Raw genomic sequence first — 56,036 nt, forward strand, 5'->3', positions numbered from 1 at the left:
CAAGCACCTCGGGGAAGTTGTGTCCCGTGTCCACGTGCAGCAGCGAGAAGGGAACGGGCGCCGGAGCGAACGCCTTCAGCGCGAGATGCAGCATGACGATGGAGTCCTTGCCGCCGGAGAAGAGGATCACCGGCCGCTCGAACTCACCCGCCACCTCACGGAAGATGTGCACCGCCTCGGACTCCAGGGCGTCCAGGTGCGAGAGGGCGTACGGCGTGTCCGTACCCTCGTCGGTCTTGGCGACGGTCGCCGTCATGCCAGTCCCCTCTCGGTGAGCAGCGCGTGGAGTGCGGCTGCCGACTCCTGCACGGTCTGGTGCTGCGACTCGATCCGCAGGTCCGGCGACTCGGGCTCCTCGTACGGGTCGTCGACCCCGGTGAGCCCGGTCAGTTCACCGGCGGCCTGCTTGGCGTAGAGACCCTTCACATCGCGTACGGAGCACACGTCGACCGGGGTCGCCACATGCACCTCGATGTAGGCGGCGCCGCTCTCCTGGTGCCGCTTGCGGACGGCCTCGCGGCTGTCGGCGTACGGCGCGATGACCGGGACCAGCGCCTTGACGCCGTTGCGGGCGAGCAGTTCGGCGAGGAAGCCGATGCGCTGCACGTTGGTGTGCCGGTCCTCGCGGCTGAAGCCGAGGCCCGCCGAGATGAACTCGCGGATCTCGTCGCCGTCGAGCACCTCGACGAGGTGGCCCTCCTCGCGCAGCCGGCCGGCCAGCTCGTACGCGATGGTGGTCTTGCCGGCACTCGGCAGACCCGTGAGCCAGACGGTGGCTCCGGTCGTCACGTGCAACTCCTTCTCGGTGATGGTCATTCGTGCAGCCCGCACTCGGTCTTCCCGCGCCCCGCCCAGCGGCCGGCGCGCGCGTCCTCGCCCGCGAGGACCCGGCGGGTGCAGGGCGCGCAGCCGACGGACGCGTAGCCGTCCATCAGCAACGGGTTGGTGAGGACGCCGTGTTCGGCCACATAGGCGTCCACGTCGTCCTGGGTCCAGCGGGCGATGGGGGAGATCTTCACCTTCTGGCGCTTCTCGTCCCAGCCGACGACCGGGGTGTTCGCCCGGGTCGGGGACTCGTCGCGGCGCAGCCCGGTCGCCCAGGCCGCGTACTTGGTGAGGCCCTGCTCCAGCGGCTGGACCTTGCGCAGCTTGCAGCACAGGTCGGGGTCGCGGTCGTGCAATTTCGGGCCGTACTCGGCGTCCTGCTCGGCGACCGACTGGCGCGGGGTGAGCGTGATGACGTTGACGTCCATCACGGCCTCGACCGCGTCACGGGTGCCGATGGTCTCCGGGAAGTGGTAGCCGGTGTCGAGGAACACCACGTCGACACCGGGCATCGCGCGGGAGGCGAGGTGGGCGACCACCGCGTCCTCCATCGAGGAGGTCACACAGAACTGCTTGCCGAAGGTCTTCACCGCCCACTGGAGGATCTCAAGGGCGGAGGCGTCCTCAAGATCCTTCCCCGCCTGCTCGGCGAGGGCCTTCAAGTCGTCGGTGGGGCGCGCTTTCTGAGTCGTCGTCATATCTGTTCTCCCCCTGCGTCGGTCTGCGTCAGACCCCGGGCGAGGAGCCCGAGGAACTTCAGCTGAAAGGCCCGATTGCATGCCGCGCATTCCCATGCGCCGTGGCCCTGCTCGCTGGGACGCAGGTCCTCGTCGCCGCAGTAGGGGCAGTAGAAGGGGGCCGCCCGCTCACTCATGAGAGGGCCTCCTCGCTGGCGCGCGTGGCCCAGGTGGCGAAGCGCTCGCCGTCCTCGCGCTCCTGCTGGAACCGGGTGAGGACCCGCTCGACGTAGTCGGGCAGTTCCTCCGAAGTGACCTTCAGGCCACGGACCTTGCGGCCGAAGCCGGCCTCCAGACCGAGGGCGCCGCCGAGGTGCACCTGGAAGCCCTCGACCTGCTCGCCCTTGTCGTTGAGGACCAACTGGCCCTTGAGACCGATGTCCGCGACCTGGATACGGGCGCAGGCGTTCGGGCAGCCGTTGATGTTGATGGTGATCGGCTCGTCGAACTCCGGGATGCGGCGCTCCAGTTCGTCGATGAGCGTGATGCCGCGCTGCTTGGTCTCGACGATCGCGAGCTTGCAGTACTCGATGCCGGTGCAGGCCATGGTGCCGCGCCGGAAGGGGGAGGGCTTGGCGGTGAGGCCGAGCGCCTCCAGGCCTTCCACCAGCGAGTCGATCCGGTCTTCCGCCACGTCGAGCACGATCATCTTCTGCTCGACCGTCGTGCGCAGCCGGCCCGAGCCGTGCGCCTGCGCCAGCTCGGCGATCTTCGTGAGGGTGGTGCCGTCGACCCGGCCGACACGCGGCGCGAAACCGACGTAGAACAGGCCGTCGTTCTGGCGGTGGACGCCGACGTGGTCGCGCCAGCGCTGGACCGGCTGGGCCGGGGCCGGGCCGTCGACGAGCTTGCGCTTGAGGTACTCGTCCTCCAGGACCTGGCGGAACTTCTCCTGGCCCCAGTCGGCGACCAGGAACTTCAGGCGGGCACGGGTGCGCAGCCGCCGGTAGCCGTAGTCGCGGAAGATGCCGATCACGCCGGCCCACACGTCCGGGACCTCGTCCAGCGGGACCCAGGCGCCGAGCCGGACGCCGATCTTCGGGTTGGTGGACAGGCCGCCGCCGACCCACAGGTCGAAACCGGGGCCGTGCTCGGGGTGGTCGACGCCGACGAACGCGATGTCGTTGATCTCGTGGGCGACGTCGAGGAGCGGGGATCCCGAGATCGCCGTCTTGAACTTGCGCGGCAGGTTGGAGAATTCCTTGTTGCCGATGTACAGGCGGTGGATCTCGTCGATCGCCGAGGTGCCGTCGATGATCTCGTCCTCGGCGATACCGGCGACGGGCGAGCCGAGGATGGTGCGGGGCGTGTCGCCGCAGGCCTCGGTGGTGGAGAGACCGACCGCTTCGAGGCGGTTCCAGATCTCGGGCACGTCCTCGATGCGGATCCAGTGGTACTGCACGTTCTGCCGGTCGGTGAGGTCGGCGGTGCCGCGGGCGAACTCCTGCGAGATCTCGCCGATCACCCGCAGCTGGTCCGTGGTCAGCCGGCCGCCGTCGATACGGACGCGCAGCATGAAGTACTTGTCGTCCAGCTCCTCCGGCTCCAGGATCGCGGTCTTGCCGCCGTCGATCCCGGGCTTGCGCTGGGTGTACAGCCCCCACCAGCGCATACGGCCGCGGAGGTCGTTCGGGTCGATCGAGTCGAAGCCGCGCTTGGAGTAGATCGTCTCAATACGTGTCCGTACATTGAGACCGTCGTCGTCCTTCTTGAACTGCTCGTTGCCGTTGAGCGGAGTGAAGTGTCCGGCGGCCCACTGACCCTCACCGCGGTGACGGCTCACCTTGCGGCGGGGCGCTGCGGACGCAGGGTTCTCGGGGGTGGCGGCCATGGTTCTACGTCCTCCGGGACAGGCGGGTGATCGGCTCTGACCTGCGCGTACGGGCGCATGCGGGCATACGTGCGCGTCTTTGCGCAGGGTGGGGCAGATACGGGAATTCCGGGGGGTGCGGCTCGGCTAGCCCGCCGGACAGATGGCGCTGGACATGCGGCCGAGGTCGACGTGCCGCCGACTCACCAAGGCAATCCCAGTTCCAGACATGACGGAAGCGTGTCACGGCGATCTGGACACAGTCCAGCTTCGTCCGTCATGCGGACACCCTGGTCCCGCTATGTGAGACGAGGGTGTCGTCAGTCACATGACGCGCGCGCGGTCTTGTCGGCGCAGGTCAGACCGGGTAGGCCCCGGGCCACGGGCCCGGAGTGGGCACCAGCGACACCTCCTCGACCTGGGTGTCGAAGAGCTTGAAGCCCCGGCGCTGGTAGTTGTCCATCGCGTGCACCCCGTCCAGGCTGCAGGTATGCACCCAGACCCGCTCGGTGGGCGCCCGTCCCGGCCAGCGCTCCGCGAGGTCCCAGGCGCGGGCGGTGCCGTAGGAGAGGAGGTGCCCGCCGAGGCGTCGGCCGCGGAAGGCGGGGATCAGTCCGAAGTAGGCGATCTCGACGACGGCGTCCTCGTGTGCGTCCAGTTCTATGTACCCGGCGGGGGTGCCCCGGTCGTACACGACCCAGGTCTCCATGCCCGGCCGGTCCAGGTACTTCTGCCACTGCGCGAACGTCCAGCCGAGCCGGTCGATCCAGAGGATGTCCCCGCCCACGGACGTGTACAGAAAGCGGCTGAACTCGGGGGAGGGCACCTCGGCGCGGACGACCCGGACGTCTCCGTCCGGCGTGATGGCCGGGAGGAGGTCGCGCGGGTCGGTCTGCTCCAGGGACCAGGTGGTCACGGGGGTGTTCGTCATGCCCGTCAGGGAATCATCCGGCCGGGGGATCTGTCGATCAGTGGATCAGTCGAGCGAGCGGTCGATCGAGGTCAGCGGCAGTGCGAACAGCATCCGGCCGGACACCGACCAGACCTCGCCCGTTTCCTGCCAGTAGGAGAGCGAGTCGGGCTGTGCGCTCCAGCACTGGTGCGTCTCGTCGGCCCCGCACTCGGTGGCTCGCGCGTCCTTCGCGTTCTGCCGCCACAGCGAGCCGTGCCCGCTCTGCTCCCCGGCCGCGCCGCCCAGATACCAGGCGGACCCGTACGAGAGCACGCCCTCGACGCCGGGAACCTTCGTCGCGTACGCCTCCTCGGGCGCCGCGAGCCCCGCCGAGTCGGTGGCGAGCAGCCCCGGCCGCGCCGGGTCCAGGCTGAAGGGGTAGCGCCACAGCCGCTTCCCGCCGCTCGCGACCAGACTGTCCGGCACCGTGCTGCGGTCCAGCGAGAGTCCGACGGGTCCCGTGGCGGAGCTGTCGCCGGTCAGCCGGTACGACCCGATCGCGGGCAGCACGTACCGGTACCCGGCGGCCGACCAGCCCTCGCGCACCCGGCCGACCGCGGAGGCGGTCACCGTGGCGCGCTGGATGCGGTTCATGTCGTACACGTACAGCGCGTCGCGGTTCCCGCCGCTGGTGGTGACCAGGAGCTTGTCCTGGTACCAGACCATGCCGGAGATCTTGGAGACGAGCCCGCGGTAGTCGCGCCCGCCGTCGGTCGGTACGGCGAGGAGGGCCCAGGTGTAGGTGAGATCGGTGGGGTCGTCGGCGTTCACGAAGGCGACCTTGGCCAGGCCGCGGCTGTTCGCGCTCCAGCCGGAGAGGATCACCCGGTTCGAGCCCCACCAGCCGTCCTCGTCGGCGTCGCCCGAGGTGGTCACCGAGCGGGGTGTCCACGCCGGGTCGGCCGCGTCACCGCTGTCCCAGCAGTACGCCCGGGTGGCCGCCGGTTCGACGGGCAGTGCCGCCTTCTCGTCGGCCGTGCAGTCGGCGGCTCCGCGGAGAGTGTGGTCGGCGCTCTTCAGCACCGTGTCGACGCCCACCGGACGCCCCATCGCGGAGGCGAGCCGGTCCAGTGACCGCTGCGGCTCAAGGTTCTCCCGCAGCTCCGACTTCCCCAGCTCGGAAGCCGAGGTGAGCGGCTTCAGCGCCCCGGGATCGGAACCGACCGTCGCCTGCGAGGCACTGATCATCGTCGCGGCGGCGGTGAGGCCGAGCGCGGCCCCGGCCAGCGCCGCACGCAGCGCCCTGCCCCGCTTGCGCCGGCGATGTCGCCCACGTGCACCCATAAGTGTCCTCCCGGAGCGAGCCAACTGCGCCTGGTGATCCGTGCGTTGACCAGGGAGCAGGTGGGGTGGCCCGTAAAGGGATGCTACGGCAGTCAAGGCCGCCCCATGGGCAAGACCCTGCAATTATGCGGAAGATGCCTTCCGACGTGTCTTTTGCGCCACCTGTCCGCTACGGCGCCGGGACCGGCCTCCGCCCCTTGGCGACCGCCGGTGCCGTCGAGTACGGCAGCAACTCCCGCGGGTCGTCCGGGAGCAGCACCTCGACCTCGGCGTCCTCGCAGAAGCGGTACGGCCGGTGCTCCAGGAACGCCCCGAGATAGCGCCGTACCCGGGACATCTCGGCGCGCACCGTCACCGTGCGGCCCGGGTCGCCGAACATGTCCTCGGCCAGGCCCGCCGCACTGCGGCCGGTGCGGTGCAGGGCCAGGAGGTAGAGCAACTCGGCGTGCCGGGGGCTCAGTTCGTGGGTCCAGGAGCCTGCGCAGCCGGACACCGTCACCGACCAGCGGCGCGGCAGCGCGAGATCGAGGACGATCCGGGTGGCGGCGCGCGGCCCCGGTTCGTCGGCGACGCGGACCAACCAGCCCCCGGCCAGCGGCTCCAGCGAGCACAGCCCGAGCGAGGGCAGCCAACGACGGCCCGCCGAGGGCGACTTGGGCAACGCGATCCGCTTCACATACGGCATTCCGGTGACCGCGGCGGTCCAGCCGTCCCGGTCCACCACCAGGGCCTGGCCGTCGAGCCGCGGCAGGATCGGCGCGGCCACCGCGCGCAGCCGCTCCAGCGAGGTCATGTGCAGCTCGCGCAGCCGAGCCTCGGCGAGTTTGGCCACCGAGTCGACCCAGGCGAGGGTCGCCGGATGCAGGGTCTCCAGCGGACCGCTGACATCGACGACACCGATCAGCCGGCCGTCCCTGGGGTCGGTGATCGGGGCGCCCGCGCAGGTGAACGCGGTCAGTGCGCGCGAGAGATGCTCGGAGGCGAAGACCTGCACGGGCCGTCGTACGACCGCCGGGGTGCCCACGCCGTTCGGGCCGATGACCTCCTCGCGCCAGTCGGTGCCGACCTCGATGCCGACCTCGTCGGCCTTGCGCAGCACGGCCGCGCTGCCCTCGCGCCACAGCGCCCGGCCCTCGTCGTCCGCGATCAGCACGATGTGGTGGGCGGCGTCCGCGACCGAGACCAGGCCCTCCCGCAGCACCGGCAGGACATGCCGCAACGGGCTTGCGCCGCGCCGCCGTTCGACCTCCTCGCGGGAGAGCAGTCCGGTGCGCAGATCGTGGTCGGGGTGGGTCCCGCCGCGTAACGCGCGCTCCCAGGACTCCTCGATCACCGGGCGCGGTGGGGTGCGGGCGCGCTGTCCGGAGAGTGTGGTGCGGCGGGCGTCGCCGAGCATCCGTGCCGTCCGGGCCGCGTCGGCGGTGGTGTGCCGTGTCGGGGCGGCCGGCGGGTTCACCATGGGTCCTTCTCTCCGGTCCCGTATCGACTGATGTTCTCATAGTGCCGCCCCGCGGTGACGGAGGGAGACACTCCGGACACAGTGGCCACCAAGTTGCAACCCTCTGCAACCCTGGTGAACGGCCGCACGGTGTCTGAAACTTGTCCCACGCTGCGAGGGTGGTGCCGTGTCGGCGCAGCACCACCCTCGCGTTGTGCCGGTGCCGTTCAGGCTGTCGGCCGGGCGCGTTCCACGATCGACGTCAGGTCCAGGCTCGGCGGCAGGGTGCCGAAGGTGGCACCCCAGTCGCCGCCCAGCCGGGACGCGCAGAACGCGTCGGCGACCTCCGGCGGCGCGTACTGGACGAGCAGAGCGCCCTGGAGTACGAGGGCGATCCGCTCGACCAGGCGCCGGGCGCGGCCCTCGATGCCCTCCAGGTCGGCGAGTTCGACGAGCAGGTCCTTCATCGCCCCGTCCAGTCGGTGATCGGCGCCGCGCACCCGGCCGACCTCGACCAGGAAGGCGTTCAGTGCCTGCGGCTCGCGCCGCAACGCCCGCAGTACGTCCAGGGCCTGGATGTTCCCGGCGCCCTCCCAGACCGAGTTGAGTGGTGACTCCCGTACCAGGCGCGGCAGTCCGGACTCCTCCACGTAGCCGTTGCCGCCCAGGCACTCGGCCGCCTCGACCGCGACAGTCGAACAGCGTTTGGTCACCCAGTACTTGGCGGCCGGCACCGCCAACCGCAGGAACGCCAGCTCCTGTTCACCTCCGTCGTCGTAGGCCGCCGCGAGTCTGAGTCCGAGCGTGGTCGCCGCCTCCGACTCCAGGGCGAGGTCCGCCAGCACGTTGCGCATCAGCGGCTTGTCGAGGAGCCTGCCGCCGAACGCCTCGCGGTGGGCGGTGTGGTGGACGGCCTGGGCGACGGCCTGCCGCATCAGGCCGGCCGAGCCGAGCACGCAGTCGAGCCGGGTCGCGGCGACCATCCCGATGATGGTCCGCACCCCGGCCCCCTCGTCCCCGACCCGGCGCGCCCAGGTCCCGTCGAACTCGACCTCGGCGGAGGCGTTCGACCGGTTGCCCAGCTTGTCCTTGAGGCGCTGGAGGAGGAACACATTGCGAGTGCCGTCGGCCAGCACCCGTGGGACGAGGAAGCAGGTGAGCCCGGCGGGCGCCTGCGCCAGCACGAGGAAACCGTCGGACATGGGCGCCGAGCAGAACCACTTGTGGCCGGTCAGCTCGTAGGTCCCGTCCTCGGCGAGCGGTCGCGCCGCCGTCGTGTTGGCGCGGACGTCGCTGCCGCCCTGCTTCTCCGTCATGCCCATCCCGAAGACCGCCCCGGCCTTCAGGTGGGCGGGCCGCAGCTCACGGTCGTAGACCATGGACGTCAGCCGGGGCTCCCACTCGGCGGCGAGCGCGGGGTCGGCGCGCAGGGCGGGCACCGCCGCGTGGGTCATCGACAGCGGACAGCCGTTGCCGGCCTCGACCTGTGTCCAGACCAGGAAACCGGCGGCCCGCCTGACATGCCCGGCCGGGCGGTGCCAGGCATTGGTCAGCCCCGCCGCCACGCCCTTGCCGAGCAGCCGGTGCCAGGCCGGATGGAACTCGACCTCGTCGATCCGGTTGCCGAAACGGTCGTGGGTGCGCAGGCCCGGGGGGTTGTCGTTGGCCTGCGCACCCCACTCCTGCACCTGGGCCGAGCCGGCGGACCGGCCCAGGGCGGAGAGGTCGTCCCGCACCTCGGTGAGCAGTTCGGGCGGAGTGTGCCGCTCGATCGCCGAGGTCAGGACGCGGTCGGCGGTGAAGACGTCGTAGCCGGTCAGTGGGGGAGGCTGGTTCGTCACGGTGTGGGTGCTGCGTGCCATGGCTGGAACCTACCCGGGCGGGCGGCGGTGGTCCGGATCTCCGCGGTGAAACAGCCACCACCGCCGCCGTCAGGCCGACTGTGACATGGCCGCCAGTATCTCGGTCCCGGCCGCCTCCTCCTCCAGCCAGCCCGTGCGGTACACAGTGTCCAGATAGCGTTCGCCCAGGTCAGGGGCGATCGCCACCGCGGTCGGGCCGTGCCGTCGGTCCGGCCAGCCGTTCCGGGCGAGCCACTGTCCTGCCCCGCTGACGACCGTGCCGGTGGACCCGCCGAACAGGAAGCCCCGCGCGGCCAGTCGGCGGCAGGTCTGCACCGTGTCCGCCTCCTCGACATGGATCACGTCGTCGACGTACGACTCGTCGAGGAAGGGCGAGCCCACGCTGGTGCCGAGCCCCGGGATCATCCGGGGCCCCGCCTCCCCGCCGAAGGTGACCGAGCCGACGGCGTCCACGGCGACGATGCGCACCCGGCGCCGCCACTGCCAGAACCAGCGCGCGCAGCCCATCAGGGTCCCGGTGGTGCCGGCCCCCACGAACAGCACGTCGAGCTGCGGGAACCGGCGGGCGATGGCGGGTGCCGTGGTGCGGTAGTGCGCCCGCCAATTCCCTTGGTTGGTGTACTGGTTGAGCCATACGTACCGCTCGTCCGAGGCGCACAGCGCGCGCACGTACGCGATCCGGGCGCCCAGGAAGCCGCCGTGTCCGTCCGCCTGGTCGATGATGTGGACCCGGCTGCCCAGCGTCTCCATCAGCCGCACCGTCGGCAGGTTGCACCGTCTGTCGGTCACACAGAGAAACCCGTAGCCGCGGCTCGCCGCGATCACGCTCAGGGCCACCCCCAGGTTCCCGGACGAGGACTCGACCAGCACCGAGCCGGGCCGCAGGACGCCGTCCCGCTCGGCGGCGTCCACCATCTCGGTGGCGGCCTTCAGTTTGATCGAGCCGGCGAAGTTGAACCCCTCGCATTTCAGATAGAGCGGCAGCCCCAGCGAGGCCCGCAGATCGACGTAGAGCTCGTCCTCGTTGAACTCCGAGGGATCGGAGATCACAGCCATGTATTTCCCCCTAGTGGTGCGCCACGATCGCCGTCAGCCGTACCGGCGCAGCTCGTGGAAGAACCCGTCGACGACGCGCAGTTCGCCCCGTCGAGCCACTTCGTCATGGACGAACCTGCCGACCGCGAGGTCCAGCACCCCCAGGCCGAAGGGCGAGAACACCACGGTGCGGTCCGCCGGTGCGCTCACTCGCCCGGTCAGCACGTCGTCCAGCGTGCCGTCGATGAACTCCCGGCCGCCGGTGGCCTGTTCGGCCAGATGCGGTGAGGTGTCGGCCTTGAGACAGTGCTCGACGTCGTCCACGAAGTTCGCGGACGCGAGCAGGATCGCCGGGTCGAGGTCCCGCAACGACACGTGGAGGACCAGCGGATGGTGGTCGAACCAGGCCGGATCGTGGATGTGCGGCGAGCCGGCGATCGTCGCGAAGACCAGCAGGTCGCTGGAGCGGACGAGCCCTTCGGCCTTGTCGTGCACGGTGATCCGGCCCTGCGCGCCCGACCGTTCCAGGTATCCCCGGAACCCCTCCGCGCTGTCCGCGGACAGGTCGTGGACGCCCGTCTCCTCGAACTCCCAGCCGGTGGCCCGGAGATGGGTGTGGATGTAGCGGGCGATCAGACCGGTCCCGACGAACCCGACCCGCAGCGGACGCGCCCGCCCCCGGCTGAGCTTCTCGGCCGCCAGCGCCGCCGAACTCGCCGTACGCGTCGCGCTGATCACCGAACTCTCCAGACAGGCGTACGGATAGCCGGTGTCGGGGTCGTTGAGGATCAGCACCGCCGAGGCCCTGGGCAGCCCCGAGCCGGTGTTCCCCGGGAAACTGGAGATCCACTTGAGGCCGTCCACCCGCAGCGGTCCGCCCAGCGACGCGGGCAGCGCGATGATGCGGGACGAGGGGCGGTCCGGGAAGCGCAGGAAGTACGACGGCGGGTTCACGGAGTCACCCGCGCCGTGCAGCCGGTAGGTGGCCTCCACGAGGTCGCGGATCTCCGACTCCCGCCCGGCGAGGGCCTGTTGGACCTGTTCGCCGCTGATCACCGCGAACGAGGGTGTGTCGAAGTCCGTGTCGAGGTCGCTCATGCCGCCCTCACCCCTCCCGTCGGCGCGCAGTCCGTGAGCCGTACCGGGTCGCCGAGTCCGGCGAGCACCTCGCGAGGGCCCTCGAAGGGGTCCCGGCCGTGTGCGGTACGGATGTTGTCCACCAGCAGGAGGTCCCCGGAGTTCCACGGCGTGCGCCGGACGTGTGCGTCGTAGGCCCCGTTGATGGCCGACACGATGTCCGCGTCGACCGGATCGCCGTTCCCGAAGCGGGTGTTGAAAGGCAGCGCGTCGGCGCCGTAGACGTCGATCAGGTACTCGCGGACCTCGGGCTCCATCGTCCACTCGTTCAGGAACGCGATCTGGTTGAACCAGCAGCGGCGGCCGGTGACCGGGTGGCGGAGCACGGCGGCGCGGTGCTGCCGGGTGTGCAGCGAACCGTCGGACTGCCAGGCGAAGTCGATGCCCTGGGCCCGGCAGTAGCGCTCCACGACGCCCCGGTCCTCGGTGCCGAAGGCCTCGGCGACCGACGCCCCGATCTCCTCGTGGTAGGTCCGGGTCAGCAGCCAGCCCTCACGCTCGAAGCGGTCCACCAGCGTGGTGGGCAGCGAGGTCAGGACGGCATCGGCGTCGGCGACCGGGGTCGCTCCGCCCTCGGTCGGCGCGTCCAGGCAGGCGAAGAGCAGCAGTCCGGGGAAGTCCAGCGCGTAACTCGACTCGTGGTGCAGGCACATCGGCTGGTCGGTCGGCCACTTGGTGGCGGAGTACACGCCCTCCGCGTACGTGCGGCGCGGCGCGAACGGCTCCCGGTCGGCCATCAGGGAGTCGGTGAGCCGCCGGAAGACGGTCTCGGTCCCGGCCGGGTCGGTCAGCCCGAGGCCGCGGACCAGGACGCAGCCGTGCTCGGCGACGACGGCTCGGAGCGCCGTACGGTGCCTGTCGGCCCAGCCGACCGGGTCCGCGCCGGCGTCGGCGTGCAGCAGCGGCGGAGCGTCCGGGCTCAGGGTGACGGCGTGGAGAAGGGTCGCGGATGAGAGCGACATCTCGGTGTTCCTTTCGGTGGTGCTGTCGATCGTTCGGCCGGGGGTGCGGCGGGTCTCAGGAGGAGACCGGCGGTTCCAGCAGTCCGGCCAGGTCCGCGAGGACCGGGTGTCGGTTGACGTCCTTGAGGCTGATCGCGCGGTCGAGGGCGACCGCCAGCTTCACCGCGGCCAGCGAGGTGCCGCCCCGGTCGAAGAAGTGGTCCTGGCGGCCGATCCGCTCGGCCGGGATGCCCAGCACCGCCGCCCAGGCGTCGGCCAGCCGGCGCTCGGCGGGCGTGCCGGGCCCCTCGCCGACCGCGTCCAGGTCACCGGCGAGCGCGGTGAGCGTCCGGCGGTCGGTCTTGCCGTTGGCGGTCAGCGGCAGCGACGCCCGCCAGTGCACGACCGACGGCACCATGTACGCGGGCAGCGACTCGGCGAGCCGTGCCCGCACCGCGTCGGCCTCGACGGGCCGCGCACCCGTGCAGAACGCCACCAGCTGCGTCCCGCGTACGACGACCACCGCGCCGTCCCTGACCCCGTCCACCCGCAGCAGCGCGTTCTCGATCTCGCCGATCTCGATGCGGAAGCCGCGGATCTTCACCTGGCTGTCCCGGCGCCCCAGGAACTCCAGCTTGCCGTCGGGACGCCAGCGCCCGTGGTCGCCGCTGCGGTACAGCCGCTCACCGGGCCGGTACGGGTCCTCGGTGAACGCCGCCGCAGTGCGCTCGGGGTCGTTGACGTACCCCCGGCCCACGCACACACCGGAGAACACGATCTCGCCGGGCGCCCCCAGCGGCACCGGCACCAGGTCCTCGTCGACGACGTACACCCGCACATTGCCCACCGGACGGCCGAGCGGGACCCGGGGTCCGTCCGGCGCCCGGTCCATGACCTCGTGGTTGGTGTCGTCCGACGTCTCGGTCAGGCCATAGGCGTTGACCAGCCGCACCCCGGGCCGCGCCGCGAACCAGCGCTCCACGAGCTCCTTCTTCACGGCCTCCCCGGTGACCGACACACAGCGCAGGTCCGGGAGTTGGCGCGGCTGCCGCTCCAACTCGGCCAGTACGGCCTCCAGGTACGACGGCACGACCTGGAGCACATTGACCCGGCCCGCCTCGATCGTGTCGGCGAACCGCGGCACGTCCAGGATCGCGTCCTGCTCCACCAGCAGCGTCCGCCCGCCCACGAGCGGCGCGCAGACCAGCTGCCACAGCGAGATGTCGAAGCACTGGGGGGCGGTCTGCGCGACCACCTGACCGGCCCCGATCCCCAGGTCGTCCAGCTTGGCGAAGACGTGGTTGAGGAACCCCGCGTGCTCGCACATCGCGCCCTTGGGCTCACCCGTGGAGCCCGACGTGAAGTAGATGTAGGCGAGTTGACCCGGCGAGACCTCGATCCCGGGGTTCCCGTCCGCGTGTCCCTCGGCGTAGGCCTCGTCCACGTAGAGGGTGCGGCCCGGCGCGTCCAGCGAACGGTCGCTGCCGTGCTCGGTCAGCACCAGCTCGCATCCGGCGCGCTCCAGCACCCGCGCCACGCGATCGGCCGGGAAGTGCGGCTCGACGGGCAGATAGACCCCGCCCGCCTTGAACACGGCCAGTACGGCGGCCATCCAGTCGAGGTTCCGCTCCAGCACCACGGCGACGACACCCTCGCGGGTCAGGCCGCGGGTCAGCAGCGCCCGACTCAGCTGGTTCGCCCGGGAGTTGAGCTCCCGGTAGGTCCACTGCCGGTCGCCCTGCACGGCGGCGACCGCGTCCGGGCACACCTCCACCATGTCCTCGAACAGCTCGTGCACCCGCCGGTCCGGCAGTTCGCGCCGGGGTCCCGCCAACTCCTGCAGCTGGAAACGGACTTCGGCCTCGGACAGCAGGCTCGTCCGCTTCGGGTCGGCGAGGACCGTGACGTGGTAGCCCGCGATGCGGGCGGCGGCCTCGGCGTCCAGGACGTCGGTGCGGTACCTCAGTCGCAGCGTGCGGCCCGTGACGCTCACCTGCAGCGCCGGGTCCTCCTCGACGCTCTCCCCGGAGAGCGCGGCGAGCACCGTCGCATGGGCGGCCTTCACAGCGGCGGGCTCGATCAACAGCCCTTCGGGCAGGGACACTTCGTACTCCGCCACACCGGGCACCGGAGCGAGCGTCCACCGCGGAATGATCTCCATCGTTCTCTTCCCCCCTGTTTCCTTCCCCCTGCGGCCACGCCGTCAGGGAGTCATGTGCACGACGGCGCCGCGCTGGGCCACCGCCGGATTCCCGCCCCACCGCGACAGCGCGGGCATCTCCTCGCCCTTCATCAGGAACGAGTCGGCCGCGAGTACGGCCCCGTCACCCATCGACACCCCGTAGTGCACGAGCGCACCCACCCCGAGGGTGCAGCCGTTGCCGATGGTGATGAGCTCGGACTTGAACGTGCCGTCCTCCTGCGAGTGGGACTGCACCTTGGTGTGCGCCGACAGCGTGCAGTCGTCGCCGATCGCGGTGAGCGTGCGCTCGGTGATGTAGGCGCCGTCGTCGAAGACCCGCCGGCCCATGCGGACGCCCAGCAGCCGCCAGATCAGGTTCTTGAACGGCGTCCCGTTGAACACCTGGATGTAGTGGTCCGGCACCTTCCACAGCCGCTCGTGCCACCAGAAGTACGGGTCGTAGATCGAGCACAACTTGGCCTCCAGCGGCCGGAATCCGCCGACCAGGCGCTCCACCAGCACGTAGTACCCGGCGGTGAAGCCGAGCCCGAGCATCAGGGACGCGCCGATCAGCAGTCCCCCGCCGACGCCCTCGCCCCCGTACAGGTCGACTGCGGCGAAGCCGAGGACGGTCAGCACGAACCAGTGCAGCCAGCGCACGAACAGATACAGGCCCATCGAGCGCAGGTTGGCGCGGTTCTTCAGGGTCAGCCGGCGCTTCAGCTCGTCGCCCTCGCGCAGATGGTCGAAGCGGCTGTCCCGCTCCACCGAGCGCGGGATCTCGAAGCACGGCGAGCCCAACAGGCCCACGCCCTCCCGGACTTCGCCGTCGATCGGCACCATCACCTTCGTGGCGAGCAGGCAGTTGTCGCCGGTACGGCCCCCGGAGGGGTAGGCGATGTTGTTGCCCAGGAAGTTGCGCGGCCCGATCGAGGCGTGCGACAGCCGGAACGACGTACTGGAGAAGTCCGCGTTGACGATCGACAGACCGTCCGCGACCATCGTGCCGCTTCCCACACTGGCCAGATACGGCGTCTCGTGCTGCACCTCCGTACCGAAGTTGGAGCCGGTCTGCTCCACCTCGCCGAGGTCGTAGCCGATGGCCTTCAGATAGCCGACGATGTACGAGCTGTCGCCGCACAGCCACTTGAAGAACTTCAGGTTGGTCAGCCGGGCCACCGCACGCTGCACCGAGTAGTGGAAGCCGTACAGCGGATACACCCGGTCGGGGCGCAGCAGCGGCCTGAGCAGCCTCGGCAGCAGGGACACGGAGGCGAAGCCGAGCACCACGAAGGCGACGAACGCCACGAGCGACAGACCCAGCGCCTCGCCGTAGAAGCCGGCCGAGTCGAGGTCCTTCGTGTTCGGGTCCAGCAGGTGGCCGAGGGCCGGCACCACCGTCAGCACCATGTAGGTGCCGCCGAGCGCGAGCGGGACGTAGACCACCAGCATCTGCAGGAGCGCGGCCAGGCCGTAGCCGAAGCGGCGCGCCGTGGAACAGTCGGCGGCAGGGACGCGGACGTAGTCGACGTCCGTGGCCACCGCCGGCGAGCCGTGCACACGCCCGCCCGCCGGGACCCGCGCCTCGTCGTACAGGGCGGAGGAGTGGCCGAGCTGGGCGCCGTCGCCCATGACCGTGCCGATGTCGAGGACCGTCTTCTCACCGACGTACACCCCGCTTCCGAGCGTGACCCGGCCGGTGCGGATACGGCCGGCGTGCGCCTGGTAGCAGAGGAAGAAGGAGTCCTTGCGGATGACCGTTCCGTCTCCGACGGTCAGCAGGTCGGTGCAGACCGGGACGGAGTGGGACAGGATCGTGACGCCCTTGCCGATCCGGGCGCCGAGGGCGCGCAGGTAGAGGACGTAGAGCGGGTTGCCGGCGAACAGGATCATCGGGTTGGCGTGCAGCAGCGCCTTGACCGTCCAGAACCGGACATAGGCGAGGCTCCAGACCGGGAACTCGGTCTCCTTCCAGCGGCCGACGAGTACCCACTTGGCCACCACGGGCACCGTGCACACGCCGATGAACACCGCGCCGCCGAATATCGCGGAACGCAGATAAACCTGTACCACTCCGGAACCGCCGGAAACCCATTCGTAGCCGCGCCCGGTGACGAGACCGGCGAGTGCGCAGTAGAGCGCGAATACGAGGAACTGGAGCAGCCCGCACAACAGATAGCGGGCCGTGCTGCCGGGCGGCGGAGGCTCTGCGGCGGCCGGCGCGGAAGGCTCGCCGGTGTCGGCGAGTGCCGCCGCGAGACTGCGGATCGTCGGATTGCCGTAGACGTCCCGCATCGAGACCGACGGGAGGTCGTCGCGTTTCCTGACCCGGGCGCAGAAGTGCGCCATCACCAGCGAGTTGGCGCCCAGGTCGTCGAAGAAGTGACTGTCGAGCGGTATTGCTTCCTTGCGTACGACACCGGCCAGGACCTCTGCGAGAACGGTCTCGGTGCCGGTGCCGGGTTTTCCCACCACGTGGCTCCTTGGTGCTGATCATTGTCTTTGAATTGCCAAAATCGCCAAAGACGAAAACGGCACACGCGAAACGGGTGGGGTGAAAGTGAATTTCTGGGACGGGGTCCCGGTCATGGACCCAATGTGATTCCCCCGAGTCGTGTGCGCTGACGTCGTCCCAACGCGCGCAACGAATGCAGTCCGGATTATTTCTGGACATTCTGGAACGGGTCAAGACTGTTTTGGGCAATGGCGCTTTTTCGACTTCATGAGGTACCGGCAAGGTCAATCAGGATTGACGTCCGAAGTCCTCACCGGGAAGCTCTCCGAAACAACCATTAAAATCTCGAATGCCAATTCGAATCTCGGACCGAAAAGTTTCGGCCAGCGCGGGCATGACACGGCCGACCGGCAGACGTTCCGTCCCGGCCGAGGCCCCCGGGGGATGAGTGCATCCCGGCGCGGCGGATACCTTTAGGGCGTGCAGTCAGCAAGTGAAACCCCCGAGCGGCCCGCCGGCCGGTTCCACCGGGCGCGTGCCCTCTACCGGAACGTCTCCAAGCGCAGGACCGCCTGGCTGCTGGTCAAGGACACCGTCAACTCCTGCATGGAGTACCGCATCCTGGGCCTCGCGGCCGAGGCCGCGTTCTTCACCCTGTTGTCCGTCCCGCCGCTCCTGCTGAGCCTCATCGGCCTGCTCGGCTACGTCGACAGCTGGACCGGCGCCCACAGCATCGCCGGCCTGGAGAACAACATCCTGGAGGCGTCCCGCACCGTCCTGTCCGACAAGGGCGTCCACGAGATCGCGCAGCCGATCCTGCACGACGTGATGAAGGGCGGCCGGCCCGACGTCATCTCCATCGGCTTCCTGTTCGCCCTCTGGTCGGGCTCCCGCGCGGTCAACGTCTTCATCGACACCATCACCGTGATGTACGGCCTCGACGGCGTACGCGGCATCGTCAAGACCCGGATCGTGTCCTTCGCGCTGTTCATCGCGGCCCTGCTGATCGGCTCGATCGCGCTGCCCCTCATGGTCGCCGGACCGGACGCCGTGGTGAACGTGGTGCCCTGGTCGGAGACGGTCGTACAGGTCCTGTACTGGCCCGTCGTCATCGTCCTGTCCGTCGTCTTCCTCACGACGCTGTACCACGTCTCCGTCCCCGTCCGCTCCCCGTGGATCGAGGACGTGCCCGGCTCCCTGGTCGCCCTCGCCATGTGGGTCCTCGGCAGCTACCTCCTGCGCATCTACCTCACCGGCACGGTCGAGGGCCCCACCATCTACGGCTCCCTCGCCGCGCCCGTCGCCGTCCTGCTGTGGATCGGCGTGTCCGCGTTCGCCGTCCTCGTCGGGGCCGCCGTCAACGCGGCCATCGACCGGGTCTGGCCGGCCGCCGCGACGGCCGCGGCCCGCGCCGCCAACGAACGCCGACACGAGGAGCAGGCCGCCGAGTACGTCGCCCGCATGGCCGCCGCCCGCACCCACGGCGGCGAGGACGACGAGGACTTCGACGACCCCGACGACGGCGACATGCCCTCCGAGTTCCCGGAACGCTGGTCCCGCTTCCTGCCCCCGGAGGACGTCACGTCCAGGCTGCGCACGCATGTGAAGAGCACCCACAAGGGGACAGGGGACTCTCAACCGCCGGGCAAGTAAGGCGCGCCCCAAAGGGGCGCGGGGCTGTATCGATGTGCGGCTCCGCCGCGCGGGCGCGACCAGCCACGACGAACCCGCGGGCTACGAACCGGCCTTCCAGACGCCCGCCGCGCCGGCGTCCCGCGCGAACTCCGCGAAGTCGCGCGGCTCGCGCCCCAGCACCTGCTGAACCCCGTCCGAGAGATACGAGTTGCGCCCGTCGAGCAGCGACTCGAACAGCTCCACCAGGAACTCGACCTCCCCGTCCGGCACACCGAACCCGGCCAGATCGTCGCCGTACTGACGGGCCGACACCGCCCGGTACGTCAACTCCCGCCCCGCAGCCGCCGAGATCTCCGCGACCGCCTCCCCGAAGGTCAGCAACCGCGGCCCGGACACCGTGACCGCCTGCCCGGCATACCGGTCCCCGGCGGTCACCGCGGCCACCACCACGTCCGCGATGTCCCGCACGTCGACGAACGGCTCCCGCACCTCACCGGCCGGAAACACCAGCTCCCCGCTCTCCCGCAGCCCCGCCACCAGCGGCCCCTCGCTGAAGTTCTGCGCGAACCACGCCGCCCGGACGACCGTCCAGTCCGCCCCCGACCCGCGCAGCGCCTCCTCGGTCGGCCGCGCCCGCTCCTCGCCCCGCGAGGACAGCAGCACCAGCCGCCGTACGCCGAGGCCGACCGCCTCGCGCGCGAACATCCCCACCGCGCCGGGCGCGTCCGGCGCCCCGACGTCCGAGGGATACACCAGGTACGCGGCATCGGCGCCCCGCAGGGTGTCCGCCCACGTGGACCGGTCCGCCCAGTCGAAGCCCTGCGCCCGCGAGGCCGCCCGTACGGTCAGCCCCGCGGCCCGCGCGGCCTCCGCCACCCGGCGCCCCGTACGACCCGAGGCGCCCGTCACCACCAACGTCATGTCCCGTGCGTTCGCTGTCATGCAGTCCAGTCAACGCCCGTGCCCGAGCACGGACCATCGCTGAACGGCTCATTCCCATAAGCGCGCGTCTACGCTGGCCGCATGGACGCCCTGTCAGGCCTGCTGGAGGGTCCACGCGCGCGTGGCGCCTTCATGATCCGCGCGTGCTTCGACCCGCCGTGGGCCCTGCGCATCGAGGACCGCGCCCCGCTGACGGTCGTGCTCATGGTCCGCGGCGACGCCTGCATCACTCCCGAGACGGGCGAGCGGATACGTCTGAGGGCCGGCGACCTCGCGATCGTGCGCGGCCCCGCCCCGTACACCTGCGGTGACGCCCCGGACACGCCCCCGCAGGCGCTGATCCTGCCCGGCGGCGAGTGCAGCTACCCCGACGGCACGTCCCTCAAGGGCTCGATGGACCTCGGCGTCCGCACCTGGGGCGACCGCCTCGACGGCTCCACGGTCATGCTCATCGGCACGTACCTCATGCGCGGCGAGATCAACGGCCGCCTCCTGGACGCCCTGCCACCCCTGCTCTCGCTCCCCTCCGAGGTCTGGGAGTGCCCGCTCACGCCCCTCCTCATGGAGGAGATCGTCCGCGACGAACCCGCCCAGGAGGTCGTCCTGGACCGCCTCCTGGACCTCCTGGTCATCGCCGCCCTGAGGGCCTGGTTCTCCCGCCCCGAGGCGGAGGCCCCTGCCTGGTACCGAGCGCTCGCGGACCCGGTGGTCGGCAGAGCTCTGCGCCTCCTCCAGGACGACCCCGCCCACCCATGGACGGTGGCCTCCCTGGCCGCCAGGGCCGCCGTCTCCCGCGCGGCCCTGGCCCGCCGCTTCACCGACCTCGTCGGCGAACCCCCGATGTCCTACCTCACCGCCTGGCGCCTCGCCCTCGCCGCGGACCGCCTCCGCGACACGGACGACACGATCGCCGCGATCGCGAGGGACGTGGGCTACGGCAGCGCGTTCGCGCTGTCCAGCGCCTTCAAACGGGTCTACGGCGTCAGCCCGCAGGAGCACCGGACGCCGTCGGCGTAGCCTGGCCGGTGTGTACGCGGAGAGGGCATCGCGACTGCCGGGCGCGGTGGTGTGGACCCGCACCATGGAGAACCCCGTCTCGACCCCGGTCCACCCCGTCCTGCCCGACGGTTGCATGGACCTCCTCTGGAACGAGGGGCGCCTGCTGGTCGCCGGCCCCGACACCCGCGCGTACGTCCCCGGGACCGAACCCGCCCACTGGGCCGGCCTCCGCTTCGCCCCCGGCACCGCCCCCACCTACCTGGGCGTCCCCGCACACGAACTCCGCGACCGCCGCGTCGACCTCACCGACCTCTGGCCCGCCGCGACGGTACGGCGTCTGCACGCCCGCCTCGCCGCGGCCCCCGACCCGGCGACCGCCCTGGAGGACCTGGCCCTGCACCGCGCCACCGAGACACCCCCACCCGATCCACTTCTACGACACCTCGTGACGGCCCTCGACAGCGGCCGCCCCGTCGCCGCCACCGCCGACGAACTCGGCCTCGGCGCACGCCAGTTGCACCGCCGCTCGCTGGCCGCCTTCGGCTACGGCCCCAAGACGCTCGCCCGGGTGCTGCGCCTCCGGCGCGCCCTCGCACTGGCCCGCGCCGGAGTCCCCTTCGCGGAGACGGCGGCGCGGTCCGGCTACGCGGACCAGGCCCATCTCGCCCGGGACGTCAAGGAGTTCGCCGGGATGCCGCTGGGGGAGCTGCTCGGCCGGACCGGCTAGGCAGGGTTCAGCGGCGCGAAGAGATCGACCCCGTTGCCGTCGGGATCGTGCACGACGGCATACCGCTGCCCCCAGAACGCGTCCCACGGCTTGAGCTCGCCGTGGTGCCCGGCACCGACCAACTCCTCGTAGACATGGTCGACTTCGGCGGGGTCGTCGCAGAGCAGGGCGAGCGCGGCCCGGCCACTGCCCCCGGTGGGCGGCCGCCAACCCGCGTGGAACGAGCGGACGGTGTCCTCCGTGTCCAGCAACAGCCGCAGCCCACCGGGTAGTTGGGCCTCGGCATGCGGCTGGTCCTCGGCACCCTCGGGGAAGCCGAACCCGAGCCGACGGTAGAAGGCGACAGAGGCGGCCATGTCGGAGACGACCAGGCCGATCGCGTCGAATCGTGGAGTCATGGGGCCACGGTAGGCGGGGGCGGGCGGCGGGTCTTGAACGAATCGGACACGTCCTCGACCGGTGAAAGGATCCCGACGAACCACGAGTCCGCAGGCCGGCTCTTCCTGTAGAAGGTGTTCGGCTGCACCGGATCGCACAACGCGACCAGGACGTCGCCCGCCCGCAGCTCCACGGCTCTCCGGAACGAGCTGGTCCTGCTTGCCCTCAGACGGATCACCATGAATTCCATGTCGTGAAGACCAGGCGCGAGTTCGACGAATTTCGGTGCTTTGGCGAAACGGTCCCGAGAGCAGGTCTTCAGGCCGTTCTCGCGGATGGACACGACGCCCGCTCTGTTGGTGAAGCTTCGAACCGGCTCCCTGATCTCGACGATCAGCAGAACCCCAGTCCTGCCGCTCTTCCGTACCCCGCGCAGGCGCTTCCTGGCCCGCCAGGGCATCCGCCCCACCTCGTCGAGGGTGCCCACGGAGAAGGGCGCACCGGAACCCTTCATGAGAACGTCACCGCCCCACGAGGCGTGTTCACCGTGAAGGAGATGCCCACCGGGCCCCGGGTCAGTGCCAGCTCCACCCCCACGGCGGACAACAACGGGCGGATCTCGTCCGGCGCCGGGGCGGTCGCGGCGAGCTCCAGCAGGGGTGCGACGGGCAGACCCGAGGCGGTCGGATGGGGCGAGGAACTCCAGTCGATCAGGAACGGCACCAGACCGGAGGGGTGTGCCGTGCTCCCGTCCGTGAGCCGCCACTCCAGCAGCGTGCCGTCGGGCCGGCGGCGGCTCATCGCGCGCACGGGCCCGGGGTCGTACCCCTGGGCGCGGGCCGCCGCGACCGCCGCGTCCAGATCGGGCGGGCTGACCGCCCAGGTCACGGTCCGGGCGCCGGACAGCCCGTCGACACCGAACGGACGTGGCCCGGGCGGCTCGCCCTGCTCCGGGTCGGGACCGAGGATCTCCAGGTAACGCGAACCGCCGAGAGACACCAGGTAGTTGCGGGTACCGAGCCCGACATGGGCGCCGCCGGCCACCGGTGCGATACCCGTGCGCAGGGTGAAGTCGGCGACTGTCGCCGCCAGTTCGGGGGTCGCGAGGACGAGATGGTCCAGGCGTGCGGGAACGGCATTCATCCCCACCGAGGCTACGCGGCGGGACCCCGTCAAAGGAGGGGAAAAGTCCCTGAAGCGTGGAACACCCGTACGGCAGGATGGCCCCATGATCCGCTCCGTACGAGCCCTGCCGCTGTTGCTGCTGCTGCCCGCGCTGATGGTCGGCTGCGGCACCGAGAAGGCGGGCAGCGGTGCCGGAACCCCGAAGGCCTCGTCCTCCCCGTCCTCTTCCCCGACCCCGGCGACGGCTGCCGAAATCGCCTCCCGCGCGCAGGCGTTGGGCTTCGACCCCGACCTCGTCTACGTCATCGACCCGCCCGGATTCACCCTCGCCCAGCAGTCGGTGGGCGTGTCGGACGTCGGTCTCTCGGTGTCGTACATGTCGCCGAAGAACAGTGCCGTGATCAACCTGCGTGTGGAGCCCGGCACGATGACCGACGCGAACTGCACGACGCAGGCGGTCACCACCGAGCACATGACCTGCGTACGCGACGGGAACGCCTGGTACCGCACCGGTGGGGGAGAGGCCGAGTACGTGATGGCGGCGAAGGGCCACCTCGTGCACGTGGCGGCCGAGCAGGGCAAGGTGAGCCGCGAGGTCCTGCGCGAGTCGGCCCGGTCGCTGCGCCGCCCGTACAAGAGCGAACTCGCCGTGGTCCTCCCGCCCAGGGAGTTCAACGACAGTGCGGGGGCAGGTGGTTGAGCCCACGGAGTGAAATAGGCTGCTCCGTATGGCTGTTGCCGCACCCCACCTGCTCGCCTGTACCCGCACCACCGCCTACCGCCACGACTCCATCCCGGCCGCGGAGACCGCCCTGCGCACCCTCGGCCCCTTCGAGGTGACCGCCACGGAGGACCCGGCCGCCTTCGAACACCCCCTGGACGACTACGCGGCCGTGGTCTTCCTCTCCACCAGCGGCGAGGTGCTCACCCCGGCGGGCCGCGAACACCTCGCGTCCTACGTCGAGTCGGGCGGCGGCTTCGTCGGCGTCCACGCCGCGGCCTGCACCGAGTACGACTGGCCGTACTACGGCGACCTCCTCGGCGCCCGCTTCGACCGCCACCCCGCCCACCAGCCCGGCAGGGCCGTCGTCGAGGACCGTACCCATCCGGCCACCCGACACCTGCCCGCCGTATGGCAGTTCACCGACGAGTGGTACGACTTCCGCACCAACCCGCGGAGTTCGACCCACGTCCTCCTCTCCGCCGACGAAACCTCCTACGAGGGCGGCGGGATGGGCGCCGACCACCCCCTGGCTTGGTGCCACGGGAAGGGCGATGGCCGGGTCTTCTACACGGCCCTCGGCCATGCGGCGGAGGCGTACGAGGACCCGGACTTCCGGGCGCATCTGCTGGGCGGGATCAACTGGGCGGCGCGGCTGGGGACGAACGGGGGATGAGGAGGATGTCCGCTCGTCTGGTCGAGGTCGGCACCGAGCCGCTCGACGGGCCGACCCGGAACTCGGTCGGCGGCCGGCCCTACCTCGACGAAGACCAGCCATGGCCCGAGTGCTTCTGCGGCGAGCGCCTCGTTCTGTTCTTCCAACTCGACATCCCCTGGCGCGTGCTGCTCCAGCGCCACGCGACACAGCCGACGGCGGAGACCGAACCGTCCCTGCGCGCGCTGCCGTTGACGCTGCGCCCCTTCACGGACACCTCCGACGCGGACGGGATCGGAGCCCAGGAGTTCAAGGTGGGCGGTGCGCCGTCGTGGGCGCAGTTTCCCGAGTACTACAGGTGCGCGTGCGGCGCCGACATGGTGTACCTCTGCCAGGTCCCGGAGAACACGGGTTTCGCCGTCCGTCCCGGCCGGCCGGAGCAGCCCTACGGCGGTGGCACCGACACCTATGAGTTGTTTCTCGGCACTGAGGTCTATCTGCTGGCGTGCCCGGCCCGCTGCGATCCGGCGGCGCTCTGGCCGGTGACCCGGAGATGACCGCTTCTCCATCGTCCTGCGAAGCCGACCCGAGGTCCCCCAAAGGATCACCACGGAGCAGTCTTCAGCCCCGCGGGATACCCGTACTGGCCCGCTCCACCAGCCGCGTCGACAACTCCGTCCGCGTGCTCTCCGGCCGGTCGCCGTCCATCATGCGGACGAGGAGCCGCAGGGCCGTAGCGGCCATCTCCGACAGGGGCTGCCGGACCGTGGTCAGCGCCGGTGTCACCCAGCGGGCCTCGGGCAGGTCGTCGAAGCCGACCACGCTGATCTCGTCCGGGACGCTCAACTCCCGTTCCGCCAGGGCTTCGTAGGCGCCGAGCGCCATGCGGTCGGAGCAGACGAAGACCGCTGTGGGCGGTTCGGGCAGGTCGAGGAGTTCACGCATCCGGGTGCGGGCCATGGCCTGGTCGAAGCCGCCGTGGCGGATGTAGTCGGGGCGCACGGGCACTCCGGCGGAGGCGAGCGCGGAGCGGTATCCGGCGACGCGGGCGCTGCTGCACATCTTGTGCCGGTGACCGGCGATCACGGCGATCCGCTCGTGGCCCAGCGACAGCAGATGCTCGGTCGCCGTCACCCCGCCGTGCCAGTTGGCTGCGCCGACCGACACCACACCCGGCGGCGGCTCCTGCACCGGGTCGATCATCACGAACGGGATGCGGTGCTGGTCGAGCCACGCGTACTGCGACGCCGTCAACTCCGCCAGATTGAACAGGACTCCGGACGAACCCCGGCCGACCAGCTTGTCCAGCCAGCCCCGCTCCGGCCGGTCCGCCCGCGTCCGGGTCAGCCCGGCCGAGACCACCACCTCAAGTCCGGCCTCGTACGCCGCCTCCTCCACCCCGTGCAGCACCGCCCCCGACCAGGAACTCTCCAGCGAGTGCACCACCAGGTCGACAAGCCCCGGCACCTTGTTCGCGTCGAAGCGCGGCCTGCGCACATAACCGAGCCGCTCCAGCGCCTCCGTCACCCGCCGCCGGGTCTCCGGCGCCACGTCCTCCCGGCCGTTGACCACCTTCGACGCCGTCGGCACGGACACCCCGGCCTCACGGGCCACGACCGCCAGCGTCGGCCCTGCCGTCATGCTCGCGCTCCCCGCACGGACCATCGGGAACCACCTCTCCAGCCCGCCCGAGGGCCAACGAAAGTTTCGACCAGCGCTGTTTCACGGCCCGACCACCAACCGATCAGAAAGCGCTTCCTACGATAGATGCGCGTCAACACGGCGGGAAGACCAGGGAATTCACGTGATGACGGCGACCCGATCTTTCGAAACCCCGAACAGGTCAGCGGGGCGGGGTGCACTCCAGGCGAAAGCCGCCGAAGTCGGCGGTGAACTCCGCCCCGACGAGATCCACGGCGTGGATCCCGGCCATCGCCCCCGTGAACCGCAGCCGCGAACCGTGGTCGTCCGAGAGCCGGCCGAAGTCCAACACCGGCCCCACCGGCACACGTTCGCCGTCATGGACGTACCAGAACCGCGCGTCGGCACCGTCGACCGTCGCGCCCATCGTCACCGGCGCCCCGAGCTCGACCTCGACGACGGCCACTTCACGCGTGACGTCCTCGTCCCGCTCCACCAGCCTCAGCACCGTACGCCCGCCGCCGTCCCGCCACTGCTGACCCCGCTGCCCCTCACCCTCGGGCTCCGCCCACGTCAGGTCCAGACTCAGATACGCGTCGGCGCCGTACCAGAGCACCAGCCCCGCCGCCTGCGTGAACGTCGACGGCCTTGCCTCTACGGTGACTTCGGCCTCGGCTTGATGTTCCGTGAGCCGCTGGGCGAGCAGACTGTGCGCCCACCGCGACTCCGGCCCGTGCCGCCCGCGCAGCCGGATCCAGCCGGGGCGGGTGGTGGCGTCGGCCCAGGACGGGTCGGGGTACCCGCGTGGACCGTTCCAAGGCCACCCCAACGGCCCCTCCGAGTACGCGACTTGATCGGGTGCTGTGGCGGGCCGCGTCGACACGGCGACCTCCTCCGCCGGGTGCCACCCCCCGTCCCGCAGCCTCGGCCAGCCCTCCGCGTCCCAGGCCACTGCCTGGACCGCCGTCTCCCGGCCCAGGGTGCACCGAGGCCCTGCGGGAGTCGCGAGAGGTCGCGCGGCCAAGTGGCTCAACACCCAGTCACCGCCAGGCAGTTCGACCAGCTCGCCGTGTCCCGCCTTCTGCAACGGCGCCGATGGATCGTCCCGGGACGTCAGCAGGGGGCGGTCGTCGACCTCGTAGGGACCGGTGACCGTACGGCCGCGCGCCACCAGCACCCCGTGCTCGAACCCGGTGCCGCCCTCCGCGAGGAGCAGGTAGTACCAGTCGCCCCGCCGCACCAACTTCGGTCCCTCGACGAGCCGTTCGTGCTGGAGCAGCAGATGCGTCGGGCCGGCCGGAGCGAGCGTGTCGCGGTCCAGCTCGGTCGCGACGATGCCCGCGAAGCGCCGGCCGCCGGGGCGGTGGTCGTTCTGGAGGTTGAGCAGCCACAGCCGGCCCTCGTCGTGGAACAGCGCCGGGTCGAAACCGTGGCTCACGACCCGCCGCGGGGCGCTCCACTTCCCGCCGACGTCCGAGGCCGTAGTGACGTAGGTGTCGGCGTCGAAGTACGGCGTGCCGACCGAGCGGACGATCGAGTACGTCATCCAGAAACGCTCGCCGTCCCAGCTCAGCGAGGGCGCCCAGATGCCGCCCGAGTCCGGGACACCGGCGAGGGAGTCGCCGGGGACCGCGCCCCGGACATGGCCCGAGTACTCCCAGTGCGCGAGATCCCGCGAGCGGTGGATCGGGATCGTCGGGAACCACTCGAAGGAACTGGTCGCCACGTAGTACCGGTCGCCGGCCCTCACCATGGAGGGGTCGGGGGCGAAGCCTCGGACAACAGGGTTGTGCAGCAAGGTCACTTGAGGGCTCCCAGGGTGACGCCCGTCCGCCAGTACCGCCGCATCGCCACCATCATCACGGCCATCGGCACGATCGACAGCAGCGCCCCGGTCAGGACCAGGCCGGTGAGGTCGACGCCCGACTCCAGGCGTTTGCCGGACCAGTTGTAGAGGCCGATGTTGAGGGTCCAGTTGTTCTCGCCGCGCAGGACGGTGAGGGGGAGGAAGAAGGCGTTCCAGGTGTTCACGAACGCGAGCAGGAACACCGTGGCGCCGCCCGTCGTCATCATCCGCAGCACGATGCTGAAGAAGATGCGGAGTTCGCCGGCGCCGTCCAGGCGGGCCGCCTCCAGGAGTTCGAAGGGGATCGTGGCCTCGGTGTACACCTTGGCGAGGTAGACGCTGAACGGGTTGATCAGGCAGGGGATCAGCATCGCCCAGGGGGTGTCTACCAGGCCGATCTTCGAGAACATCAGGTACAGCGGGAGCGTGAGCAGGGCGATCGGGATCAAGAACGAGCCCACCACGCACGCGAACACCGCGCTGCGACCCGGGAATTCGAAGCGCGCGAGGCCGTAGCCGGTGGCGAGCGCGACGAGGGTGCCGCCCAGGGAGCCGACGCCCGCGTACAGGAACGAGTTGGCGGTCCAGCGCAGGAAGATGCCGTTCTCGTAGGTGAAGACCTGACGCACGTTGGCCCACAGGTGCATGCCGGAGAACCACAGGCCGTTGCTCTGGTACAGGCCCGTGCGGTTCTTGGTGGCGGCGACGATCAGCCACCACACCGGGAACAGACTGTAGGCGCCGGCCAGGACCAGGCCGACGAGCAGGAAGCGCTGGCCGCCGCGTGAACGGGCCGCCGGATCGGGCTTGTCGAGACGGCGGACCTGACGAGTTGTCCGGCGGTCCGCGGTGAGAGTCATCAGTCGGCCTCCTTCGCGGTGAGCCGGTAGAAGAGGAAGGAGGCGAGGCCGAGGATGAGGGCGAGGAGGACCGAAAGGGCCGCCGCGTAGTGGTAGTTGCCCGCGTTGAACGCCTGGTTGTAGATGATCATGATGGGTGTGAAGTTGTCGTTCACCGTCTGCGGGGTGACGTTCCGGAACAGGGCCGGTTCGTTGAAGATCTGCAGCATCTGGATGATCGAGAGCATCCCGGTCAGCACCAACGCCCCTCGTACGTAAGGGATCTTGATGCTCGTCGCGACCCGGAACTCGGAGGCGCCGTCGAGCCGGGCCGCCTCGAAGAGGTCGCGGGGCACGCCCTGGAGCGCCGAGTAGATGATGACCATGTTGTAGCCGATGCCGTGCCAGGTCAGCAGGTTGCCGATGGACGGCCACACCATCGAGGGTGCGAAGAAGTTCCAGGACAGGCCGAACGCCTTGCCCAGCGGGGTCAACGGGCCGACGTCCGGGCTGTACAGGTTGATCCACACGATCGCCGCGACCACTCCGGGGATCATGTACGGCACCAGGAGCAGGATGCGGAAGCGGCCCGCAGCCTTCGAGGACAGCGCGTCCAGGAACAGCGCGAGGAGCAGGCTGACGAGCAGCATCACCGGGATCTGCACGCACGCGAACAGCACCACGCGCAGTACCGAGTTCATGAACGCCGAGTCGGTCAGGCCCTGTTGGTAGTTGCGGAGGCCGGAGAACCTCTCCGTGGAGCCGCCGAGGCCGAGCCCGGACTGGTGCTCCACGAACAGCGACTCGTAGACGGCGTACCCGATCGGTATCAGGTAGAGGAACACGAAACCGAGCTGGAAGGGCACCGTGAACGCGGCCCCCTTCCAGCGCTGGGAGCGAATCATCTGTGCTGCCTCAGCCCTTGACGCTGATACCGCGGGACTTCAGGTCCTTGACCGTCCACTCCTGCATGTGGGCCAGCAGATCGGTGACCTTCTCCTCCTTGTTCATCACCTTCGCCCAGCCCGTCTGGAGTTCGGTGAACATGGCGGTCCAGTCCGGGCCGAACACCCAGTCCGAGGTGACCGTGTTCAGGCTGTCGGTGACGACCTTCTTCGCGGGTTCGTAGTTCGTGCCGAGCAGCTTGTCGGAGATGGCCTCGGCGACATACGCGTTGCTGTCGGCCAGCGCCGGCATGACGCCGTTTCCGGTGGTCGGGCTCGCCATCGTCTTCACCGCGCCGGGGTTGGTGGACATCCACAACGCGGCCTCGGCGGCCTGCTGTTGGTGCGCGCACTGCTTGGTCACCAGGGTGACGCCACCGCTCTGGTTGGTGCCGGCGGGCGTCTTGGCGGCCTCGCCCGCGAACGTGGGCCAGGGCGACAGCGCCCACTTGCCGTCGGACTTGGTGAAGTTCTGCACCATGCCCGCCATCTGCCAGGTGGAGATCTGCCGGGTCGCGGTGCCGCCGTTGTCGTAGTTGCGCTGGACGGCCGCGTAGTCGGCGAACGACAGCTTGGAGGCGAGGTCGTTGTCGACGATGTCCTGGATCACCTTGGCCGCCTTGAGGCTGCCCGCGTCCTGGAAGTCCACTTTCCAGGAGTTGCCGTCGATGGCGTACCAGTGCGCCCCGGCCTGCATGGAGAGCACCTCCAGGGTGCTCGGGTCCTCACCGGCGTAGTTGGTGATCTTGATGCCGTGCTTCTTCAGCACCTTGCCCGCGGCGATGAACTCGTCCCAGGTCGTGGGCGCCTTCAGCCCGTACTTCTGGAAGATGTCGGTGCGGTAGATCGTGAAGGCGGGGGCCGAACTGGTCGGCACGCCATAGGACTCGCCCTGCACCTGCGCACTGGCCCACGAGCCCGCGTTGAACTTGTCCTTGTCGGCGGAGACGTACTTGGTGATGTCGGCGAGCGCGCCCTGCGAGACCCAGGTGGTCACGTACTCCGCCGTGTTCTGCACCAGGCAGGGCGCGTTGCCGGCCTTGACCGCGTTGGTGAGCTGCTTCTGCATCGTCAACTGGTCGGTGACCTTGGTGTACTTGAGCTTGATGTCCTTGTGAGCGGCGTTGAACGCCTTCACGACCGCGTCCTGCCCGTTGGCCCAGCCCCAGAAGGGGAGGGTGACCGGGCCGGAGGACGTCGTGTCTCCCGATCCGGATCCGCCGCAGGCGGAGAGCAGACCTGTCAGTGCGAGGCCCGCGACGGCTGCCCGAGCGAACCTTCTCCGGGGGCTGGTGAAGTTCATCAGACCGTGTTCCTTCGGAAGAGAAGAGGTAGAAACCGGTTGCTTGGAAGGTAGGCATCGGGGGCTGTTCGGAGCAAGAGGTGTGCAGCGACTTGTTTCGACAGCCCAGGACAGACCCCGTCCGGCCTGGGACTTTCAAGAGAAACCGGTTACGTAACGCCCTGGTTCCGTGTGCTTTCCGTGTGCTGGACTAGTCCCGCCGAGCGGGCGGTCGTACCGAGTTCCGTACGACGACGTGCGTGCCCAGCACCAGATGGTCGCCGTCGCTTCCCCTGCGCCGGCCCGTGCCGCCGCCCTCGCGCCGGTCCGCCACCGCGCGCAGCGCGACCCGGCCCATCTCCTCGTACGGGACGTGCACGGTGGTCAGCTGAGGGGTGAGCTGCGAGGCCAGCGGGATGTCGTCGTAGCCGACGATCGACACGTCCTCGGGCACCCTGAGGCCTCCCGCGCGCAGCGCCTGCATGGCACCCGCGGCGACCACGTCGGTGCCGGCCAGCACCGCGGTGAAGTCCACCCCTGCCCTCAGACTCTCCTCGACCGCCTCGTACCCGTGCTCGTAGTCGTACGGACCGTGCCGCACCATCCCCGGGTCGAACGGCACGCCGTACGCCTCGAAGGCCCGTTGCGCACCCCTCAATCGCCCCTGTGCCGTGGTGAGTTCGGCGTGTCCGGGCAGCAGCAGGACCCGGCGGTGGCCGGCCGAGAGGAGGTGGCTGGCCATGGCGTAGGCACCGCCCTCGTTGTCGTAGTCGACCGTCGTGGCCGGGACGTCGCCCTCCAGCGGCGGGCGGCCGACGAGCACGAGGTGCGAGCCGGCCGCGTCGAGGGAGCGGGCGAAGCGGGCCATGCGCAGCTGGTACTCGTCGACGTCGTAGGCGCCGCCCAGCAACACCACGGCGGCGACGCCCTGTTGGCGCATCAGGTTGACCAGCGCGAGTTCGCGCTCCGGGTCGTCGCCGGTGGTGCCGACCAGGGAGAGCCAGCCGCGCAGCGTGGCCGCGCCCTCGACTCCCTTGGCCACATGGGCGAATGCCGCGCCGGTGATGTTGTTGATGAGGATCGCCACCGTCGGTGTGCCGCCCCCCGCCAGGGAGCGGGCATGCGCGTTGGTGACGTAGTCCAGGTCGCCGACCACCTTCATCACCCGGCGGCGCAGCTCCTCCGACACCGGATAGTTGCCGGACAGCACGCGCGAGACGCTCGCCACCGACACCCCGGCGCGCTCCGCCACGTCCCGGATCGTGGCCCGGCCGACGTCGCCCGACGTCTTGCGCTGACTCACCGTGGCGACTCCTTCGCGGTATCGGCTTCCCCACCGGGCGCGCGAGGCTCCGCTCCCGCGCCGGTCCGGAAACCGTATCCCATCGTTGTTCCAGGCAGGGGGCCCTGTGGACGGCCCGGATCAGGCGACACGGGCCAGGTCCGCGTGCCGTACCTGGTGGGCCGGCGGCAGGCCCGAGGCCAGCCGCTCCAACTCGTCGACGACGATGGAGCCGAGCCGCGCCAGCTCGTTGCCGAGCGAGCCCGCGATGTGCGGGGTGAGGAAGACGTTCGGCAGCTGGTAGAGCGGGGAGGCGGCGGGCAGCGGCTCCGGGTCGGTGACGTCCAGGACCGCGGTCAGCCGGCCGGAGAGCAACTCGTCGGTGAGGGCGTCGTGGTCGATCAGGGCGCCCCGGGAGGTGTTGATCAGCACCCCGCCGTCCCGGATCAGGGCGAGCCGTCCGCGGTCGAGCATGCGCTGTGTCTCGGGGATGTCGGGGGCGTGCAGGCTGACGATGTCGCTGCGGCTCAACAGGTCGTCCAGCGGCAGGAGTTCGGCACCCAGTGCGGTGGCCTCGGTGACGCCGACATAGGGGTCGTGGAGGAGGACCTCGAAGTCGTGGGGCCGCAGCAGTTCGAGCAGCCGGCGGCCCACCCGGGAGGCGCCGATGACGCCGATGCGGCGGCCGAGGTTGCCGATCGCGGCGGTCTCGGCGGGCGTCGGGTACGTGTGCGCGTGGCGGAAGCGCTCCCGCTGCGCGAAGGTGTCCTTCCCGGCGAGCAGGATCATGGCGAGGGTGTACTCGGCGACCGGGAGCGCGTTGCCGGTGACCGCGCTGGAGACGGTCACCCCGCGTTCCCACAGGGCCTCGCCGACCAGTGAGCGGACCGAGCCCGCCGCGTGCAGCACGGCGCGCACCCGGGGTGCCGCCGCGAGGGCGCCGGCGTCGAGGTGCGGGCAGCCCCAGCCGGTGATCAGGACCTCGGCCCCGGCCAGGGCCCCGGCGGCCTCGGGGGCGGCGAAGTCGCGTACGACGAGCGCGGGGTCGATCTCGGCCGTCTGCCGGAGCCGTGCCATCAGGGGTGGGGGGAAGAGCAGGGGCAGGTGCACCGGATCCATGGCGAACACGGCCCTCGGCGGCTGGGCGCTGGGCATGACCCTCCAGTAGTGCGACGTGGAATGCAGCTTCGGAAACGTTTTCTGAAAGCGTCTTCTACCGTAGATCTGCCGAGGAGCGGGGGTCAATCGGTGGGAGAGGGCGCAGCGGACGGAAACATCGCGTGACCCGGCCGGCGGAGTACGTCCGCCGGAATAGCGGGCGGCGATGTGATGCTCTGATGAGCATGGTTCACGAGCGCGGTGAGGAGCTGGTGGGCGGATGGCGGCTACGGCAGCAGCGACGACGGCAGAGCAGACGGACCCCGTGGTGGAAACCCCCTACGGGGCGGTACGCGGCCGGTACGAGAACGGGATCGCGGTCTTCCGGGGCATCCCCTACGCGGCGCCCCCCTTCGGCTCGCGCAGATTCCGCCCGCCCGTCCCGCCCGAGCCCTGGACCGGGGTGCGCGACGCGCTCGCCTTCGGCCCGACCCCGCCGAAACCGCCCTACTCCGACGCCTTCGCCAAACTGCTCTCCGACCCCCTCGTGCCCGGCGACGACTGCCTCAACCTCAATGTGTGGACCCCGGACCCCGGCCCGGGCGCCCGACTCCCGGTGATGGTCTGGCTGCACGGCGGCGCGCTCACCCGGGGCTCCTCGGCCGTCCCCGTCTACGACGGACACGCCTTCGCCCGCGACGGAGTCGTGTTCGTCTCGGTCAACTACCGCCTGGGCGTGGAGGGTTACGGCCTCTTCCCGGACGCGCCCGCCAACCCCGGCCTGCGCGACCAGCTCGCCGCGCTGCGCTGGGTGCACGAGTCGGTCGCGGCCTTCGGTGGCGACCCCGACCGGATCACCCTCGCCGGTCAGTCCGCCGGCGCGATCAGCGCCGGCGCCCTGCTCGCCGCCCCGCAGGCACAAGGGCTCGTACGGCGGGCCGTCCTGCAGAGCGGGCCGCCGGAGGCCTTCGACCGCGACAAGGTACGGCGGATGGTGCGCCGGATGGCGACCCGGCTGAAGATCCCCGCCACCGCCGAGGCCTTCGCCGCCGTCGACCGCGAACTGCTGCTGCGCACCCAGGCGGAGGTCGGCAGGCTCAGCAGCCCGGTGCTCGGCGGGCCCACGTTCGGCATCGTCATCGACGGCGAACTGGTGCCCCGGGACCCGCTGGAGGCGCTCATCGACGGTCAAGTCGCCCGGGACGTCAACCTGTTGATGGGCTGGACCCGCGACGAGTACCGGCTCTGGCTGGTCCCCGGCGGCCTGCACGAGCGCGTCGACCGGCTCGGCGCGGTCGCCCTGGCCGGCGCGATGGCCCGCTGCCACTGCGGAGTCGAGGTCCCGCGCGGCTACCGCGCCCTGCACCCCGAAGCCGGCACCGCCGAGACCGTCGGCCAGCTCGTCACCGACCACCTGCTGCGCTACCCGCTGCACCGTCTCGCCGACGCACGCCCCGGAAGCTCCCACCTCTACGAGTTCGCATGGCCCTCCAACCTCCCCGACCTCGGCTCCTGCCACGCCCTCGAACTCGGCTTCGTCTTCGACACCGGCGACATCCCCGAGGCCGCCAGACTCGCGGGCCAGGGCGCGCCCCAGGAACTCGCCGACACCATGCACTCGGCCTGGGTACGGTTCGCCGTGGACGGCGACCCGGGCTGGCGCGCCTGGGACGACTCGCACCCGGTCCAGATCTTCGGCGAGGGTGCGCCCTACGTCGCCGACGGTCCGCGCGACCCCGAGTTCGCCCTCTGGGCGGCCGACACGGCGACGCGCGAGCCGGCGGTCCCGGTCGTGGGCACGCCCGCGCGCGGTGCCGTCGAACTTCGGTCGGTCGTACGGCGGTTGCGGCGGACCGGGGATCTGCCGAAGTCTTCGTGAGCGCGTGGGTACGGGCCTGAAACCGGTTGCCCAACGGCAGTTGCCGACATCCGCCGTACTGACGTAGGCGAATTGGCCGACGCGCGCCCCTCCTCCCGACCGTCGCGCGCTGCTACCCTCCGCGCAGGGAACCGGTTGCCGAACGTGTTCCCGCAGGCAGGGGAGGGGCGAGGCGGCGCATGACCAGGAAGAGCCAGGACGCGAACGGGAGCACCATCCGGGACGTGGCGGCCCGCGCCGGAGTGTCCGCCTCCACGGTGTCGCGGGTGCTCGGCGGCGAGTACCCGGTGAGCACGGCGACCCGCACACGCGTGCTGCGGGCGGTACGCGAACTGGACTACGTCGCCGACGCCCGCGCCAAGGCCGTGGCGGGCGTCGGGACACCGACCCTCGCCTTCGTCCTGGAGGACATCACGGGACCGTCGTTCGCCCTGATGGCACACGGTGTGGAGCGCGAGGCGACCCGGCTCGGGCATCTGTGCCTGGTGTGCAGCACCGAGGGCGACGTCCAGCGCGAACTGGACTTCATCGAGACCATGCGCGCCCAGCGCACCGCCGCCGTGATCCTCGTCGGCGGCACCGCCGACACCCCCGAGTACCGCATCCGCACCCGCCGTATCGCCGACTCGCTCGCGGCGGCCGGCTCGCGGCTCGTGCTGTGCGGACGCCCGCCGCTCGGCCCGGACGCGCCGGTCACGGTCATCGAGTACGACAACGAGGGCGGCGCCTACGCCCTGGTCGCGCACGTCCTGGCCCAGGGCCACCGGCGCGTCCTGTTCCTCGGCGGCAAGCCCGACCACGCGACCGCGCAGGGCCGCGAACGCGGTTACCTCGCCGCGCACCGCGCCCGAGGCGTCGAAGCCGACCCGGAACTCCTGCTCCACGGCGACTTCACCCGCGACTCCGGGCACCGGCTGATGCGCCAGGCGCTGAGCCGGAAACTGGAGTTCACCGCGGTGGTCGCCGCCACCGACATGGTCGCGGCGGGCGCCCTGACCGCGCTGCACGAGGCGGGTCTCGACGTCCCCGGGGACGTCTCGCTGGCCGGCTACGACGACATCCCCTTCACCCGCGACCTGTACCCGGCCCTGACGACCGTCCACGTCCCCTACGAGGAGCTGGGCCGCCTCGCGGTGCGCACCGCACTGGGCCGCACACCGGAGTCCCCGGACGAGCACCTGCTGCTCGGCACGCACGTGGTCGTACGGAACTCGATCACGACGGTGTGAGCGTCCGCCGGATGTCCGCGATCGCCTCGGGCCCCACCCGGCAGCAGCCGCCGATCAGCCGCGCGCCGGCGGCCCGCCAGCCCTCGACCTGCTCGGCGGTGAAGGTGGAACGGCCCGTCCACGCACGGGCGTTGGCGTCCCAGGTCTCACCGCTGTTCGGGTAGACGACGACCGGCTTCCCGGTGACCCGGGCCGCGATCTGGACCGCGCCGTCGACGTCCTCGGGGGCACTGCAGTTCACCCCGACCGCGATGATCTCGTCCGCGTCGGCGGCCAGCGCGAACGCCTCCTCCAGCGGCTGCCCGGCGCGGGTCCGGTCCCCGGCGATCGAGTACGACAGCCAGGCGGGCGTACGCAGCCCGCGCACCGCCCGCAGCAGCGCCTCGGCCTCGACGGCGTCCGGGATCGTCTCGAAGGCCAGCACGTCCGGACCGACGAAGTCCAGCACTTCCAGGCGCGGCCGGTGGAAGGCCTCCAGCTCGGCCACGCTCAGCCCGTACCGGCCCCGGTACTCGGAGCCGTCCGCGAGCATCGCGCCGTACGGCCCGACCGAGGCCGCCACGTAGAGGGGCCGCCCGATACCCCGCTGCCCGGCCTCCACCGCCGCGTCGACGCCCAACTCCACGCTCTCGGCCATGAGTTCGGCCGCCCGCTCGTGCTTGATCCCGCGTTTCGAGAAGCCCTCGAAGGTGGCCTGGTAGCTGGCGGTGATCGCCACGTCGGCGCCCGCCTCGAAGTACGCGAGATGCGCCTCCGAGATCGCCTCCGGCTGGTCCGCGAGCAGCCGCGCCGACCACAGCTCGTCGCTCAGGTCGTGCCCGGCCGCCGTGAGCTGGTTGGACAGGCCGCCGTCGAGAACGAGCGTTCCGGCGGCCAGGGCGTCGGCGAGGAGGGGAGCGGTGTCGCTGGTCATGTCTCGACGCTAGCCGATACGGCCGTGGACGCGGACTGTGTCCGACTGGTGAACGGATTGCCCGACATGCGATACGTCTGTTCCGGCATACGGCGATCTGGTGGTCGCGTCCCCGACCTGCGAAGCTTGCGTGTACGCGTCCTGAGGAGGCTCTGTGGTCTATGCGGAAGGGATGGCCCGGTTCACGTTGGCACCCGCTGCCCGTGAACTGCTGCGCCTGTCGGCCGACGGTGAGGAACACTCCACGACGATCCCCTACGGAGGGGACAACTTCACTCTCTATGCCCACCTAAGGGCTCGCCGGACGGCACCCGGCCAGGGCGAAGTGGGCGTGGCGTGCTGGGCCGTCAGCATCGACCTGGCCCGCTTCTTCAGCAGTACCCCTCCGGCCGAGAACGAGACCCGACTGCCTCCGGAGGGGACGGCCACACCGGATGGTGCCTTCACCATCGAGGCGGCCCGCCACCTGGCCGCCGCCCTGAACGCCCTCGACGGTCCCCGCTCCCCGACCAACGGCGACGGCCATCGCACGATGACCGTTCCCGTCGACGCCCTGGAATGACAGGCAACCGCCAGGCCGTGGCCGTCAGCTCTGTGCCGCGTGCCTCCCGCCCCCACCTCCGCGCCTGCTTCCGCCCCGGATGCGCTTGGTCGCCGGGACCAGCAGGGCGCCCAGGAGGCCGAGGCCGAGGGCGTAGGGCCACCAGCCGAAACCGGCGCCGCGCGCGGTGTTCTCGGTGCGGGCCTCGGTGATCGTCGTTCCGGACGACGACTTGGGGTGGGCGGTGGGGGAGGCGGAGCTGCTCGCGGTGGCGGCGGTCAGGACGACGTCGTTGCCGTTGCCGCCCCGGTAGCTGATCCGGTACGTCGTGTCGCCGAGCATGAGCTTGCTGCCCTCGCGAAGTCCCTTGAAGGAGCCGGTCGTTGGGGCGCCGCCCGTGTGATCGAGGATCGTCACGGTCCGGGCGGGATGCGTACCGGCCGCCGAGAGGTCCAGGTCGCCGGCCAGGGCGACCGTGCCCGCCGCCTTCAACGGCTTTGTGCCCAGGACGAGTTCGCCCTTCGCGCTCTGCGTGTAGTTCCCGGTCACGGTGAGGCCGGCGCTCGCGATCACGCCGCCGTTCGTCACCGAACCCTTCACCGTGCCCGAGCCGGTGAGCGTGGTCGCCACCCGCAGTCCCGCCGTCCCCACGTCCAGCCGCGCGCCCGCCGAGGTGAGCCGGATCGCCTTGCTGTGGACGAGAGTTGCCCCCGAGCGGAGCGCCAGCGTGCCCTTCGAGACCGTCGTCGTCCCCGTGTACGTGACCGCCGTGCCCGTCAGTGTCGTCGTCGCGGCGCCGGACTGGACGAGGGACCCCTTGCCCGAGAGGTATGACAGTTTCACGGGGAGTGACACGTTCCGTGCGACAAGGGTCCCGTCGTTCACGATCCGCCGCCCCACCGTGCCGGTCAGCAGCCCGCCGTCGCCGCCCCGCTTCCCGGACCCCAGCCGCAGCACCGCCCCCCTCTCCACGGTCGTCGACCCGTCGTAGTACTGCGGCGCCGCGAAGGTCACGTCGTTCCCGCGCGTCCCCGCGACGACGATGTCCCCGGCGCCGGGCGCGGCCAGCGTGTCGTGGTACCTGCCGCCGCCGATCGGCGCACCGAGGGTGACCGGACCGTCGTAGTCGAAGGTCAGCCTGGACCGGACCCCGCTCGCCGCGTGGAGGTTGATGTAGACGGTGTCCTTGGTGCCCGGCATGAAGATCTGGTGGGTGGTGCCGTCGCCCCACTGGACGTTCGCGCCCTCGATGTTGGTGCCCCGCTTGTTCAACTGGTGGGCGATCGCACGCCAGTTGAGGCCAGGGTCGCTGAGCGAGGGGTTGGTGTCGCCGCCCTGGTCGCTGTAGCTGTACTGGCCGGCGAGGACGACCTTGCTGCCGGGGCGCGAGTGGACGTTGACGTCGCTGCCGTACGCGCGCTGGTAGAAGTTCTGGCGCAGGGTGATCGTCTGGTACAGCGGGGTGTCGATGATCCAGGAGCCATGGTTGAGGATCGCGCGGGCGTCGGGCAGCGCCACCGGGTACTCCGGGCGGCCGACCGCCATGCCGGTGCCGTTGTCGATCACCCCTGAGAAAGGGTGAGTTCCGGCGAGGTCGAGGGTGCCCCACATGTTGCGGGGCTGGGTGACCAGGCCCGAGCCGCTGATGGTGCCGATGTTGAAGGTGCGGGTCAGGGAGAGGCGGAGGGTGCCGTCGACCCGGACGTTGAGCTGGTTCAACTGGTAACCCGGTGTGCTGTACGGGAAGTGACCGATCAGGCCGGTGCCACCCCCCGTGCCGTACTGGAGAGTTGTGCCGCGCTCGACCGTGATCGCGGGCGGATCCGGGTTGCTGACGGTCGTGTACGGGTGGTTGCCGCCCCGGGTGGTCACCTTCTGCCGCCGCCGGGCCGCCGGAAGCGTGAAGTCGCTGTCCTTGGTGAGGACCAGCGTCCCACCGCCGCGCACGGTCAGCGTTCCCTGGCCGCGGAACACCCCGTCGTACGTCGTCGTCCCGGACGGCACGGTGACCACCGTGTCACCGGTGAGCGTGACATCGCGGTCCGCGAGCACGTCGGCGGTCGCGTCACGGGCGCCGGCGGCCGAAGCCGGGGGAGCGGAGACGAGGAGGGCGGCGACCGCGGCGAGGGCGCCGGCGGCGGCTGTTGTCGTGTGGATATGGCTGCGCACGGGAGTGGAGACGGTTCGAGGCGTACCCGGATAACAGAAATTCGAGAACAGACGGAAAGCGCTCTCCCTTTGTCTCGTCGGACCCGTTGACCTCGTGGTGGCACACCCTTACCTTTTCGGCGTTCGAAGTCGTTCGTAATGACAGATGGTGTTCGCCATCTCGAACGTTTCCGAGAGGCAGCCGTATGAGCCGCAACGACGAACTGCCCCATGCACCCAGCCGAAGGCTGATGCTGAAGGGAGCCGCCCTGGCCGCGGGCGCCCTGGCCATCACCCCCGCCCCGGCGACCGCGTCCCCGAAAGCAGCCCCGTTCGTGAACCCGCTCGTCCGCCAGCGCGCCGACCCGTACATCCACCGGCACACCGACGGCCACTACTACTTCACCGCCACCGTCCCCGAGTACGACCGCATCGTTCTGCGCCGCTCCCGCACCCTCAACGGCCTTGCCACCGCCGCCGAGTCGGTGATCTGGACCAAGCACGCGACCGGCGTGATGGGCGCCCACATCTGGGCGCCGGAGATCCATCGCATCGGCGGCAAGTGGTACGTCTACTTCGCCTCCGCACCCGCCGAGAGCGTCTGGGACATCCGCATCTGGGTCCTGGAGAACGCCAACCCCAACCCCTTCCAGGGCACTTGGGAGGAGAAGGGGCAGATCAGGACGGCCTGGGAGACCTTCTCCCTGGACGCCACCACCTTCACCCACCGGGGCACCCGCTATCTCGCCTGGGCCCAGCACGAGCCCGGCATGGACAACAACACCGCCCTGTGGCTGTCGAGGATGGCGAACCCGTGGACCCTGACGGGCCCTCAAATACGCCTGTCCACACCGGAGTACGACTGGGAGACCGTCGGCTACAAGGTCAACGAGGGCCCGGCCGTCATCGCCCGCAACGGCCGCCTCTTCCTGTCCTACTCGGCCAGCGCCACCGACTGGCACTACTGCATGGGCCTGCTGAGCGTCGACGCGAACGCCGACCTCATGGACCCGGAGAACTGGTCCAAGTCGCCGACCCCCGTCTTCACCAGCAACGACACCACCGGGCAGTACGGCCCCGGCCACAACTGCTTCACGGTCGCCGAGGACGGTCGCAGCGACGTCCTCGTCTACCACGCGCGCCAGTACAAGGAGATCACGGGCGATCCCCTGAACGACCCCAACCGCCACACCCGGATCCAGCTCCTCGGCTGGCACCCCGACGGCACCCCCGACTTCGGCGTCCCCGTGGCCGACACCGTGAAGGAGAGTGTGTGAGATGAGACGTGCGTACGCCATCCTGCTCGCCCTGGTCTGCGCCCTCGCCGCCGCCCTGGTGACGGCGGGCCCAGCCCAGGCGGCGGCCGAGACCATTACCAACGGCACGCAGTTCACGGACACTTCGGGCAACGCCCTGCACGCGCACGGCGGCGGGGTGATCAAGGTCGGCAGCTACTACTACTGGTTCGGCGAGGACCGCAACGCCGACAACACCTTCAAGTACGTGGACGCCTACCGCTCCACGGACCTGAAGAACTGGGAGTTCCGCAACCACGTCCTGACCCAGTCCAGCGCCTCCGAGCTGGGCACCGCCTACATCGAGCGGCCGAAGGTCATCTACAACGCGTCCACCGGGCAGTTCGTGATGTGGATGCACAAGGAGAACGGCGTCGACTACAGCGAGGCCAAGGCCGCTGTCGCCGTCTCCTCGACCGTGGACGGCAGTTACACCTACCAGGGCAGCTTCCAGCCGCTCGGCGACAACATGTCGCGGGACATCACGACGTTCGTCGACACCGACGGCACCGCCTACATGGTCTCCGCCGCCAACGAGAACTACGACCTGCACATCTACAAGCTCACCGCCGACTACACCGCCATCGACAGCCTGGTCGCCAACCCGTGGGTCGGCGGACACCGCGAGGCACCGGCCCTCTTCAAGCGCAACGGCGTCTACTTCATGCTGACTTCGGGCGCCACCGGCTGGAGCGCCAACCAGCAGCAGTACGCCACCGCCACCAGCATCACCGGCCCCTGGACGGCCTTCACCAACGTCGGAGACTCGACGGCGTACAACTCGCAGACGGCGTACGTCCTCCCGATCACGGGGACTTCGGGCACCTCCTACCTCTACATGGGCGACCGCTGGGGCAACTCCTTCGGCGGCACCGTCAACGACTCCCGTTACGTCTGGCTGCCGTTGACCTTCCCGACCACCACCTCGATGTCCATGGCGTCCTGGTACCCGGAGGTGTCGATCGACACGACCGCCGGCACGATCACCGGGACGAGCGCGACCTACAACACGCTCGTCGCCCGCAACAGCGCCAAGTGCGCCGACGTACCGAACCAGTCCCTGTGGCAGGGCATCGCGATCAGCCAGTACACCTGCAACAGCGGCACCAACCAGAAGTGGTGGTTCAAGGACCTCGGCACCGGCTACTACGAACTCATGGGCCGGGGCAGCTCGTTGTGCCTCCAGGAGAACTCCACGAACGTCACCCAGGAGAACTGCACCGGCGCCACCACCCAGCAGTGGAGCCTGACCACGTCCGGCAGCTACGTCCTGGTCAAGGCCAGGACGAGCGGCGAGTGCCTGGACGTGTCGGGCGCGTCCACCGCCAACTCCGCCGCGATCATCACGTACACGTGCAGCGGAGCGACCAACCAGCAGTGGACGCGCGGTAGTTGACAGCTCGATTACCGGACCGGATTCCAGCCGTCCGTGCCCGCCAGGTACTTCTGGGCCGTGTAGTTCGCGGCCTGGGAGTCGGTGAGCTGCGGGCGGTTGGAGTTCACCGTGGCGCCCGCGCCGGTGTTCTTGTACTCGAAGAAGCGGGCGTTCTTCCAGGAGTAGCCGCTCATGTCCGTCCAGGGCCCGGCGACCTTCACGGCAGCGGGCAACGAGGTCTGGCGGACGACCAGTTGGCCGACCGCGTCCGCCGTCGGATGCCAAGGACGGCCCAGGTAGTAGGTGTTGGCCGCCGCGGAGCTGGTCACCGAGCTGCCGGTGACGAGGATGCCGTACGTCTTCGCGGAGCTGGTGTTGGGCGCCGACAGGAAGCCGTTGAGACCGCCCGCCGCCGCGCCCGAGTTGCGCAGCTGGATGTTGACCCGGTCGTAGACGGCCGTGGCGTTGCCGAAGACGAAGTCCACGTCCCCTGAGATGAACGACGAGTAGAAGTACTGCCGGTACTGACCGGTCGAGGACGGCGACCAGTTGAGGACGGTGTCCTGGCGGCTGACGAACCTGTCGTTGGTGAAGGTCTGCCGGTCGCCCTGTGCGGTGATCGCGACGGCCTGGGTGTCCGTGATGTCGGGGTGGGCCGCCTTGTCGAAGGTGTTCTGGACGGTGATCCCGGCGACGGTGAGACCGCTCGCCGAGAACGTCGCCACCGAACTGCCCAGCGTGCCGTACTTGTTGCCACTGGCGTCGGTGTAACCGGCCGCCCGGTCATAGGTGATGACGACGTCCTCGGCGTTGCCGGTGGCGCCCTGGATGGTCAACCCGGTCTTCCCGGACGGGACGTTGACGATCTCCGCGTACGTGCCCTTCGCGACGGAGATCGTGTCGCCGGCGGCCGCCGCGTTCACGGCGGCCTGCACGGTGGTGAAGCGGCCCGAACCGTCCTTGGCGACGGTGATGACGGTGGCGGCCCGTGCCTGGGTCACCAGCGACACGGCGACCAGCCCGAGGGCGGCCGCGGTACCGGTCGCCACGGCGGCGGCTCGACGCCGGGCGGGGGAGCGGCGGTGCGTGTTCGGCTCTGTCATACCCACAAGTCGCCGTCCCCCGCCCGGAAGTTGCCGCCTCTAGGCGAGAAGGTCGATCGCGTCGATCGACGTACCGGCGCTCAGGAACGACGTCGACCCCGACCCGCTCGCCACATAGATCTTCAGCGTGTTGTACGCGCTCGTGTCCGTCAGCCAGGCGGAGGCCGGAACGCTGTACGTGAACGTGTAGTTGTTGCCCCGGTAGGACCCCACGGTCAGCGACCGCGTGCTCGGCTGGGTGGGCGGCGACGGGACGGCCGAGGTCCAGGTGTCGTTGACGACGACCTGCGGCCGGCCGTTCGCGTACGCCGTCGTCACCCCGATGCGCAGCGTGTGTGCGGCGGCGAGCTGAGCGGCCGTCAGCTTGAAGTACACGATGAGGCCGCTGTTCACGTCCTTCCAGAGGTAGCAGGGGAACGCCGAGGTCTCCGTCCCGCTGCCGATGACGACATTGCCGGTCCAGGAGGCGGCCCGCACGTCCGAGGGATGCGCGTACGTCATCAGGTCCGCGTTCTTGAACCCGCTCGGCGTGCCGTCCCAGTTGCCGATCCGCCAGATCGCGCTCGCGTTGGACGGGTCGTTCGAGGAGGGGATCGCGATGCTGTTCAGCGTCGTCGTGCCGCCCGCGGTGACCGCCACCGACCCGGTGTAGACGGCGAGTTCACCCTTGAACACGGTCAACGTGTAGGTCCCCGGCAGGACTCCGGCGATGGAGAAGTAGCCGTCCGACGCCCGTGCCGAACCCCAGTACTGCGCCGCCGAGTTGGCGAGCCCGACCGTGTACGCGTACGCCGTGTCGCGCCCGGTGATGCCGACCCCCGCGACCCGGCCCCGGCCGCCGGAGGCCACGTACCCGGAGATGCCGAGCGAATCCGCCCACGAGGTCGTGAGGTTGGCGTGGTAGAGCGAGGAGGAGGGCGCGCCGCCGTCCGTGAACGCGATGACGTACGGCCCCTGGAGACCGAAGCGCTGCGCCTCCGTCTGGTTCTCGCCGTAGTACAGGATCTCGTACAACCCGCCGCCGTCCGCGCTCTGATGGCGCAGCAGGGAGCGGTAGAACGGGCCGCCGGACGCCTTCTCGTGGTTGCTGCGCACGACCCACAGGCCGACGCTGCCGGTGGTCCAGCCGATGTAGTCGTAGTCGACGACCCGCTTCTTCGAGTAGTGCTTGGAGCGGGTCTGGCCGTCGGACTTCTCGAAGACGTCGGCGGACTCGATGGTGGTGGGCGCGTAAGTGTAGGAATCCGGCTCGTCGTTGAGGAACATGCCGGCCTTCACGCGCACGATGTAGCGGGTCGCGCTGACGGAGTCGTCGGCCTTGTTGGTCCACAGGTAGACGTTGTTCTCGCCGCTGCGGGCCGCGTAGTAGTGCTTCAGCGTGCCGTGCGTGACGGAGATCAGGATCGTCGTGCCGGACTGCGCGATCGTCACGGTGGACGCGCCGAGGCCGGACTCGACATGCGAGTTCATGCCGCCGTAGCCCTGGTACTCGGTGCCCTTGTAGACCAGCGAGGTCAGGTCGCCGTTCGTCTTGCTGACCTTGAGGACCAGGCTGGTGCCGGTGTCGACGACGTAGTTCGAGCCGTCGTCGGTGTAGCCGAAGCTCGCGGCGGACGCGCTCTCGGCGAGCGGTCCGGCGAGCGCCGCCGAACCGGCCGCGGCCGCCGTGCCGAGGACGAAGGTGCGGCGACGGACCGGTCTGTTCACGGAACCGGACATGGGGGGTGCCTCCTTCGGGAGGTGGGGGTGCGGGTGCTTTGGAGGGTGACAGTTGAATCGATTTCGCGAAAGGGCTTTCGCGGTGTGGGAGTTGGCGATGATGCGAAATTCGGCACAGGTCTAGAAAGCGCTTGTCCGGAGCGGTACGGTCCACCGCCAGGCCTTGTCGTCGGACGGAGGAGCCACGGATGAGACGTTTCAACATCGCCCTGCTGGCCGCGGTGACCCTGAGCACCGCCCTGTCGGCCGCCCCCGCACAGGCCCACGACCGCACGCCCCCGCTCGGCATCGCCGACTGCACCGCGACCGCCTGCCACTTCGACGTCCCGCCCGGCACCTACGACGTGACGGTCCGCCTCGGCGGCGAGAGCGCGGCGAGTACGGCCATCAGCGGCGAGACCCGGCGCTCCCTGCTCCCCGAGACGGCCACCGCGGCCGGGCAGACGGTCACCCGCAGCTTCACCGTGAACGTCCGCACCCCCGAGGGCGAACCCACCGGCCCCGACGGTACCCCCGGCCTCGACCTCACCCTCGGCGGCACCGCCCCCGACCTCGCCGACATCCGGGTGACCCCCGCCCACCACCCCCACCAGATCATCCTGATCGGCGACTCCACGGTGTGCGACCAACCGGGCGACCCGTATTCCGGCTGGGGCCAACAGCTCCCGCAGTTCCTGCGGAAGGGTGTCTCCGTCGCCAACTACGCGGATTCCGGGGAGAGTACGGTCACCTATCTGGGGAATCCCTTGCTCTGGGGGACGGTTCAGCCGCTGATCAACCCCGGTGACCTCGTCCTGGTCCAGCTCGCCCACAACGACAAGACGACCGACGAGGCGACGTACCGCGCGAACTTGGAAACCCTCGTAGCGGGTATCCGGGAGATGGGCGGTCGTCCGGTTCTGGTGACACCGATCGTCCGACGCTGGTTCAATGCCGACGGCACACTGAACAACGACACAGCACTGCTGGTGAACGGACTCGGCGTCGACCTGCCGGGCGTCATCCGCTCGGTCGCCGCCGCCGAGGGGGTAACACTGATCGATCTCACGGCGCAGACCAAGGCGCTGGTGGAATCGCTGGGAGTGGAAGGCTCCAAGGCGATCTATCTCTACAACGAGAAGAAGGACAACACGCACACCTCCGTGCACGGTGCCACGGTGTACGCGGGCCTGGTCCGCGACGCACTCGTCGCCCGGCATCTGCTGCCGGAGGACCGGGTACGGGTGGGTTGAGACCCGAAAGACCCCTGGGGCGTTCCGACCGGAACCGGGGCGCCCCAGGCTCCACCCGTCGCCCGTGAGAGTGAGCCGATGCAACTGCCCGCCGACGACCGCGAGTCGAGCCCCCGCACCGGCTACACCCGCGCCCACTGGGAGACGGCCGCCGACGCCCTCCTCGCCGCCGTGGAGCCGTACGCCACCGAGGACCGCGCGCTCTACCACCTCCCCGGCACCCGCGCCAGCTGGTCGGGCGGGCTCTCCGACGGCCTGGAGGGCTACGCCCGCACCCTCCTGCTGGCCGCCTTCCGCCGCGACGAGACGGCCCTGGAACGCTACGCCGACGGCCTCGCCGCTGGCGTCGCGGGCGTCTGGCCCCGCATCGAGGACCGCGGCCAGCCCCTGGTCGAGGCGGCCTCGATCGCCCTCGCCCTGCGCCTGACCCGCCCCCTCCTCTGGGACCGCCTCGACGAGTCGGTACGACAGCGCGCGGCAGCTTGGCTCACCGACGCCCTCACGGCCGAACCCTGGCCCTGCAACTGGGAGTTGTTCCCGGTCACGGTCGGCGGCTTCCTCCAGGAGATCGGCCACGAACCCGAGGCCTCCCGCAAGGCCATCGACCACGGCCTGGAGCGCATCGAGCAGTGGTACGTCGGCGACGGCTGGTACACCGACGGCGACGGTCGCAAGTTCGACTACTACAACGGCTGGGCCATGCACCTCTACCCGGTCCTGCACGCCTGGCTCGCCGACGACCCCCGACTGCTCGACCTCTACGGCGCCCGCCTGGAACGCCATCTCGCCGACTACGCCCGCCTGTTCGGCGGCGACGGCGCCCCGATGCACCAGGGCCGTTCGCTCACGTATCGGTTCGCGACGACGGCTCCGCTGTGGCTGGGCGCGCTGACGGGCCGTACGCCCCTGTCGCCGGGCGAGACGCGGCGGCTGGCGTCGGGAGCGCTGAAGTACTTCCTGGACCGGGGCGCGGTGGACGACAGGGGCCTGCTGACCCTCGGCTGGCACGGCCCCGACGAGGCTGTCCTGCAAGGCTATTCGGGCCCCGCGTCCCCGTACTGGGCCAGCAAGGGCTTCCTCGGCCTGCTCCTCCCGCCGGAGCACGAGGTCTGGACGGCGGTCGAGGAACCGGGCCCGACGGAACGCACGGACGCGGTCACCGCGATCTCCCCCGCCAACTGGCTGCTCCAGTCGACCAGTTCGGACGGCCTGGTCCGCCTGCACAACCACGGCAGCGAGGACGTCCGCTACGACCCGTACTACACGCGCCTCGCCTACTCCACCGCCACGACACCCTCGCCGTCGTACGACAACAGCGTGTTCGTGGGCGGCGATCCGAGCCGTACGGACATCGTGCCGTTGGGGGTGGGGCAGGGGTGGGTGGCCTCCCGGCACACGTCCGCTTCCGGTGCCCGGGTGACCAGCGTGGTGCTGGCCGAGGGCGCGGTGGAGGTGCGGGCGCATCTGGTGGTGGGCGCGGCCAAGGGCACGCCGGTGCGGGTCACGGGCTGGTCGGCGGGAGACGGGCAGCTGGCCGAACTCGTTTCCGTGCATGGGCTGTTGGACGGCGAGGGTGTCGTCGGTGACGGGCCCACCCTGTTCGTCGCCCTGGTCCGGCTCACTGCGGAGCCGGACCCCCGTCCCCTCGCGGAACTGGTGTCCGTGGAGGTCCACGGGGATCACGGCGTCTCCGTTCAGTGGGCCGGCGGCAGGCGCCTGAACTACCGGTTCACGGAGTCAGCCGGGCTATTCGGAGGCTCGTGGCGGTCGGCGACGCCCCGTTGAGCGGGCTCGCGTAGGTCGGCGTGACCGGTGCGTACGCCCAGGTCAGCGTGCCGTTCTTCAGGACCGCGATGTCACCGGTGATCCGGGCGCTCACCACCTTGTCCGCACTCTGGAACTTGCCGTTCCAGTCGATGAGCCGCAGATGGGTGCCCGTGAAGGTGCCGGTGCAGGTGCCGGCCGCGCACTTGGCGCCCTTCAGGGACTCCCAGGAGACCAGGAGGCGGTCCTTGCCGTAGGGCGCGATGTGTACGTCGACGTTCTCGGTGCCGGCCGCGCTGGTGAGGTGAATCGCCTTGCCGGGGCCGGAGTTGCGGTTGGCCATGAAGGCGACGGCGACCTGGTGGGTGCTCGTCTTCGGGGTGACCGTCCAGCCGCGGCCGCTGGAGTCGGCGGCGTTCTTCTTGGCCGAGGCGGCGCCGCGGGAGGCGAAGGCCGTGGCGTACCGTCCGCTCGCCGACTTCACCAGGTCACCCGTGCGGCCGGGGAAGGTACCACCGCAGTACCCCGCCCAGCACTGCTCGCGCTGTACGACCGGCGCCACGTCCGGGGCGCCGATCCCGGTGGAGACGAACAGGCCCGAGCGCCAGTCGTCGAAGCAGAGCGAGGTGAAGGCGCCGGAGGTCTCCGCGTGCAGCGCGATGCCCTCGTTGTGGCTGCAGCCCCAGCTCCAACCCCCGCTCAGCTTGGCGCCCTTGGCGTTGATGTACGCCAACTTGTCGCCGAAGTGGCCGTCCGCGAAGCCGCCCGCGCCGTGCACCACGAAGTAGGCGCCGTACTTGCTGCCGTTCCAGACGAGTTGGCCGTCGAGACCGGGGGAGGTGTCGTTCGAGGCGGTGCCGGTGAGCTTGGTGCGGAAGGTCTGCTTGCCGTTCGTGTAGCGGATGATCGCGGCGGCCGTCTCCTTCCACTTGTTGGTGTCGGCCACCCGGGTGAGCAGCGCGAAGCCGTCGTTGTGCGCGACCAGGCCGCCGACCTCCTTGGCGCCCTTGACGACCGTGTCGGCGCCCGAGCGCACTCCGGCGGCGTTCAGCGGGGTCACGTGGACGCCGTCCGCGGCGGGCCAGGCGACGCGCAGGGTGCCGTTGGGGGCCACGGCCGTGGAAGTCCGGGTCCACTGGCGGGTGTTGTTGTAACCGGCCGTCAGATAGGGGAACTTGGCGGTGAGCGCCACCGTGGTGCTGGTCGGGGTGAGCGTGCCGGTCACGGTCTTGGCGGCGGCGGCCGGAGTCTTGGAGACCGCCTTCGGGGTGGTTGTCGGGGCGGTCTTCGCGGAGGAGGCGGTCGTGGTCGCCGTGGGCGAGGTGGACGCGGAGCCGTCGGCGCCGGTGGACGGGGACGTGGTCGCCCCGGCCGCGGTCGAGTTGCCGCTTCCGCTGCCGCCGCTGTCCGTCGCCGCGGTCGCGTACCACGCGCCGCCCAGCAGGGCCGCGACGGCGAGCGAGCCCGCGAGCGGCCTGCGGGCGATGCGGCGGGGGCCGCGGCGACGGCGCGAAGTGGTGCGTCTTGCGTTGGTCATGCCCCCAAGTCGCCGCCCGCACGGCGGAGGTTGCCGCGCTGCCGGGCGGAATGTTCCGGAGGTGGCAGCGGCTCCGTCCGGAGGTGAGACCGGCTCCACAGCCCGGGCGGGCCGATCCTGGTACGTTGGAAGCTTTCCTGGGTATCAGACCCTTTGGACTCATCTCCGGCGAGGGACCGAGGAACCATGACCATGGACCCCGGCGACAAGCGGCTGGCGGCTGCCGTCGTGATGGACGACGACGGGCGCGTACTTCTGGTGCGCCGAAGCGCCACCGAGCGATTCCTGCCCAGGGTGTGGGGCGTTCCCTGCGGGAAGCTGGAGCCGGACGAGCGGTCCGAGGACGGTGCGCTGCGCGAGCTGAAGGAAGAGACCGGGCTCCTCGGCGAGATCGTCCGCAAGATCGGCGAGTCGTCCTTCGTGAGTGAGTACCGAGGCCGCGACATCAAGAACTGGCAGGACAACTTCCTGGTCAGGCCGCTGACCCAGGACATCACCCTCCCCGAGCCCGACCAGGCGTACCGCTGGCTCCGGCCCTCCGAGCTGGCCGAATCGGGCCTCGACATCGACGCGTACAACCTGGATGTCGTACGACAGGCCCTCGCGGACTTCTGAAAACTCCGCCGGGCCCTCATGAGCTTATGAGCGACTCCGCCAGGGCAGTCAACGCGCCCAGATAGTCCTTCACATCGAGCGGCACCTTCGCCACCGCGCCCGGATGCGGACCCGCGGCCGTGAACACGTCGGTGTGGCGCCGCCGTTCCGCCCCCGTCTCCAGGAACAGCGTCACGGTCGGTACGTCCGTGTCGCACCAGGCCCGGTGCAGGGTGTTCGCCGGGAGAGCGTATGCGCTGCCCGCCGCGTACTGCCCCATGTGCGTCAGCCGCAGCCGCGCCGGTCCCGTGGGCCGCAGCGTCCAGTCGGCGCTACGCTCGGCGAGGGACTCCTCGTACCGGTCCGCCGTGATCCCGCCGTCGCCGCGCACCTCGTACAGCTCCATCGCGAGCCGGCCCCGGACCACGTAGGAGGCAAGCGGGGAACGGTGGTTGTGGATGTCCTCCGCGCCGATCGAATCCGCGTCGGGATGCCAGAGATGCGCGCGCAGCATGTGGCGGGGGCCGCCGTCGATCAGCAACAGCTTGTCGAAGCCCAGGACGTGACGGTACGACAGCCCCGCGCAGTGCTCGGGATCGCCCTCGCCGGAGGCGAGTTCGGCCACCAGCTCCAACAGCCGCTCGGGAGAGCCCAGTTCGGCGATGACGGCACGGGCCGCGGTCACCGTCGCGTCGTCGGACAGATCGCCGTCCAGCGCCTCGGTCAGCAGCCGTCGCGCCGCCAGGATCTGCCGACCACCCATGCACTCACTCCCCAACTCGCTCTCACACCAGCCTTGTTCGAGTATCCGGCTGATACATCCATACGGCATGTGCGCGCAGCGCCGAAAGCCCCTGATAGGTCATCCAGATCGGCTGGCGCAGTTCCTCCGTCGTCGTGAACATCGACCCGTCCCGGCTCCAGGACCAGATCCCGTCGGTCTGCGCCGCCCACACCGCTCCCGCCGCCCCGTTCAGCCGCTCCTGCCAGGCATCCTCCAGACCGTCCTGTCGGGCGATCTCCTGGGCACCAGGCGTGAGCAGCGCGCGCACGATCCAACTCGCGGTGAAATGGCGGACGTTCAGCACCTCGTGGTGCGAGGAGTCGTCCGGGTGGCGGCGGCGCACCTCCTCGCGCAGGTTCGCCAGATCGGCGCAGCCGTCGTGCGCGGTCGCCGGGCAGGCCAGCAGCCAGCGCACCCCGTCCTCGCGCGCCGCGCGCTCCACCGGCCCCTCGCCCAGCACCCAGGCCGCCCGGTCCAGGGCGACCACGGCCTGCGCGGTGTGCACGGCGGAGGGCTGGGCGGGAGGACGGACGACGGGCCGGTCCGGATGCGCGGGCCACGGCAGCGTCGACAGCCGGTGGCTCCAGCAGCGGCGGTGCTGGCGCTGCGGGTCGGGGAACGCGCCGTCGACCAGGGCGTCCCGCAGCACGGGAAGGACCGGCGCGTCCGGCGCCGCGCGCAGCAGCCCCCGCATCACGGTGGTCACGACATGGGTCAACGCCCGTCCCGTACTGTCGAGTTCGGGCGTGAAGCCGGCCTCGCAGCGGGCCACCTCGTCCGCCAGCCGCTCCCGGGAGGCCCCTGCCCGGGCCAGCGCGCCCAGCACCATCGCGGTGACCTCCGGGCGGGCCACCGCCCCCTGCGAACGGGCCGACCAGCCGCCGCCCTGCAGCCGCAGTCGCCACAGCGTGTCGATGAGGTCGCCGGTGTGCAGCCGTCCGTCCGGCACGCCCAGGTCCAGCACGATGTGCAGGCCGTACGCCGTCGCCAGCGAGGTCGGCCGGGCCGGGCCGTCCAGCTCCTGGAGGGAGTGCGGCCAGCCGATGAGACGGCCGCGCACCGGGTCGTCGACCTCGGCGACCTGGGCGACGAGGGTGTCGTAGGCAGAGCTGAACACCTGCGGCAGAGGGCCGGGGACGGCCGGTGCCGGGGGAGCGGGGGTGGTGAGCGGTGCGGGGCCGGACGTGCGGGCCCGGAGCAGGGCCGCCGCGAGCCAGGTCATTCCGGCCGTGGCCAGGCCGCTCAGCCCGGAGATCAGGTACTTGGCCGCCGCCCCGTCGATCGAGTCGGGCAGCACCTCGAACAGGAACTGGAACACCGCGTATCCGGCGGCCAGGCACCCGAACCGGCCCAGCCAGCCCACGAACCGGGCCGGCGGACTCCCGCCCTGCGGTACCGGACCGGGCGCTCCCGGCGGTCCCTGCGCTCTCAAGGGACCACGTCCCAGCTGCTGTTGAGACAAGTCGCGCTCCCTCCCCCCAGGGTGGCACGTGGCATTCGCGAAGCTTCCAGTCTAAGTGGTCAGCGATGCGCCTGGGGCGTGGACCGGAACCACCGTCTCCGTCACCCGTCCGGTGCTTCCCGCGGCCAGTGCGTCAACGCCACGTGCAACGCGTCGACCGCCCGCTCCCACGAGCGCCGAACATCACGCGGCGCGCCGAAGCCGCCGGTGGACTCCAGGGCGCAGTAGCCGTGGAACGTGCTGCGCAACAGGCGTACGGCGTCGGTGAGATCGGGTTCCTCCAGGCCGTAGGCGCGCAGCAGGCCGTAGGTGAGCTCGGCGGTGCGGCGCAGGGCGGGGGAGGCGGAGACCAGGGTCTGGTCGACGCGGATCTGGGTGGCCGCGTACCGGCCCGGGTGCTCCAGGGCGTAGGCCCGGTAGGCGTCGGCGAACGCGCCCAGCGCGTCCCGGCCGGAGCGGCCCTCGACCGCCACGGCGATCCGGTCGATCAGCTCACCGCCCGCGAGGAACGCGACCCGGGTGCGCAGGTCCTGGAGGTTCCTGACGTGCGAGTACAGGCTCGCGTCCTTCACACCGAAGGCGCGGGCCAGCGCGGACAGGCTGACGTTCTCGAAGCCGACCTCGTCGGCGAGGTCGGCCGCCGCCGCCACGACACGGTCGGCGGTGAGTCCCGCACGGGGCACGGTGTTCCACCTCTTCTCTGACCTGCGGCAACTGGAGCCCCTAGGACAATAGCCAGTAACAACAGGGGTGCCCCGCGTGTTTTCGCACCCCCGTCACCGGATTCCGCCCCCAGACTTGACCACCATGGACGACGACTCCCCCGCCCCCGCCCCCACCGGCCTCCGCGCCACCGCACTCCTCGGCCGCCCCAAGCTGTGGCTCATCCCCACCGTGCTGACCGGCCTGCTCGCGCTGCTGCTCTCCCTGCTCTACATGGGCGGCATCGTCAACCCCAACCGCGAGCTGCACGATCTGCCCATCGCCCTCGTCAACAGCGACACGGGCAAACCGCTCCCCGGCCAGCAGCAGAACCTGGGCACCCAGATCGCCCACTCCATCGTGACGAACACCAGCAGCCAAGCGGCCGGCTGGAGGCAACTCACGAGAGTCCAGGCCCAGCGGGAACTCGACTCCGGCAAGGTCTACGGCGCTCTGGTCATCCCCGCCGGCTTCACCGACTCCGTCGCCGCGCTCACCACCACGAACGCCACCGCCCGGCCCACGATCACCGTGCTCACCAACCCCGGCAAGGGCAGCCTCGGCTCCTCCCTCGCGAGCAAGATCTCCACGACCGCGGCCCAGCAGGCCTCCCTCACCATCGGCAAACAGCTCACGGCGGCGGCCACGAAGGCCGACTCCACGCAGAAGCTGCTGCTGGCCGACCCGGTGCGGATCGCCACCCAGGTCGGCCACCCCATCGGCAACAACAGCGGCATCGGCCTGACCGCCTTCTACTACACCCTGCTGCTGGTCCTGGCCGGCTTCATGGGCGGCAACGTCATCAGCAACGGCGTCGACACGGCCCTCGGCTACGCCGACAACGAGATCGGCCCCTGGCACACCCGCCGCCCCACGGTCCCGATCAACCGCACCCAGACCCTGCTCCTGAAGATGGTCATGACGGCGGGCATCACCCTCCTCAGCGTCTCCCTGATCATGCTGGCGAGCGTCAGCATCCTCGGCATGGACGCGACCCACCTGCCGCTCCTGTGGATCTACTCCTACTGCGCGGCCCTCGCCGTCGGCCTCGGCGTGCAGGCCATCAACGCCGCGTTCGGCGGGATCGGCCAGCTGGTCTCCATGTTCGTGTTCATCGTCCTGGGCCTGCCGTCCTCCGGCGCCACCGTCCCCCTTCAGGCCGTCCCCGGCTTCTACCGCTTCCTCTCCCACTTCGAGCCCATGCGCCAACTCAGCGACGGAGTACGGGCGATCCTCTACTTCGACGCCCGCGGCGACGCGGGCCTGACCCGCGCCTGGACCATGATCGGGGTCGGTGCGGCCATCGGCCTGCTCTTCGGATTCGCGATGGTCAGGTACTACGACAAGAAGGGGCACAAACGCCTGACGCCGCAGCCGATGGCCTGAAGCTCAACTACGTGGCCAGATCTGAGAGTTGACTGTCAGACTTTCTGAGAGAACACTCTCACATCATGGATTCCGGCAATCGCTTCGGCGACATGGAGATATCCGACCCCAAGACCATGCGGGCGCTGGCCCACCCGGTGCGGCTCGCCATCCTCGAACGCCTTCAGCGCCACGGCCCGGCCACCGCCTCCCGGCTCGCGCCGCACGTGGGTGCCACCCCGTCCGTCACCAGCTGGCATCTGCGCCATCTCGCCGGTTTCGGCCTGGTCCGCGACGCCGAGGGCGGGACGGACCGGCGGGAGCGGCGCTGGGCGGCGGTGGCGCGGGGCTTCCGGTTCGAGGCGGCGCAGGACGAGGAGGGCTGGTCGGCCGCACAGGAGCTGGCCGGGGAGATGTTCGCGCGCAGAGCGGACGTCCCCCTGCGCTGGCTCACCGGGACGGCGCCCGGCCTGGAACCGGAGTGGAGCAGACTCGCCGGGGCGGCCGACACACGGATCACGGTGACGGCGGAGGAACTGGCCGCGCTGAAGGACGCGATGGAGGAACTGATCGCGCCGTACGTCGCCCGCGACCGGGATCGCCGGCCACCCGGCGGCAGGGGCGTCCGCCTGCTGATGTACACCCTGCCGGAGGGCGCCGGGAACGAGGACAGCGAGACGGACACCACCGGATGAAGGGCCGGTGGACACCTCGGCCCGCGCCCGGCTCGCTGTGGCGGGACCGCCGCTTCGTACGGTTCTGGTGCGGCCAGACCGTCTCCCAGCTGGGCGACCGCGTCTCCGAACTGGCCCTGCCCCTCCTGGCGGTTGGCGCACTGCACGCCTCCGCGAACCAGGTCGCCTGGCTGACCGCCCTCGTCTGGACCCCGAACCTCCTCGGCCTGTTCCTGGGCGCCTGGGTCGACCACCGCCCCGGCAAACGCCGACTCATGCTGCTCGCGGACCTGTTCCGCGCCGCGGTACTCCTCACCCTCCCGATCGCCTACGCACTCGACACGGTGACACTGGGTCAGCTCTACGCGGTGGCCCTGCTGACCGGCGCGGCGGCGGTCGTGTTCAACACGGCCTACTCGTCCTACTTCGCGCACCTCGTGCCGCAGACGGCGTACGTCGACGCCAACAGCAAGCTCAGCGCGAGCAGATCGGTGTCCTTCATCGCGGGCCCCGCGATCGGCGGCGGTCTGGTGCAGGCGCTGACGGCACCGGTCGCGGTGATCGCCGACGCGCTGTCGTTCGTCACGTCGGCGATCCTCGTCGGGCGCACCCGCGTCGACGAACCGGCGAACAGCAGCCAGGCATCCGGCCCTTCGCTGCTGCGGCGAGCGCGAGAGGGCCTGGCCTTCGTGATCCACGAGCCCGTCATGCGGGCCGGCCTCCTCTGCGCCACGACCGTCAACTTCTTCACGTTCCTGTCGAGCACGGGTCTGGTGGTGCTGTTCGCCGACCGGGTCCTTCAACTGTCGCCCGGCGCCATCGGGTTGGCGTTCGGAGTGGGTGCGACGGGCGGCCTCCTGGGGGCTGTGGCGGCTCCCGCGCTCACCCGCCGGATCGGCGTGGGCCGCAGCATCGTCATCGGGGCGGTCCTGTACCCGGCGCCCATCG

Annotated in this window: 51 protein-coding genes (1 of these 51 running past the window's edge); 17 read left to right on the forward strand and 34 right to left on the reverse strand. The window is 70.5% G+C overall.

The window, feature by feature from the left end; translation table 11 throughout:
- The 15 genes from ACWDEW_RS00005 to ACWDEW_RS00075 all read right to left on the reverse strand — a co-directional run.
- Window positions 1–256: phosphoadenosine phosphosulfate reductase domain-containing protein (locus tag ACWDEW_RS00005; protein ID WP_450508017.1), on the reverse strand; the 256-nt coding region annotated here is incomplete at its 3' end.
- Window positions 253–789, reverse strand: coding sequence for an adenylyl-sulfate kinase (gene cysC, locus ACWDEW_RS00010; protein WP_416958725.1), 537 nt, complete (start codon window positions 787–789; stop codon window positions 253–255). The genes cysC and ACWDEW_RS00005, both read right to left, overlap by 4 nt.
- Before the next feature lie 23 nt (window positions 790–812).
- Window positions 813–1,523, reverse strand: coding sequence for a phosphoadenylyl-sulfate reductase (locus ACWDEW_RS00015; protein ID WP_450508019.1), 711 nt, complete (start codon window positions 1,521–1,523; stop codon window positions 813–815).
- Window positions 1,520–1,699 (reverse strand): hypothetical protein, encoded by a 180-nt coding sequence (locus tag ACWDEW_RS00020; protein WP_450508020.1) that lies wholly within the window; start codon window positions 1,697–1,699, stop codon window positions 1,520–1,522. The genes ACWDEW_RS00015 and ACWDEW_RS00020 overlap by 4 nt, the downstream gene beginning before the upstream one ends.
- Window positions 1,696–3,393: a nitrite/sulfite reductase gene (locus tag ACWDEW_RS00025; protein ID WP_450508022.1), complete on the reverse strand. Its 1,698-nt coding sequence runs from the start codon at window positions 3,391–3,393 to the stop codon at window positions 1,696–1,698. The genes ACWDEW_RS00020 and ACWDEW_RS00025 overlap by 4 nt, the downstream gene beginning before the upstream one ends.
- Window positions 3,394–3,519: 126 nt before the next feature.
- On the reverse strand, window positions 3,520–3,603 hold the full coding sequence (locus ACWDEW_RS00030; RefSeq protein WP_309500612.1) for a putative leader peptide: 84 nt from the start codon (window positions 3,601–3,603) through the stop codon (window positions 3,520–3,522).
- A gap of 127 nt (window positions 3,604–3,730) precedes the next feature.
- Window positions 3,731–4,303 (reverse strand): GNAT family N-acetyltransferase, encoded by a 573-nt coding sequence (locus ACWDEW_RS00035; RefSeq protein WP_450508024.1) that lies wholly within the window; start codon window positions 4,301–4,303, stop codon window positions 3,731–3,733.
- A gap of 45 nt (window positions 4,304–4,348) precedes the next feature.
- The gene (locus ACWDEW_RS00040) at window positions 4,349–5,608 is read right to left on the reverse strand and encodes a hypothetical protein (protein WP_450508025.1); all 1,260 of its coding nucleotides are present in this window, start codon (window positions 5,606–5,608) and stop codon (window positions 4,349–4,351) included.
- Window positions 5,609–5,777: 169 nt separating this feature from the next.
- Window positions 5,778–7,067 (reverse strand): GAF domain-containing protein, encoded by a 1,290-nt coding sequence (locus ACWDEW_RS00045; RefSeq protein WP_450508027.1) that lies wholly within the window; start codon window positions 7,065–7,067, stop codon window positions 5,778–5,780.
- A 206-nt stretch (window positions 7,068–7,273) separates the two neighbouring features.
- Window positions 7,274–8,908 (reverse strand): acyl-CoA dehydrogenase family protein, encoded by a 1,635-nt coding sequence (locus ACWDEW_RS00050; RefSeq protein WP_450508029.1) that lies wholly within the window; start codon window positions 8,906–8,908, stop codon window positions 7,274–7,276.
- 69 nt (window positions 8,909–8,977) lie between these two features.
- Window positions 8,978–9,964: a 2,3-diaminopropionate biosynthesis protein SbnA gene (gene sbnA / locus ACWDEW_RS00055; protein ID WP_450508031.1), complete on the reverse strand. Its 987-nt coding sequence runs from the start codon at window positions 9,962–9,964 to the stop codon at window positions 8,978–8,980.
- Between the two features lie 33 nt (window positions 9,965–9,997).
- Window positions 9,998–11,041, reverse strand: a complete 1,044-nt coding sequence (gene sbnB / locus ACWDEW_RS00060) for a 2,3-diaminopropionate biosynthesis protein SbnB (protein ID WP_450508033.1) — start codon at window positions 11,039–11,041, stop codon at window positions 9,998–10,000.
- Window positions 11,038–12,042, reverse strand: a complete 1,005-nt coding sequence (locus ACWDEW_RS00065; protein ID WP_450508035.1) for a TauD/TfdA family dioxygenase — start codon at window positions 12,040–12,042, stop codon at window positions 11,038–11,040. Before ACWDEW_RS00065 ends, sbnB begins: the two co-directional genes overlap by 4 nt.
- 55 nt (window positions 12,043–12,097) lie before the next feature.
- Window positions 12,098–14,182, reverse strand: a complete 2,085-nt coding sequence (locus ACWDEW_RS00070) for a non-ribosomal peptide synthetase (protein WP_450508037.1) — start codon at window positions 14,180–14,182, stop codon at window positions 12,098–12,100.
- Between the two features lie 42 nt (window positions 14,183–14,224).
- Entirely contained in the window at window positions 14,225–16,675 is a 2,451-nt protein-coding gene (locus tag ACWDEW_RS00075; RefSeq protein ID WP_450508039.1) for a Pls/PosA family non-ribosomal peptide synthetase, read from the reverse strand.
- Window positions 16,676–17,138: 463 nt separating this feature from the next.
- Between ACWDEW_RS00075 and ACWDEW_RS00080 the strand changes: the two genes are divergently transcribed.
- Window positions 17,139–18,311 (forward strand): YihY/virulence factor BrkB family protein, encoded by a 1,173-nt coding sequence (locus ACWDEW_RS00080; protein ID WP_450508041.1) that lies wholly within the window; start codon window positions 17,139–17,141, stop codon window positions 18,309–18,311.
- Between the two features lie 81 nt (window positions 18,312–18,392).
- Here the strand turns inward: ACWDEW_RS00080 and ACWDEW_RS00085 are convergent, their stop codons facing one another.
- A complete protein-coding gene (locus ACWDEW_RS00085) occupies window positions 18,393–19,235 on the reverse strand; it encodes an NmrA family NAD(P)-binding protein (protein ID WP_450508043.1) in 843 nt (280 codons plus the stop codon).
- A gap of 81 nt (window positions 19,236–19,316) precedes the next feature.
- On the opposite strand from ACWDEW_RS00085, the gene ACWDEW_RS00090 reads away from it, so the two are divergent.
- Both ACWDEW_RS00090 and ACWDEW_RS00095 read left to right on the forward strand, forming a co-directional pair.
- Complete coding sequence (locus ACWDEW_RS00090) at window positions 19,317–20,252, forward strand: AraC family transcriptional regulator (protein ID WP_450508045.1); 936 nt, start codon at window positions 19,317–19,319, stop codon at window positions 20,250–20,252.
- Between the two features lie 10 nt (window positions 20,253–20,262).
- Window positions 20,263–20,961 (forward strand): helix-turn-helix domain-containing protein, encoded by a 699-nt coding sequence (locus ACWDEW_RS00095; RefSeq protein ID WP_450508047.1) that lies wholly within the window; start codon window positions 20,263–20,265, stop codon window positions 20,959–20,961.
- On the opposite strand, the gene ACWDEW_RS00100 is transcribed toward ACWDEW_RS00095, so the two are convergent.
- The 3 genes from ACWDEW_RS00100 to ACWDEW_RS00110 are packed head-to-tail and all read right to left on the reverse strand — an operon-like array spanning window position 20,958 to window position 22,482.
- Window positions 20,958–21,359, reverse strand: coding sequence for a VOC family protein (locus ACWDEW_RS00100; RefSeq protein ID WP_450508049.1), 402 nt, complete (start codon window positions 21,357–21,359; stop codon window positions 20,958–20,960). The genes ACWDEW_RS00095 and ACWDEW_RS00100 overlap by 4 nt on opposite strands.
- Window positions 21,356–21,826, reverse strand: coding sequence for a hypothetical protein (locus ACWDEW_RS00105; RefSeq protein ID WP_450508051.1), 471 nt, complete (start codon window positions 21,824–21,826; stop codon window positions 21,356–21,358). The genes ACWDEW_RS00100 and ACWDEW_RS00105 overlap by 4 nt, the downstream gene beginning before the upstream one ends.
- Window positions 21,827–21,849: 23 nt before the next feature.
- Window positions 21,850–22,482: a VOC family protein gene (locus ACWDEW_RS00110; protein WP_450508053.1), complete on the reverse strand. Its 633-nt coding sequence runs from the start codon at window positions 22,480–22,482 to the stop codon at window positions 21,850–21,852.
- 85 nt (window positions 22,483–22,567) lie between these two features.
- Here ACWDEW_RS00110 and ACWDEW_RS00115 point away from each other — a divergent pair, with 85 nt between their 5' ends.
- From ACWDEW_RS00115 to ACWDEW_RS00125, 3 genes are read left to right on the forward strand one after another with little or no spacing between them, the layout of a single operon-like run.
- Window positions 22,568–23,164 (forward strand): hypothetical protein, encoded by a 597-nt coding sequence (locus ACWDEW_RS00115; protein ID WP_450508055.1) that lies wholly within the window; start codon window positions 22,568–22,570, stop codon window positions 23,162–23,164.
- A 28-nt stretch (window positions 23,165–23,192) separates the two neighbouring features.
- On the forward strand, window positions 23,193–23,861 hold the full coding sequence (locus ACWDEW_RS00120; RefSeq protein WP_450508057.1) for a ThuA domain-containing protein: 669 nt from the start codon (window positions 23,193–23,195) through the stop codon (window positions 23,859–23,861).
- Window positions 23,862–23,866: 5 nt separating this feature from the next.
- Entirely contained in the window at window positions 23,867–24,397 is a 531-nt protein-coding gene (locus tag ACWDEW_RS00125; RefSeq protein WP_450508058.1) for a hypothetical protein, read from the forward strand.
- 64 nt (window positions 24,398–24,461) lie between these two features.
- Here ACWDEW_RS00125 and ACWDEW_RS00130 read toward each other — a convergent pair whose 3' ends face one another.
- The 7 genes from ACWDEW_RS00130 to ACWDEW_RS00160 form a co-directional block, all read right to left on the reverse strand.
- Window positions 24,462–25,505 (reverse strand): LacI family DNA-binding transcriptional regulator, encoded by a 1,044-nt coding sequence (locus tag ACWDEW_RS00130; protein ID WP_450508060.1) that lies wholly within the window; start codon window positions 25,503–25,505, stop codon window positions 24,462–24,464.
- 178 nt (window positions 25,506–25,683) lie between these two features.
- Entirely contained in the window at window positions 25,684–27,285 is a 1,602-nt protein-coding gene (locus tag ACWDEW_RS00135) for a family 43 glycosylhydrolase (RefSeq protein WP_450508062.1), read from the reverse strand.
- Window positions 27,282–28,187, reverse strand: coding sequence for a carbohydrate ABC transporter permease (locus tag ACWDEW_RS00140; protein WP_450508064.1), 906 nt, complete (start codon window positions 28,185–28,187; stop codon window positions 27,282–27,284). The genes ACWDEW_RS00135 and ACWDEW_RS00140 overlap by 4 nt, the downstream gene beginning before the upstream one ends.
- Window positions 28,187–29,071 (reverse strand): carbohydrate ABC transporter permease, encoded by an 885-nt coding sequence (locus tag ACWDEW_RS00145; protein ID WP_450508066.1) that lies wholly within the window; start codon window positions 29,069–29,071, stop codon window positions 28,187–28,189. The genes ACWDEW_RS00140 and ACWDEW_RS00145 overlap by 1 nt, the downstream gene beginning before the upstream one ends.
- A 10-nt stretch (window positions 29,072–29,081) precedes the next feature.
- Window positions 29,082–30,413: an ABC transporter substrate-binding protein gene (locus ACWDEW_RS00150; protein WP_450508068.1), complete on the reverse strand. Its 1,332-nt coding sequence runs from the start codon at window positions 30,411–30,413 to the stop codon at window positions 29,082–29,084.
- A gap of 190 nt (window positions 30,414–30,603) precedes the next feature.
- A complete protein-coding gene (locus tag ACWDEW_RS00155) occupies window positions 30,604–31,695 on the reverse strand; it encodes a LacI family DNA-binding transcriptional regulator (RefSeq protein WP_450508070.1) in 1,092 nt (363 codons plus the stop codon).
- A gap of 120 nt (window positions 31,696–31,815) precedes the next feature.
- Window positions 31,816–32,829 carry a hydroxyacid dehydrogenase gene (locus ACWDEW_RS00160; RefSeq protein ID WP_450508072.1) on the reverse strand — a complete coding sequence of 338 codons (1,014 nt, stop codon included), beginning with the start codon at window positions 32,827–32,829 and terminating at the stop codon, window positions 31,816–31,818.
- A gap of 223 nt (window positions 32,830–33,052) precedes the next feature.
- On the opposite strand from ACWDEW_RS00160, the gene ACWDEW_RS00165 reads away from it, so the two are divergent.
- Window positions 33,053–34,651, forward strand: coding sequence for a carboxylesterase/lipase family protein (locus ACWDEW_RS00165; RefSeq protein ID WP_450508074.1), 1,599 nt, complete (start codon window positions 33,053–33,055; stop codon window positions 34,649–34,651).
- 179 nt (window positions 34,652–34,830) lie between these two features.
- Window positions 34,831–35,880: a LacI family DNA-binding transcriptional regulator gene (locus ACWDEW_RS00170; protein WP_450508075.1), complete on the forward strand. Its 1,050-nt coding sequence runs from the start codon at window positions 34,831–34,833 to the stop codon at window positions 35,878–35,880.
- Here ACWDEW_RS00170 and mmuM read toward each other — a convergent pair.
- Window positions 35,867–36,793, reverse strand: a complete 927-nt coding sequence (gene mmuM / locus ACWDEW_RS00175) for a homocysteine S-methyltransferase (RefSeq protein ID WP_450508077.1) — start codon at window positions 36,791–36,793, stop codon at window positions 35,867–35,869. The genes ACWDEW_RS00170 and mmuM overlap by 14 nt on opposite strands.
- A gap of 154 nt (window positions 36,794–36,947) precedes the next feature.
- On the opposite strand from mmuM, the gene ACWDEW_RS00180 reads away from it, so the two are divergent.
- Window positions 36,948–37,355 (forward strand): hypothetical protein, encoded by a 408-nt coding sequence (locus ACWDEW_RS00180; protein ID WP_450508079.1) that lies wholly within the window; start codon window positions 36,948–36,950, stop codon window positions 37,353–37,355.
- Between the two features lie 24 nt (window positions 37,356–37,379).
- Here the strand turns inward: ACWDEW_RS00180 and ACWDEW_RS00185 are convergent, their stop codons facing one another.
- Entirely contained in the window at window positions 37,380–39,503 is a 2,124-nt protein-coding gene (locus tag ACWDEW_RS00185; RefSeq protein ID WP_450508081.1) for an autotransporter, read from the reverse strand.
- 185 nt (window positions 39,504–39,688) lie between these two features.
- On the opposite strand from ACWDEW_RS00185, the gene ACWDEW_RS00190 reads away from it, so the two are divergent.
- Window positions 39,689–40,759: a glycoside hydrolase family 43 protein gene (locus ACWDEW_RS00190; RefSeq protein WP_450508083.1), complete on the forward strand. Its 1,071-nt coding sequence runs from the start codon at window positions 39,689–39,691 to the stop codon at window positions 40,757–40,759.
- Between the two features lies 1 nt (window position 40,760).
- Window positions 40,761–42,173, forward strand: a complete 1,413-nt coding sequence (locus ACWDEW_RS00195) for an RICIN domain-containing protein (RefSeq protein WP_450508085.1) — start codon at window positions 40,761–40,763, stop codon at window positions 42,171–42,173.
- Between the two features lie 8 nt (window positions 42,174–42,181).
- Here ACWDEW_RS00195 and ACWDEW_RS00200 read toward each other — a convergent pair whose 3' ends face one another.
- Both ACWDEW_RS00200 and ACWDEW_RS00205 read right to left on the reverse strand, forming a co-directional pair.
- Window positions 42,182–43,255: a pectinesterase family protein gene (locus ACWDEW_RS00200; RefSeq protein ID WP_450508087.1), complete on the reverse strand. Its 1,074-nt coding sequence runs from the start codon at window positions 43,253–43,255 to the stop codon at window positions 42,182–42,184.
- Window positions 43,256–43,294: 39 nt separating this feature from the next.
- Window positions 43,295–44,974, reverse strand: a complete 1,680-nt coding sequence (locus ACWDEW_RS00205) for a rhamnogalacturonan lyase B N-terminal domain-containing protein (RefSeq protein ID WP_450508089.1) — start codon at window positions 44,972–44,974, stop codon at window positions 43,295–43,297.
- Window positions 44,975–45,162: 188 nt separating this feature from the next.
- Here ACWDEW_RS00205 and ACWDEW_RS00210 point away from each other — a divergent pair, with 188 nt between their 5' ends.
- Together ACWDEW_RS00210 and ACWDEW_RS00215 are read left to right on the forward strand one after the other, a co-directional pair.
- Window positions 45,163–46,206, forward strand: a complete 1,044-nt coding sequence (locus ACWDEW_RS00210) for a rhamnogalacturonan acetylesterase (protein WP_450508091.1) — start codon at window positions 45,163–45,165, stop codon at window positions 46,204–46,206.
- 78 nt (window positions 46,207–46,284) lie between these two features.
- A complete protein-coding gene (locus tag ACWDEW_RS00215; RefSeq protein WP_450508093.1) occupies window positions 46,285–47,991 on the forward strand; it encodes a DUF2264 domain-containing protein in 1,707 nt (568 codons plus the stop codon).
- Here the strand turns inward: ACWDEW_RS00215 and ACWDEW_RS00220 are convergent.
- Entirely contained in the window at window positions 47,936–49,507 is a 1,572-nt protein-coding gene (locus ACWDEW_RS00220; protein ID WP_450508095.1) for a hypothetical protein, read from the reverse strand. The two genes, ACWDEW_RS00215 and ACWDEW_RS00220, sit on opposite strands and share 56 nt — an antisense overlap.
- Window positions 49,508–49,699: 192 nt before the next feature.
- On the opposite strand from ACWDEW_RS00220, the gene ACWDEW_RS00225 reads away from it, so the two are divergent.
- Entirely contained in the window at window positions 49,700–50,122 is a 423-nt protein-coding gene (locus ACWDEW_RS00225) for an NUDIX hydrolase (protein ID WP_450508719.1), read from the forward strand.
- A gap of 16 nt (window positions 50,123–50,138) precedes the next feature.
- Here the strand turns inward: ACWDEW_RS00225 and ACWDEW_RS00230 are convergent, their stop codons facing one another.
- From ACWDEW_RS00230 to ACWDEW_RS00240, 3 genes are all read right to left on the reverse strand, one after another.
- Window positions 50,139–50,864: a hypothetical protein gene (locus tag ACWDEW_RS00230; RefSeq protein WP_450508096.1), complete on the reverse strand. Its 726-nt coding sequence runs from the start codon at window positions 50,862–50,864 to the stop codon at window positions 50,139–50,141.
- 22 nt (window positions 50,865–50,886) lie between these two features.
- Entirely contained in the window at window positions 50,887–52,317 is a 1,431-nt protein-coding gene (locus tag ACWDEW_RS00235; protein ID WP_450508097.1) for a hypothetical protein, read from the reverse strand.
- Between the two features lie 131 nt (window positions 52,318–52,448).
- A complete protein-coding gene (locus ACWDEW_RS00240) occupies window positions 52,449–53,030 on the reverse strand; it encodes a TetR-like C-terminal domain-containing protein (protein ID WP_450508099.1) in 582 nt (193 codons plus the stop codon).
- 124 nt (window positions 53,031–53,154) lie between these two features.
- On the opposite strand from ACWDEW_RS00240, the gene ACWDEW_RS00245 reads away from it, so the two are divergent.
- The 3 genes from ACWDEW_RS00245 to ACWDEW_RS00255 all read left to right on the forward strand — a co-directional run.
- Window positions 53,155–54,435 carry a YhgE/Pip domain-containing protein gene (locus ACWDEW_RS00245; protein ID WP_450508101.1) on the forward strand — a complete coding sequence of 427 codons (1,281 nt, stop codon included), beginning with the start codon at window positions 53,155–53,157 and terminating at the stop codon, window positions 54,433–54,435.
- A gap of 65 nt (window positions 54,436–54,500) precedes the next feature.
- Window positions 54,501–55,109, forward strand: coding sequence for an ArsR/SmtB family transcription factor (locus tag ACWDEW_RS00250; RefSeq protein WP_450508103.1), 609 nt, complete (start codon window positions 54,501–54,503; stop codon window positions 55,107–55,109).
- Window positions 55,106–56,036, forward strand: the 5' portion of a protein-coding gene (locus ACWDEW_RS00255) for an MFS transporter (protein WP_450508105.1). The gene runs 377 nt beyond the window's last position; 931 of the gene's 1,308 nt are visible here — the first part of the coding sequence; the start codon lies at window positions 55,106–55,108; the stop codon falls past the right edge of the window. Before ACWDEW_RS00250 ends, ACWDEW_RS00255 begins: the two co-directional genes overlap by 4 nt.

This window comes from Streptomyces sp. NPDC001100 (assembly GCF_053598575.1).

What these genes read in the sequence shown, in the direction of transcription:
- ACWDEW_RS00250 (WP_450508103.1), top strand. Translation starts at nt 54,501, where the DNA reads ATGGATTCCGGCAATCGCTTCGGCGACATGGAGATATCCGACCCCAAG.
- ACWDEW_RS00205 (WP_450508089.1), bottom strand. Translation starts at nt 44,974, where the DNA reads ATGTCCGGTTCCGTGAACAGACCGGTCCGTCGCCGCACCTTCGTCCTC.
- ACWDEW_RS00160 (WP_450508072.1), bottom strand. Translation starts at nt 32,829, where the DNA reads ATGCCCAGCGCCCAGCCGCCGAGGGCCGTGTTCGCCATGGATCCGGTG.
- ACWDEW_RS00035 (WP_450508024.1), bottom strand. Translation starts at nt 4,303, where the DNA reads ATGACGAACACCCCCGTGACCACCTGGTCCCTGGAGCAGACCGACCCG.
- ACWDEW_RS00200 (WP_450508087.1), bottom strand. Translation starts at nt 43,255, where the DNA reads ATGACAGAGCCGAACACGCACCGCCGCTCCCCCGCCCGGCGTCGAGCC.
- ACWDEW_RS00110 (WP_450508053.1), bottom strand. Translation starts at nt 22,482, where the DNA reads ATGAATGCCGTTCCCGCACGCCTGGACCATCTCGTCCTCGCGACCCCC.
- ACWDEW_RS00170 (WP_450508075.1), top strand. Translation starts at nt 34,831, where the DNA reads ATGACCAGGAAGAGCCAGGACGCGAACGGGAGCACCATCCGGGACGTG.
- mmuM (WP_450508077.1), bottom strand. Translation starts at nt 36,793, where the DNA reads ATGACCAGCGACACCGCTCCCCTCCTCGCCGACGCCCTGGCCGCCGGA.
- ACWDEW_RS00025 (WP_450508022.1), bottom strand. Translation starts at nt 3,393, where the DNA reads ATGGCCGCCACCCCCGAGAACCCTGCGTCCGCAGCGCCCCGCCGCAAG.
- ACWDEW_RS00230 (WP_450508096.1), bottom strand. Translation starts at nt 50,864, where the DNA reads ATGGGTGGTCGGCAGATCCTGGCGGCGCGACGGCTGCTGACCGAGGCG.
- ACWDEW_RS00120 (WP_450508057.1), top strand. Translation starts at nt 23,193, where the DNA reads ATGGCTGTTGCCGCACCCCACCTGCTCGCCTGTACCCGCACCACCGCC.
- ACWDEW_RS00050 (WP_450508029.1), bottom strand. Translation starts at nt 8,908, where the DNA reads ATGGCACGCAGCACCCACACCGTGACGAACCAGCCTCCCCCACTGACC.
- ACWDEW_RS00085 (WP_450508043.1), bottom strand. Translation starts at nt 19,235, where the DNA reads ATGACAGCGAACGCACGGGACATGACGTTGGTGGTGACGGGCGCCTCG.
- ACWDEW_RS00245 (WP_450508101.1), top strand. Translation starts at nt 53,155, where the DNA reads ATGGACGACGACTCCCCCGCCCCCGCCCCCACCGGCCTCCGCGCCACC.
- ACWDEW_RS00145 (WP_450508066.1), bottom strand. Translation starts at nt 29,071, where the DNA reads ATGATTCGCTCCCAGCGCTGGAAGGGGGCCGCGTTCACGGTGCCCTTC.
- ACWDEW_RS00015 (WP_450508019.1), bottom strand. Translation starts at nt 1,523, where the DNA reads ATGACGACGACTCAGAAAGCGCGCCCCACCGACGACTTGAAGGCCCTC.
- ACWDEW_RS00215 (WP_450508093.1), top strand. Translation starts at nt 46,285, where the DNA reads ATGCAACTGCCCGCCGACGACCGCGAGTCGAGCCCCCGCACCGGCTAC.
- ACWDEW_RS00125 (WP_450508058.1), top strand. Translation starts at nt 23,867, where the DNA reads ATGTCCGCTCGTCTGGTCGAGGTCGGCACCGAGCCGCTCGACGGGCCG.
- ACWDEW_RS00190 (WP_450508083.1), top strand. Translation starts at nt 39,689, where the DNA reads ATGAGCCGCAACGACGAACTGCCCCATGCACCCAGCCGAAGGCTGATG.
- ACWDEW_RS00020 (WP_450508020.1), bottom strand. Translation starts at nt 1,699, where the DNA reads ATGAGTGAGCGGGCGGCCCCCTTCTACTGCCCCTACTGCGGCGACGAG.
- ACWDEW_RS00165 (WP_450508074.1), top strand. Translation starts at nt 33,053, where the DNA reads ATGGCGGCTACGGCAGCAGCGACGACGGCAGAGCAGACGGACCCCGTG.
- ACWDEW_RS00210 (WP_450508091.1), top strand. Translation starts at nt 45,163, where the DNA reads ATGAGACGTTTCAACATCGCCCTGCTGGCCGCGGTGACCCTGAGCACC.
- ACWDEW_RS00140 (WP_450508064.1), bottom strand. Translation starts at nt 28,187, where the DNA reads ATGACTCTCACCGCGGACCGCCGGACAACTCGTCAGGTCCGCCGTCTC.
- ACWDEW_RS00070 (WP_450508037.1), bottom strand. Translation starts at nt 14,182, where the DNA reads ATGGAGATCATTCCGCGGTGGACGCTCGCTCCGGTGCCCGGTGTGGCG.
- ACWDEW_RS00150 (WP_450508068.1), bottom strand. Translation starts at nt 30,413, where the DNA reads ATGAACTTCACCAGCCCCCGGAGAAGGTTCGCTCGGGCAGCCGTCGCG.
- ACWDEW_RS00040 (WP_450508025.1), bottom strand. Translation starts at nt 5,608, where the DNA reads ATGGGTGCACGTGGGCGACATCGCCGGCGCAAGCGGGGCAGGGCGCTG.
- sbnA (WP_450508031.1), bottom strand. Translation starts at nt 9,964, where the DNA reads ATGGCTGTGATCTCCGATCCCTCGGAGTTCAACGAGGACGAGCTCTAC.
- ACWDEW_RS00220 (WP_450508095.1), bottom strand. Translation starts at nt 49,507, where the DNA reads ATGACCAACGCAAGACGCACCACTTCGCGCCGTCGCCGCGGCCCCCGC.
- ACWDEW_RS00115 (WP_450508055.1), top strand. Translation starts at nt 22,568, where the DNA reads ATGATCCGCTCCGTACGAGCCCTGCCGCTGTTGCTGCTGCTGCCCGCG.
- ACWDEW_RS00130 (WP_450508060.1), bottom strand. Translation starts at nt 25,505, where the DNA reads ATGGTCCGTGCGGGGAGCGCGAGCATGACGGCAGGGCCGACGCTGGCG.
- ACWDEW_RS00090 (WP_450508045.1), top strand. Translation starts at nt 19,317, where the DNA reads ATGGACGCCCTGTCAGGCCTGCTGGAGGGTCCACGCGCGCGTGGCGCC.
- ACWDEW_RS00100 (WP_450508049.1), bottom strand. Translation starts at nt 21,359, where the DNA reads ATGACTCCACGATTCGACGCGATCGGCCTGGTCGTCTCCGACATGGCC.
- ACWDEW_RS00065 (WP_450508035.1), bottom strand. Translation starts at nt 12,042, where the DNA reads ATGTCGCTCTCATCCGCGACCCTTCTCCACGCCGTCACCCTGAGCCCG.
- ACWDEW_RS00030 (WP_309500612.1), bottom strand. Translation starts at nt 3,603, where the DNA reads ATGTCTGGAACTGGGATTGCCTTGGTGAGTCGGCGGCACGTCGACCTC.
- ACWDEW_RS00195 (WP_450508085.1), top strand. Translation starts at nt 40,761, where the DNA reads ATGAGACGTGCGTACGCCATCCTGCTCGCCCTGGTCTGCGCCCTCGCC.
- ACWDEW_RS00225 (WP_450508719.1), top strand. Translation starts at nt 49,700, where the DNA reads ATGGACCCCGGCGACAAGCGGCTGGCGGCTGCCGTCGTGATGGACGAC.
- sbnB (WP_450508033.1), bottom strand. Translation starts at nt 11,041, where the DNA reads ATGAGCGACCTCGACACGGACTTCGACACACCCTCGTTCGCGGTGATC.
- ACWDEW_RS00045 (WP_450508027.1), bottom strand. Translation starts at nt 7,067, where the DNA reads ATGGTGAACCCGCCGGCCGCCCCGACACGGCACACCACCGCCGACGCG.